Here is a 54,173-nt window from a genome sequence, read left to right on the forward strand (position 1 = left end):
AGATGCGGCGTGAGGATGGGAGCGCCCATCGCCTCAATGAACCCTTGGGCCTGCCAGTTCTCCAGCGCGCCGACAGCAACCAGCCATTGCAGGGCTAGGCGATGCGACACCTGCGGCTCGACTATTTCCGCCTCGGCCTGGGCGAGCGCTTCCTCCAGCACGCGCAGCGCGAGCTTTGTGACGCGTTCCATCTGGGCAGGTGCGATTCGCATCCCTGCGTGAGAACATAAGTGGAACATGGCAGTCAACGGCCGTGAGGCGGACCGAGGGCGGCCACCGCCCCGTCACCTCGCGCGCCGCACTTGCCCCCACGCCCCGCCCCCGCGCTTCTAGTGTTGTTTTTACGCAATCGGCCGGGATCGAGCGCGGCGACGGATGGGCCGAAATCCTTGCATTTTCTGGCCTATCGGCCGGTCACATTACAATGTGCACGCAAACGCATCTCGACGCACCTGGCGTGCCCTCTCGGAAAGCGCTTCGTCGGCGATCTGGCACAGCTTTTGCTCCTGGCGCCCCTGCCGAGCCCCGGAGCGGCGCAAGCCGCTCCGTCCGACGGTGCCGCAAAGCACGCCGGAGCGTTCGTTCTGTTTCGTTTGGGCCTGTCCGCGCCATCAAACTGCGTATCGCGAAGCGATTCCTTTTCCCCTTAGATACCTGAGGCGGGGTACTCCCTAGCCACTGAACTCGCACTTGGGGCACAGGAAGGCTGGCCGTCGAAGTGCGCCCCCAAGGCATCGAGGACGCGGGCCATCTGCGGGTCGTCGGGGTGCAGGGCGCTCCCCAGGCCAGCAAGGGGCTTGGCCAGCAGCGCTTGGCGTTCGGCCGCCTCGGCCTTCTTGCGCGCCTGGATCGCCTCGGCGCGCTTCCGCCCGCCGACCAGCTGCGCGAAGCGCTGTTGCACAGTCGCGGCCAGCTTGGTCGCGAAGGCATAGGCGTTCGTGATTTGTTCTCTTTGTGGTCCCTCGCAAGCCGAGCGGCCGGTGCGGCGCGTGCGCCGGACCTTGTCGATGAACCCGTGGGCCTTGAGCGCCTCGATCGCGCGCACGACTGTAGCGCGGGCCAGGCGCGCCTTGGTGCAGATCGTGTTGATCGCGGGATCGCAGCGGCCGGTGGCAAAGTCGACATAGCCGAGCAGTACTTCGAGCACCCATAGCCCATTGCTGCCCAACGGCCCTTCGCGCTCGCCCTTCTTCTTGTGCAGCGAGTTGTATTCGCGCGCCACCTGGAGGAGCTTGTCACGCCAGCGCAAAGCCTCAGCCGTGCGCCCGCCACAGACTGGGCGAAAGATCTGCGCGCGCGGATCATGCTCGTCATAGCTGTGCTTGCGCGGGGTTCGGTCGAACCGCTTGCCCTCTTGCAGCGCTCTGACCCGCCAGCCGACGAGGTCGCCAATGGAGGCCGTCGTCATGCGCGGCCTCCATTGGCGATCAGTCGTTGTGTCTGAAGAGCAAGGTCTCTGGTTCGGGCATGCCATTCATGAGCATGTCTGCCCACAGCTGCGCAATTTCCCGTCGCCGCGGCATATAGGCTGCGCGGTTGTAGGCTGCTTCCACATCGCCCTTGATATGGGCCAACATGAGATCGATCACTTCTCGATCGCCCGGCCGCTCTTCCACGGCGGCCAACTCGTTCATGATCGTCGAGAACGTCGCCCGCCAACCATGCGGAACATGGGCTCCGGTGAAGCCGGTTTCCCTGTAGAGCTTGGAGAGCGTGGAATCGCTGATCGGCTTCAGCCAACTGGCAACGCCGGGAAAGAGCCATTGCTCGCTGGGGCTGACCTTCATTGCCGCGTTCACCACCGCTACGGCCTGTCGTGACAGTGGCACGACGAAATCGTTTCGGGCGTCTTGCTTCAGCGCGGCGCTCAGCTTCATCTTCGTTGCCGGGATGCGCCAAATCGGCTCGGTTCCTCCAAACCCCTCGAACTCCGACCGTTCGGCTAGCCTGACAACGCCAGGTCGGGCGGCCGTCAATGCTGTCAGACGCGACGCGAGAAGCGTGGCCCAATGCGCAGTCTTGCTCTGCTCGACGGCTTTGAGCAGCCCCTGGGCCTCGGCCAACTTCAAGTGGGCTGGCCGCCGACCGGCCGTTTGCGGTTTCAACGCCTTGCGGATTACGGCGGCCGGATCCTGCTCTGCCAATCCGGCAGCGATGGCCCAGACAAAGATGTCCGACATATGCGCCCGCACCTCGTGTGCCATTGTGATGGCACCGCGCGCCTCGATCTGTCGAATGGCCTCCAGCACCATCGTCGGCGTGATCGTCTGGATAGGCTGGCTGCGGAAGCGCTTGAACGCATTCTGTTCCAGCCGCGCCCATACCTGTTTGGCATAGCGCGGGGTAAGCGACTTCTTTTTCGAATCGAACCAGGCCTTGGCGACGTCCTCGAACGATTCGCCCACCGTAGCGCGCTGTTTCTCCAACCGCTTCGACTGGCCAGGATCGATCCCCGCCAGCAGCTGGGCTCTGGCTGCGTCGCGCGCCGCTCTTGCGGCTTTTAGCGAGACCAACGGATAAGGGCCGATGGTCAGCCGCTTTTCGCGCTCGCCCAAGCGGTACTTCCAGCACCACGACTTTGACCCGGTCGGGCTGATGCGCAGGAACAGGCCATGCGCATCTGTTAGCTTCCGCTCTTTTTCGCCGGGAAGAGCCTGCCTGCACTGCGTGTCGGTCAACACTGCAAAGGCCCCCAAAGGCCCCCGACAAGGCCCCCAAATATGTTGCGCTGGTCTGCGTCAATGTGCGTGAACATGCGCCGCACGTTCTTGGAAAGTTGGGGGTTTTGCAAGGGTCTTGCGCAAATGTGGCCAGCACTGCGCTGCAAACTGGCTGGGGCGGCAGGATTCGAACCTGCGAATGCCGGTACCAAAAACCGGTGCCTTACCACTTGGCGACGCCCCAGCAGAGCGCGCGCTTATAGCGGGCCAATCGTGAATGGGAAGGGGGTAGCTGGGGATAACTTGGCGATGCCTGCGCCCCTCCCGAAGGGGAGGGGGCAGGTGCCGCGGACCAGTGTCAGGGCGGTCAGAAACCCTTGACGATGCCCTTGAGCTTTTCGGGTGGCAGGCTGTCGAAATCGGCAGCGCTGTGGCGTTCGGCGATCCCCTTGGCGCTGTTCACCAGGCGCCCGCGCAGCACGGCGGGGCGCTGGTCGATCTCGCCCACCCAGCGACCGACGTGCTCGTATTCGTGCATCGAAAGGAATGTGGCCGCATCGCCATAGGCTTCGCCGCGATAGAGATTGCCCATCCAGGTATAGGCGGCAATGTCGGCGATGGTGTAGTCTTCGCCGCCCAGGTAGCGGCTTTCCGCCAGGCGGCGGTTGGCCACGTCGAACAGGCGCTTGGTTTCCATGGCATAGCGATCGATCGCATATTCGATCTTGATCGGGGCATAGTTGTAGAAGTGGCCAAAGCCGCCGCCCATGAACGGGGCAGAGCCGATCTGCCAGAACAGCCACGACAGGCATTCCGCCCGCGCCGGGTTTTGCGTGGGCAGGAACTTGCCGAACTTTTCGGCCAGATGCATCAGGATCGCGCCGGATTCGAACACGCGGAACGGGGTGGCGCCGCTGTGATCCACCAGCGCGGGAATCTTGGAATTGGGGTTGATATCGACAAAACCCGATGAAAACTGGTCACCTTCAAAGATCTTGATCAGCCAGGCATCGTATTCGGCTTCGGCGATGCCGGCTTCCAGCAGTTCTTCCAGCATGATCGTGGCCTTCTGGCCATTGGGCGTGCCGAGCGAATAGAGCTGGAACGGGTGATCGCCTACCGGCAGATCCTTGTCGTGGGTGGGGCCGGCCGTGGGGCGGTTGACGCTGGCAAAAGCACCACCGTTGGCCTTGTCCCAGGTCCAGACCTTGGGCGGCGTATATTCTTCGGACATGGTCGTTCCTCTGCAACGGAAGTTTGTTAGGTTGCCTATCATTCTGACGAGGCGCCGGGGGAACTGCAAGACATGTTGTGGCGTTGGCCTGTCGGAGAGGCAAGCGTTGAACAGGAAAGCCGTTTTGCAGGAATCGGGCAAGAGCCGACTGGTTTATGTGGACGATAGTGCACCGGGCATCACGCGGCGGCGTGCGGGGCGCGGATGGTGCTATCGCGATCATGCCGGGCAACGTATCGCCGACCGGACAGAGATCGACCGCCTCAATGCGGTGGCGCTGCCGCCTGCCTATCGCGACGCGTGGTTTTGCCCGATGCCGCATGGCCATATCCTCGCGACCGGTGTCGATGCGCGCGGCCGCAAGCAATACCGCTATCACCCCGATTTCCGCGCCGCGCGCGAAGCGGAAAAGTTTGATGGCTGCGCAGCATTCGGCGCGCTGCTGCCCAAAATCCGCGCCCGCGTCGAAGCGGCGCTATCGGGCCGGGGGCTCAGCCAGGAACGCTGCATCGCCTCGGTGGTCCGCCTGCTCGACACCGGTGCGATTCGCATCGGTAACGAGGCCTATGCCCGCGCCAACGCCAGCTTTGGCGCCACGACGCTGCGCATGAAGCATGTCGAACTGCGCGGGCAAAGCCTGCGGCTGCGCTTCCGCGCCAAGTCGGGCGTGGAGCGGGACATGCGCCTGACCGATCGCGCCCTCGTGCGTTTCGTTCGGCGAATGCAGGACCTGCCCGGCCAGCACTTGTTCCAGTACCTGGGCGAAGATGGCGCGCCATGTCCGGTCGGCTCGGCCGACATCAACGCCTGGCTGCGCAGCGTGACCGGGGCGGAATTCACCGCCAAGCATTTCCGCACTTGGCATGCCAGCGTTCTGGCATTTGGCGCGCTGGCCCATGCCGAACAGAACGTGCCGCTCAAGGAACTGTTGGCGCAGGTGTCCGATCGGCTGGGCAATACACCCACGATTGCCCGCAAGAGCTACATCCATCCCGCCGTGCTGGCCCTCGTGCCCGATCAGGCGGAATGGCGCGCGGGGCTGCGATTGCCCCGCGCCACGCAATGGCTCTCGCGCGACGAGCGTGGGCTGCTCGCGCTGCTCGATGCTCAGCCCAGCGCCGTCAGCGTTGGCACCAGCGCATCGAAGTGATCGATCACCGCGTCGGCACCCAAGAGCGGCGGCGGCAGGTCATGGAACCCGAAACTGACTGCCACGACCGGCAGGCCAGCTGCGCGCGCCGCGCCAATGTCGAACGTGGTATCGCCCACGAACGCGGCCCGGCCGCCACCGCAGCGCGCGATCATTTCCTCAAGCATGTCGGGCGCCGGCTTGGCCTTGCCCGGGCCCAGCGTATCGCCGCCGATTATCGTGGCAAAGCGGGGTGAAAGGCCCAGTTCGTCCAGCAACTGTCGCGCAAATTCCTCGCGCTTGTTCGTCGCCACCGCCACGGTCACGCCGCGCGCCGCCAGTGCGTCGAGCATTTCTGCCCCGCCAGGATAGAGCCGGGAATGCACCGCGATCGCCTCGCCGTAATAGGTGAACAGGCGATCCTGCAGCGGCTTGAACTCTGCCTCGTCATAGCCGCCGCTTTCGGCCAGGGCATTGCGCAGCATCTGCCCCGATCCCCCGCCGATGAAGCGGCGCACCACATCGAGCGGGAAGGTCTGCCGCCCGGCATATTCCAGCGTGCGGTTGAGCGCGTTGCCCAGGTCAGCGGCGGTATCGCACAGGGTGCCGTCCAGATCGAACCCAACGATGGAAAATGGAAAATCGGTCATGTTGCAAGCCAGTGCCCACCCGTTCTGGAAACTGCAAGCATAAGCTGGCAAGGATGCAGCCATGACCACGCAAACCCAGTCGCCCTCGACCACCGCTCCTCTCGCTCTTGTGATCCTTGCTGCAGGCAAGGGCACCCGCATGAAAAGCGATCTGCACAAGGTGCTGCATCCGGTTGCCGGGCGGCCGATGCTGCTGCATCTCATGGCCAGCGCGGCACAGCTTGCGCCAGCGCGGCAGGTGGTGGTGGCCGGCCATGGTCGCGACCAGCTGGAAAAGGCGCTGGGCGGCAGCGCCACGATTGCGGTGCAGGAACCGCAACTGGGCACCGGCCACGCCGTGCAGCAGGCGCAAAGCGCGCTCGATGGTTTCGACGGCGATGTGCTGATCCTCTATGGTGACGTGCCGTTTGTGCGCGCGCAGACGATGCAGGCCATGCTCGATCGGCTGCATGCGGCCGATGCCCCGGCCGTGGTCGTGCTCGGCTTCCGCCCTGACGATGCCCTGCAATATGGCCGGGTCATCGCCGAGGGTGACCGCGTGGTGAAGATGGTGGAGCACAAGGATGCGAGCGAGGCCGAGCGTGCTTGCACGCTGTGCAATTCCGGGCTGATGGCGGTGAAGGGCAGCGACCTGTTTGCGCTGCTGGCGCAAGTGGGCAACGACAATGCCCAGGGCGAATATTACCTCACCGATATCGTCAACGTGGCCAATGCGGCGGGCAAGACCTGCGCCGTGGTGGTGACCGACGATCCCGACGAAGTGGCCGGGATCAATAGCCGGGCAGAACTGGCCCAGGCCGAAGGCCGCTGGCAGCAGCGCCGCCGCCTTACGGCGATGGCCGACGGCGCCAGCTTGGTCGCGCCCGAAACCGTGTGGTTCTCGCATGATACCGTACTCGGCCGCGATGTGACGGTGGAACAGAACGTGGTGTTTGGTCCGGGTGTCACCGTGGCGGACAACGTGGTGATCCACGCGTTCTGCCATCTCGAAGGCTGCACCGTGGAAAGCGGCGTGTCGGTGGGGCCGTTCGCTCGCCTGCGGCCCGGCGCCACGCTGGAGCAGAACAGCCGCGTGGGCAATTTCGTGGAAGTGAAGAACGCGCGCCTGGGTGCCGGTGCCAAGGCCAACCACCTGACCTATCTGGGCGATGCCGATGTGGGCGCCGGCGCCAACATCGGCGCGGGTACGATCACCTGCAACTATGACGGCTATTTCAAGTATCGTACGGTGATTGGCGAGCGCGCTTTCATCGGCTCCAACTCGGCCCTGATCGCCCCCGTGCGCATCGGCGCCGATGCCATCGTGGCGGCGGGCAGCGCGGTGTCGCGCGATGTGTCTGATGGAGAGCTGCGCCTGGTCCGGGCCGAGCAACTGGTCAAGCCGGGCTGGGCCGATCGCTTTCACGATGCGATGAAGAAGAAGAAGGCCGAAAGCAAGAAGTAGGCCCCTTTGCCTGACCCGGCCGCGATCATGTCCGCGAATTCATCTGCCGGTTCACCCGGTCGAAAGCAGGCGGATCGCAAGAGGCCGGACAGACACGAAATGCCAAGAATTATCCGGCCATGATGCCGGCCATTCGCGTTATCTCCCAATCCTGAAGAAAGTGTGGGTCTCCATCCATGTGCGGAATTATCGGAATCGTCGGCAAGGAAGAAGTCGCGGACCGGCTGGTCGATGGCCTGCGCCGCATGGAATATCGCGGCTATGACAGCGCCGGGGTCTGCACCGTGTTCGACGGGCAACTCGTGCGCCGCCGCGCCGAAGGCAAGCTCAACAACCTGGTCAAGGAACTGGCGGTCAATCCCGCGCCGGGCCTGATCGGCATTGCCCACACCCGCTGGGCCACGCACGGCGCCCCCACCACCAGCAACGCGCACCCGCATGCGACCGGCGAAGTGGCGCTGGTCCACAACGGCATCATCGAGAATTTCCGCCCCTTGCGCGAGGCGCTGATCGCGCGCGGCCGCACGTTTGAAAGCGAGACCGACACCGAAGTGGTGGCGCACATGGTTTCGGAGCTGGTGGAGGCGGGCAAGAGCCCGGCCGAGGCGGTCAAGGCCGTGCTGCCGCAGCTGCGCGGCGCCTTTGCCTTGGCCATTGCGTTCCGCCAGCATCCCGATCTGCTGATCGGCGCGCGCCTGGGCTCGCCGCTGGTGGTTGGCTATGGCGATGGTGAAACCTTCCTGGGCTCCGATGCCCTGGCGCTCGCGCCGCTGACGCAGCGGGTGTCGTACCTCGAAGAGGGCGATTGGGTGATCGTGCGCCGCGACGGCGTCGAGGTGTTCGATGTGAACAACCAGCCCGTCACCCGGCCGATCGTCGCTTCGGGCGCAACCGCCGCCGCGATCGAGAAGGGCAACTATCGCCACTTCATGCAGAAGGAGATCTTCGAGCAGCCGATCGTGGTGGCGCAGACCCTGCGTTCCTATCTGCGCCGGGTGGAACAGACCGTGTCGCTGCCGCAGATCGACTTCGACCTGGCCAGCATCAACCGCGTGACCATCGTCGCCTGCGGTACCAGCTATTATGCCGGGATGGTGGCGAAATACTGGTTCGAACAGTTTGCCCGCCTGCCGGTGGACATCGATGTGGCGAGCGAGTTCCGCTATCGCGATCCCGTGCTGGAGCCCGGTGGCCTGGCGCTGTTCATTTCGCAATCGGGTGAAACCGCCGATACCTTGGCGGCGCTGCGCCACTGCAAGGCGGCTGGGCAGACCATCGCCGTGGTCGTCAACGTGCCGACCAGTTCGATGGCGCGCGAGGCAGATCTGCTGCTGCCCACCCATGCCGGGCCGGAAATCGGCGTCGCCTCGACCAAGGCGTTCTCGTGCCAGCTTGCCGTGCTCGCCGCGCTGGCGGCGCACCTGGCGGTCAAGCGCGGGCGCCTGTCGCGCGACGAGGAAGCGCTGATCGTCAACCAGCTGGCCGAAACGCCGGCCGCGCTCAACGCGGCGCTCTCGCATGACGAGGAAATCGCGGCGATGGCCCCGCTGATCGCGCCGGCGCGCGACGTGCTCTATCTGGGCCGTGGCCCGGACTATCCGCTGGCCCTGGAAGGCGCGCTCAAGCTCAAGGAAATCAGCTATATCCACGCCGAGGGCTACGCCTCGGGCGAAATGAAGCACGGGCCGATCGCGCTGATCGACGAATCCGTGCCGGTGATCGTGCTTGCCCCGTCGGGGCCGCTGTTCGAAAAAACCGTGTCCAACATGCAGGAAGTGCGCGCGCGCGGCGGCAAGATCGTGCTGATCTCTGACGCGGAAGGGCTGGCGGAAGCGGGCGAGGGCTGCTTGGCCACGATCGAGATGCCCAAGGTGCACCCGCTGATCGCCCCGCTGGTTTATGCCGTGCCGGTGCAGCTGCTGGCCTATCACGTTGCCGTGGCCAAGGGCACCGACGTGGACCAGCCGCGCAACCTGGCCAAGAGCGTGACGGTGGAGTGATGGAGTGGGGGGGCTTAACAGGCCCTCCCCCAGCCTCTCCCGCAAGCGGGAGGAGAGTTTAGAGGAAAGCCCCTCCCGCACGCGGGAGGGGAGCAACAAAAAAGGCCCCGCAAAAGCAGGGCCTTCTTAAATCCCCCTCCCGCTCGCGGGAGGGGTTAGGGGAGGGGATGTCACCCCACCGCCCTCAAGCCGAAACGTTCAACCCGGCCAGCACGCCTTCGAACAGCTTGCGCCCGTCGGTGCCGCCTTGGGCCACTTCGATCATGCGTTCGGGGTGGGGCATCATGCCCAGCACGTTGCCCGCGGCATTGAGCACGCCGGCAATATCACGCTGCGAGCCGTTGACCGGTTCGGCATAGCGGAACGCCACGCGGCCTTCGCCTTCCAGCCAATCGAGCGTTTCGGCGTCGGCGAAATAGTTGCCATCATGGTGGGCCACGGGAATGGTGATGACCTGGTCCTTGAAATAGCGCTGGGTGAACAGCGACTGGCTGTTTTCCACCTTGAGCGGCACTTCGCGGCAGACAAAGCGGATGCCGGCATTGCGCATCAGCGCGCCGGGCAGCAGGCCCGCTTCGGTCAGGATCTGGAAACCGTTGCACACGCCCAGCACCGGCACGCCACGCCCGGCGGCCTCGACCACGGCCTGCATGATCGGCGAACGGGCTGCCATGGCGCCCGAACGCAGATAGTCGCCATACGAAAACCCGCCGGGAACGGCGATGAAATCAAGGCCTTCGGGCAGGGTGGCATCGCCGTGCCACACCCGGTGCACCGTGCCGCCGCAGACCTCTTCCACCGCCACCGCCATGTCGCGGTCGCAGTTCGATCCGGGGAAGGTGATGACGGCGGAGGTGAACGGCATCAGGCGGCAACCTTTTCGATGCGATAGTTTTCGATGACCATGTTGGCCAAGAGCTTGCGGCACATGTCGTCCAGCGCATCGTCGCTGGTGTCGTCGGCCACGTCCAGTTCGAACAGGCGCCCGGCGCGCACGTCCTTGACGCCGGCAAAGCCCAGCCCTTCCAGCGCATGGTGGATGGCGCGACCCTGGGGATCGAGCACACCGTTCTTGAGGCTGACGTGGACACGGACCTTCATCGGCGTTTGGCCTTTCACTTAAACAGGCGGATCGTGGGATATGGGACTCGGCGCCGCCTATGCCCCCGTCTGGCGCCAAGGGCAAGTCTTGCGCGCATGGCGCTCCTTGATCGCCGGGTCATGATTGCGGTGCGGGCACGCCATCGGGCAGGACCAGCACGGTCACGGCCTTGGCCGGGGCAAGCCAGGCCTTGGCGGCGGCCTGCACATCGGCGGCGGTGAGGGCCGTGAGCCGGGCACGCGCCGCCTGGAACCGGGCGATGCGATCGGGCCGCGATTGCGCGCGCGCGGCCAGCGCCACCCATCCGCCATTGCCTTTGAGCGCGTTGTCGAGCCGCTCCAGCATCGGCGCCCGCGCGCGCTCCAGCACATCGGCATCCACCGGATGGGCAGCCAGATCGCTAATCGTCTGGACCAGCGCGGCCCGTGTCGCCGCCACATCGGCCACGTTGACCGAGGCCTGCACCGTAAACGTGCCCCAGCCGGTCCACACATCGGACATGTCGCTCGAAACCCCGGGGGAATAGGCCTTGCCCAGCTTTTCGCGCACCGTGTCGAGCACCTCGATCCCGGTTACCTGCTCCAGCAGTTCCATCGTCATGGTCTGCACCGGATCGTGATCGTCGGTTGTGGGCCAGATCATGCGCACGATCGCCTGGTTGGCCGGCCCATGGTGGCGCACCACCTGCACCCCAGGAACGGCGGCAAAGCGGCGCTCGCGCGCCTGGGTCCAGGCGCCGAACGCTGGTTCGCGCGGGGGCAGGGCGCCAAACGTGCGGGCCACATCGGCAATCGCGGCCGCTTCGTCCACATCGCCGACCAGCGCGATTTCCAGCGCACCATGCGCCAGCCGATCGCCCAGCACCGGTTTCAACTGGGCAAAGCCCAGCTTCTGGTAGGCCTGCGGCGATTGCAGGGTAAAGCGCGGATCGTTGCCCGACAGGATGCCACCCAGCGCCGCCGACAGGGCAGAGGCGGGCGTGGCGTTGAGCTGGGCAAAATAGTTGGCCATGCCCTGGTGAAACAGCTGTTCCGCCTCGGGGCGATAGCCGGGATCGGTGAGATAGGCGGCCATGACCTGCAATTGCAGCAGCAGGTCGCGCGGCGTGGTGGTGCTGCCCGTGCCAAAGGTATCGCCACTGGCGGCAAAGCTGGTGCCCACGGCGTGGCCGGCCAGCATGGTCTGCAACTGGTCCAGGCTATAGCGGCCCAGGCCTCCTGCCGGCACGCTCGATGCCATGTCCACCGCCAAGGGGTTGTCGCGGGTTTCCAGCATCTCGCCCCCGTCCAGCGCCAGGCGCACATGGATGCGATCGGTTTCCAGCGGCGTGCGCTTGATGTTGAGCATCACGCCATTGGCAAAGCGGATGCGGCGAATGCCCAGCGTGGCATCGGTGCTGTCGGCCACCACCGTGCCCGGCGTGCCGAAATCGGTATAGCCGAATGGCGCTGCGGTCGCCGTCTTGGCCGCATCCAGCGGCGCGGCCATCGCGGCCTGCCAGGCGCGGCGCAGCGCCTGGGCGCCGCCGGCCGGGGCCTTGCGCCCCTGGAACCGGATCAACGGCTTGTCCAGCGGCACTGCCTCGCGCCGCAAGGCCGCCATCGCGCTGGCGGGCGTGATCGTGGGGGCAAAGGCGTTGAAGCGTTCTAGGCCGCTCGATGGCGTGGTCGGCACCATATCGTCATGCAGCAGCGACAGCGCCAGGCTGACCAGCGTGGCGTTGTTGCGCGTCTGCTCGCCGGCGGCAGCGTTCTCGATCGCAATGCGCAGGTTCGCCACCTGCTCGTCGATCTCGGCCTGGGTAAAGCCCTGTGCCATCGCCTCGCGCCAGACCCTGCCTGCTGCGGTCAGGCCCTTGGCCCAGCCGCCATCGACGGTATCGATGATGAGGTTGGTGGTGCGGCCGATCTTGAACACGTCGCCCGTGCCAAAGCCGGCGCCGCGAAACGGCGCATCAATTTGGCGCGACAGAGTCTGGAAGCGGCGGTTGATGATGCCATAGCCGATCTGGCGCAGCAGGTTCTCGCGCCGGCTGGCGATGGTGTCGGGCTCGTCCAGCCACGGCCCATGGCGCGCCACGGTCACGCGTTCGGCCAGGGCCGGGTTGGTCCACAGGTCGGTCTTGCCATGCTGGCCGGGCAAGACTTTGCCCTGGCCTGGCCGGGGCGGCGCCGGGGCGGCCTGCCAATCGGCAAAGCGCGCGGTGATCGCCTGTTCCACCTTGGCCGGATCGACATCGCCAATCACCACCAGCGTGGTCTTGGCCGGCACATAGTGGCGGTGCCAGAAATCCTTGAGCGCCTGCGCCGTCGCGGCATCGATGGTGGCCACCGTGCCGATTGGCAGCCGCTGGGGATAGGTGGCCTTGGGATAGAAGAACGCCAGCTGGTCGTGGAAATTGTCCAGCGCATAGCCTTGCCCGTCGCGCAGTTCAGACAGCACCACGCCGCGCTCGCGGTTCACCGCCCCGGGCGAAAAGGTCAGTTCGCTGGCCGTCTCGCGCATCAGCATCAGCGCGGTATCGATCAGGTCGGGATCGTTGCGCGGCAGGTCGAGCATGTAAGTGGTCTGCTCGAAGCTGGTCTGGGCGTTGGTATCGGCGCCAAATGCCAGCCCCTTGCGTTCCAGCAGGCGGACCATTTCCCCCTCGGGCACATGGGTGCTGCCGTTGAACGCCATGTGTTCCACGAAATGGGCAAACCCTCGTTCCGCCGCGGTTTCATCGAGCGATCCGGTCGCCACGTCCAGGCGCACCTGCACCGTGCCCTTGGGCATGGCATTGGCGACGATGATCGTGCGCATGCCATTGGCCAGTTGGCCAAAGCGGAAGCGCGGATCGGGCGGCAGGTCAGACTTCTGGAAAACCCAGGTGGGCGCTGGTGCAGCCTGGGGCAGGCCGGCAACCGGCCCATGGCCCAGGCCAGTACAGGCGCCCAGCAACAGCGCGACGGCAAGCGGCAGGGCACGATACGGGCGAAACGAGACAGGCAGCATCATTGCCGCCGGTGTGCCGCTCCTGCCGTGCCGCCGCAAGGACTTATCTGGTAACGAACACCGGGTCAGCGCAGCGCACGGCGGACGCAGTCAGCCTCCTGCGCGGCAAGCAGGGCCGCCACCTCGGCCGCGGGCAGTGGCGGGCTGATCGCATAGCCTTGTGCCAGGTCGCAGCCCTGCTGCGCCAGCAGGTCCAGGTCTTCGGCCTGCTCCACGCCTTCGGCCAGGGTGGCGATGCCCAGCGCGCCGGCCAGCGTGGTGATCGACCGCACGATCGCTTGCGCTTCCACCTGTCCGCGCAAGTTGCGCACAAAGCTGCCGTCGATCTTAAAGGTATCCACCGGAAAGGTGCGCAGGTGATGCAGCGAGGAATAGCCCATGCCGAAATCATCCAGCGCCACCCGCACGCCCAATTGGCGCAGCGCCGCAAGCGTCGCCTGGTTGCGATCGGCATTGGCCGCCAGCACGCGCTCGGTCATCTCCAGTTCCAGCCGGCTGGCGGGCAGGTTGGAAGTGGCCAGCGCCTGGACCAGCGTGGGCAACAGCGCGGGATGGGCCAGTTGCCGCCCCGAAAGGTTGACCGAGACGGCCACGTCTCCCGGCCAGCGCGCGGCCTGCTGGCACGCTTGGCGAATTACCCATTCGCCGATCGGGATGATCAGGCCGCATTCCTCGGCAATCGGAACGAAGCTGACGGGCGAAAGTGGGCCGCGCGTGCGGTGGTTCCAGCGTAGTAGCGCCTCGCACGCCACGATGCGCCGCTGCGCCAGACTGAAGGTGGGCAGGAACGCCAGGGTGAAATCGCCCTGGTGCAGCGCCTGGGCGAGGTCTTCCTCCATTTCCCGGCGCTGGCGCACGCGTTCGTCCAGGCTCGCTTCGAAGAAGTGATAGGTGCCCTTGCCATCGTCCTTGGCGCGATAGAGCGCGAGGTCTGCCGCGCGCAGCAAGGTATGGCTGTCTGCCCCGTCGCCCGGCCCGATGGCGATGCCAAAGCTGGCGGTCAGCGGCACAAGACGTTCTCCCAGGCACACCTGGCAGTTGATCTGGCCATGCAGCTTGCGGGCAAAGCCGGCGCAATCGGCATCGCGCGGCAGCGCGGGCAGCAGCATACCGAACTCGTCCCCGCCAAAGCGCGCGATCATCGCATCGGGAAAGGCTGCCTGCAGCCGTCGTCCCACTTCGCGCAGCAGTGCATCGCCGGTCGGGTGGCCCAGCGTATCGTTGATCAGCTTGAAATCATCGAGGTCGATGAAGGCCACCAGCGTGCGGTGCCCATCGTTCTGGCGCGCCACCGCGCGCTCCAACTTTTCGGCAAAGAAGCTGCGGTTGGGCAGGCCGGTAAGCCCATCGTGCAGCGCGGCATGCACAATGCGGCGTTCCCGCTCGTCCACCGCGGCAACCATGGCATTGAACTCGCGGGCAAGGGCGGCCAGTTCGGCATCGCCGTCTTCGGCCACGCGCGTGGCTTCGCCCTTGGCATAGCGCGCACTGGCTTCCGACAGGGCGTTGAGCGGGCCGGCGATCGCCATCAGCAGATCGCGGGTGAACCACAGCGAAAGCGACAGCGCGGCCAGGACCAGCAGGACGAGTGACAGGCTGATGCCATCGATCGCCACTACCGCCATCACCACGGTTAGCGGCACGAGCACCCCGGTCAGCGCGATGCGCCCGCGCAAGCTGCGGCTGCACGCGATCAGGTCCAGCGCGTCAGCGCGAAAGCGGGGCAGGCGGGCCATCGCGCGTTAGCGCGCCTGAAAGCCGCATCGGCGGCGGAAACAGGGGCATGGCGTTTCCATGGCCCGAACCTAGGGATGCGGAGGCTAAGATATGTTCAAGCCGCGCTGCGCAGTGCACCGCACCTTGCGTTAGGCAAATATCCAGCGCCCACGCGAAAGGGCCGGGAAACCAGGTTGCCGGCCCTTTCTGTTGTCTGTGCCCACGCGCCCAGGCGGACGCTGGCGCAGCGCTTACTTCTTGGAGCGCAGTTTGCGGTGCGCGCCCAGGTCGAGCACTTCGCTCGGCCCGTCGTTGTCCAGCAGGCCAAGGCGGCGCGCTACTTCCTGATAGGCTTCTTCCTCGCCACCCAGGTCGCGGCGGAAACGGTCCTTGTCCAGCTTTTCGCCGGTGACCATGTCCCACAGGCGGCAGCCATCGGGGCTGATTTCGTCGGCCAGGATCACGCGGCTATAGTCGCCATCCCAGATGCGGCCGAATTCCAGCTTGAAGTCCACCAGGCGGATGTTGATCGCCGCGAACATGCCGACCAGGAAGTCGTTCACGCGGATCGCCATCGAGGAAATGTCCTGCATTTCCTCGTTGCTGGCCCAGCCGAAGCAGGCGATGTGCTCTTCGGCGATCATCGGATCACCCAGCGCATCGTCCTTGTAATAGTATTCGATCAGGGTGTGGGGCAGCGGCTCGCCTTCGGGAATGCCCAGGCGCTTGGAAATGGAACCGGCCGCCACATTGCGCACCACCACTTCGATCGGCACGATTTCCACCTGGCGCACCAGCTGCTCGCGCATGTTGAGGCGGCGGATGAAATGCGTGGGAATGCCGATGTGGGCCAGGCGCGTGAACACATACTCGCTGATGCGGTTGTTGATCACGCCCTTGCCGTTGATAGTCCCGCGCTTCTGCGCGTTGAACGCGGTGGCATCATCCTTGAAATACTGGATGAGAGTGCCCGGCTCGGGGCCTTCATAAAGGATCTTGGCCTTGCCTTCGTAGATCTGGCGGCGACGCGACATGCGGCTTCTTCCTGCGCGGTGGGGGCGATTCGGCCCGCCCCCATGGAAAAACAAGAAACCCCGGCAAACGAGGGAGCCGCGTGGCGACTGCATCGTGTGGGCCGGGGCATTCCCATTCGCCAATATGCGAAAAAGCACGGAAACGCAAACGCTGCCCGGGCGTTCGGCATTTCAGAACATTTGATCCGATCTTATCGCCCTATCTTGAAAGCCGCCGCTGCGGCACAAGACTGGGCAAGACGGCACGGCGCGGTGGCTTGATCCCTCGATGATCCACCGGCTGCGTCACCCAAGTTTACCCTCTCTGCCCAAGGATGATGTGTGATGAGCAAGGTTCTGGTTCTCTATTACTCCAGCTATGGCCACATCGAAACCATGGCCAACGCCATTGCCGAAGGTGCCCGCGAAACCGGCGCCACGGTCGACGTGAAGCGCGTGCCCGAAACCGCCCCGCTTGAAGTGGCGCAGGCTGCCCACTTCAAGCTTGATCAGGCGGCCCCTGTCGCCACCGTGGCCGAACTGGCCGAATACGATGCCATCATCGTCGGCACCGGCACCCGCTTTGGCCGCATCAGCTCGCAGATGGCCGCGTTCCTCGACCAGGCCGGTGGCCTGTGGGCCAAGGGCGCGCTCAATGGCAAGGTTGGCGCGGCGTTTACCTCCACCGCCAGCCAGCACGGCGGCCAGGAAGTCACGCTGTTCTCGATCCTGACCAACTTGCTGCACTTCGGCATGACGATCGTTGGCCTCGACTATGGCTTCCAGGGCCAGCTGACGCTTGATGCCGTGCACGGCGGCACCCCCTATGGCGCCAGCACGATCGCCGGTGGCGACGGCAGCCGCCAGCCCAGCGAGATCGAACTGGACGGCGCGCGCTATCTCGGCCGCCGCGTGGCCAACACGGCCAACAAGCTGTTCGACTGATCGCCCTCTCGGCCTGCACCCCCCCTCAGGCTGATTGATGCAAGCGGCGCGGGCCTGTTCCCGCGCCGCTTCATTGCATATGGGCAATACAGCATGCCAAAACGGGTTGTGGCAGCCGGCGGATTGATCGGCTAGCGCTGTGGCGACACTGCCTTTTCCACGGAGACCCGCCCATGTCGCGCGCCGCCACGCTGGCCCTGCTTGAAACCTATTACGCCGCCTTCAACGCCGGGGATTGGAACGGCATGCTGGCGTGCCTGGCCGATGACGTGGCACACGATATCAACCAGGGCAGCCGCCAGGTGGGCAAGGACACCTTTGCCACGTTCCTTGGCCATATGGAGCGGTGCTACAAGGAACGCCTCGAAGACATCGTGCTGATGGCCAGCGAAGACGGCAGCCGCGCCGCCGCCGAATTCGTCGTCCATGGCAGCTATCTCGCCACCGACGAAGGCCTGCCCGAGGCGGCCGGGCAAACCTATGTGCTGCCGGCTGGCGCCTTTCTGGCGATCGAAGGCGGCAAGATCACCCGGCTGACGATGTATTACAACCTGGCTGACTGGACTGCGCAGGTCGTCGGCGCATGAGCGTCAGCGTCCGCCCGCTGAGCGGCGCGGAAGTGGGCGCCGCGCTGGATGATCTGGCGGCCTTGCGCATCGCCGTGTTTGCCGCCTGGCCCTATCTCTATGACGGGGATCGTGCTTACGAGGCGCGCTATCTCGCCGAATATGCCGCCGCGCCCGGCGCCGTGCTGGTCGCTGCGTTCGATGGCGTGCGCATTGTCGGGGCGGCCACCGCCGCGCCGATGCGGCATCAGAAGGCGGCCTTTCGCGCCCCGTTCGAACAGCGCGGCATCGCCACGCAAGACCTGTTCTATTTCGGCGAAAGCGTGCTGCTGCTCGAATATCGCGGGCAGGGCATCGGCCACGCGTTCTTCGATCATCGCGAGGATGCGGCCCGCGCTGCCGGGGCGCAGGCCGCCTGCTTTGCCGCAGTGATTCGTCCCGCCGATCATCCCGCCCGCCCTGCCGGCTACCGCCCGCTCGATGCCTTCTGGCAGGCGCGCGGTTATGCCCTGGTGCCGGGCCTCGTGACCGAGCTGCCGTGGAAAGACCATGGCGAGGCGCAAGAGACCGCCAAGCCGATGCAATACTGGCTCAAGTCCCTGTCGTAAAAAGGCACGCCATGCCCCGTTTCACCGTTGCCGCCGCGCAATATCCGATCGATCGCCTGGCCGATTGGGCCGCCTACGAAGCCAAGCTGACCACCTGGGTGGAACAGGCCGTGGCCGGCGGCGCGGCGCTCTTGGTGTTTCCCGAATATGGCGCGATGGAACTGGCCAGCCTAGACCCGGCAACGATGGGCGACCTCGCCGGTTCGATCGACACGGTTTCAGCCCTGCTGCCGCAGGTTGACGCGCTGCACGTGCGGCTGGCGCAGGCCCATGGCGTGCACATTCTTGCTGCCAGCGCCCCGCGTCGCACCGCCGATGGCCAGGTGCGCAACACGGCGCGGCTGTTTGCCCCCAGCGGCGCCATGGCCAGCCAGGACAAGCTGATCATGACCCGCTTCGAGCGCGAGGAATGGTTCATCACCGGCGGCAATGGCCTGAACCTGTTCGATACCGCGCTGGGCCGGCTGGCGGTGGTGATTTGCTATGACAGCGAATTTCCGCTGCTGGCGCGGGCGGCGGTGGAAGCAGGCGCACAGGTTCTGCTCGTGCCCAGCTGTACCGATACGCTCCACGGCTATTGGCGGGTTCGCCTGGGCAGCCAAGCCCGCGCGCTGGAGGGGCAATGCTATGCCATCCAGTCACCCACCGTGGGCGAGGCCGCCTGGTCTCCGGCAGTCGACGTGAACCGCGGCGCGGCCGGCGTCTATGGCCCGCCCGATGCCGCGCCAGCCGGTGGCGGCATGCCGGCCGATGGCGTTCTGGCGCTGGGCGAGGAAGGCGTGGGCCAGTGGGTCTTCGCCACGATCGACACGGCCCATGTCGATGCCCTGCGCGCCGACGGTGGCGTATTGCTGGTGCGCCACTGGGCCGAACAGCCCGGCGCCGCGCCCTTGCCGCAGGTAGAAGTGGTTTCGCTGCGCTGAGTGGTGTGGAGAAGCTCCGCGGCTGATATGCCTACTTGCAGACATTGCGGAGTCGCTGCATCGTGTGTGCGTGCCGAACTATGCCGACCTTGATCCCACCATTGCTAAATGGGTTAAAGCTACGGCCTCTACCCTCTTTACCGAGTGGGCAGGTAAGCCGAGCAGGTATTTTCATATTTCGGGCGAGCAACCGTTTGAGTGCTTTCAAATAGTGGTCTTCCCCCCTGCTAAGAACGACATCACCGTCCAAGCTGCCTCCATCGACACCAATGACGGTGCCGAGATGATGGAAATTTGGAATGGATCAGTTGCTTCTCTGGACGACTTGCTGGCTGTCGCCGTAAGCACAGTGGAGAAGTGGAAGGTGAGGCATTGTGAGCAGAGCGATGGTTCGTGATGCTACGACCGATTTCCGCCAATATCGGACCTTTCAGTCGGCTTCGCTAGGCGTCACGCCATTGGAACTTGATGCGCTCCATCGCCGGGGCCGCGCTTTTTCTAAAATCCCACACGAAGCCACGAAGGCACGAAGACGGCGCTTTTCTTCGTGCCTTCGTGGCTTCGTGTGAAATCATTATGAAAATCGCGCGCGGTCCGCTCTGGCATGGCACTGAGGGATAACGCGGGCCCCCGGATCAAGTCCGGGGTCCACCAACCTCTGCCCCATCAGGGGCCTCTGGACCTGTCCGCCCGGCATGGTCATGATCCTGTCGCAAAGCCTGTCCAGGGCGCCCATGGCATTGGCAAAAGGATGAACTCCATGACTGTTTCGCGCCGTTCGATCCTGGCCATGGGGGCCGGCGCGGCCATGCTGCCCGGCGCCCGTGCCCTGGCCGGCGCCTTGGCCAAGGGCCATGGCCGCCACGCCCGGCCGGCCCATCCCCTGGTGCTGGGGCATCGCGGCGCCTGCGCGCACCGGCCCGAACATACGCTGGCCTCGTATCAGCGCGCGGTGGCCGATGGCGCCGATTTCATCGAGCCTGATCTGGTCCCCACCCGCGATGGCGTGCTGGTGTCGCGCCATGAACCCAATATCGTCGACACCACCGACGTGGCCGCTCACCCGGAATTTGCCGCGCGCAAGACCGCCAAGGTCATCGATGGCGAGCGGCAGGAAGGCTGGTTCGTCGAGGATTTCACCCTGGCCGAACTCAAGACTCTGCGCGCCAAGGAGCGGCTGGGCACGCTGCGTCCTGAGAGCATGGCGTTCGATGGGCAGTTCCCGGTGCTGACGTTCGACGAGATCGTGGCCTTTGCCGCCAAGGCCGCGCGCGGGCGCAAGCGGCCGCTGGGGATCATTCCCGAAATCAAGCATTCCAGCTATTTCCACAGCCTGGGCCACGATATGGAGGCCAAGCTGCTGGCGGCCATTCGCGCCCATGCCTGGCTGCAACAGGCCCCGGTGATCGTGCAGTCGTTCGAAGTGGCCAATCTCAAGCGGCTGCGCGGCATGCTGGCGCCCTGGCGCAACATCGCGCTGATGCAACTGGCCGATGAGCCCGAAAAGCGCACGGGTGACGCCATCGCCAGCGGCGGCATGCTCACCTATAGCGCGATGCTGTCGGCCAGTGGCCTGACCGATGTGGCCGGCTATGCCGATTGGATCGCGCCGTGGAGCCGCACCCTGATGCCCGAAACGGCAGACGGACGCCTCGCGCCGCCGCAGCCGATCATTGCCGATGCGCACCGCGCCGGTCTGCTGGTGGGTGCCTATACCTTTCGGCCAGAACCGCAATTCCTGCCCGCCAGCCTGCGCCAATGCGGCGCCGCGCTGCGCTGCGAAAGCGGCAGTGTTGCGGAAATCCGCGCCTATCTTGCCGCTGGGCTGGACGGGTTCTTCACCGATGATCCCGCGCTGGGCCGTCGCGCGGTCGACGGCGTCTGATCACCCAGGGTAAATCCGCCCGTCTGCAATTTCCTGCGGCTTGGCGCTGGACTTTTTGCATTGCAGCGTATTTTATTGCGCTGCGACGGGCATCGCCAGGCCGCGCGCCGGATGCGGTGCGTGCGCCCGGCTCACCACATGCCTGCGCAGGGTTCATGTGGAAGGGAATGCGGTGAGCCAGCCAGCCGTGCTGTTTGTTTGCCTGGGCAATATCTGCCGCTCGCCGTTGGCCGAGGCTGCGTTCCGGGCCGAAGCCGTCAAGGCGGGGCTGGCCGTTACCATCGATTCGGCCGGAACTGGCGGCTGGCACGCTGGCAATCCGCCCGATCCGCGTGCGCAGGCGGTGGCCTTGCAACACGGCATCGACATCTCCCGCTATCGTGCCCGCCAGGTGACCGAGGCCGATTTCACCCGCTTTGGCCAGATCTATGCGCTCGATTCGCAGAATCTGCAGGATCTGCGGCGCATGGCCCCGCGCCGCACCCTGGCGCGGATGGGCCTGTTGATGGATTTGGTGCCGGGCCGGGAAGGGCAGGCGGTGATCGATCCTTATTACGGCGACGAGCAGGATTTTCTCGAAGCCTGGGATGACGTAAGCGAGGCGGCCCGCCGCCTGGTGGCGCGCATGTTGCGCTAGGTTCTGGTAGTTCCCTTATCCCTCTTGATTTGCGTCGCGAAACGCACGAAAGCACCGCCCATGCCTGCACGCATCTATCAGCGCCCGAAGAATGCCATGCAGTCCGGCAAGGCCCGGACTGCCGACTGGCTCCTGGAATTCGCCTCGGCCGAGGCCAAGCGCCCCGATCCCCTGATGGGTTGGGCCGGTTCCGGCGATACCCAGCAGCAAGTCATCCTCACGTTCGAGACCGAGGCGGACGCCCGCGCCTATGCCGACAAGTACGGCATTGCCGTGCATGTCACGCCCACGCCGCCGCGCCGGCTCAAGCTGCAAAGCTACGCTGACAATTTCCGCTGATTGATCAAGCCGGCGCTTGCAATCGGCGCGCGCCGGCGCCATAGGGCGGGCCGGGAGTCGGGCGGACGTTTGCGTTCGCCAACCTGGTCAGGTCCGGAAGGAAGCAGCCACAACGGATTGCGGCGGGTCGCCCGGCTCCTTCTTAGCCCCACATTGTAACGCGCCGCCGCCCGGTCGATCCGATCAGGTCTGCTGCCCGGATGCCTTCATCCGCTCGCGCGCAGCCTCGCGCCCTTCCGTTGCCGGCACCAGGCCCATCGCCTTGCCCAGCCCGAAGGCGGGCATATCCACATAGATGGTTTCGCTGCCGCCGGCTTGCACGGCATAGGTTTCGTGAAAAATGCCTACGCCGCCCCGCTTCTGGCGCGCTGCCTTGTTGAACGCGACCCAGGCTGGCCAATGCGTGCGGTCGCGGCTGCGGGCATAGGCTTCCAGGCTGTCGAAATCGCGCCAGTATTGCACCAGCATGATCGTGCGCAGCCCGCGCAGCATGGGCTCATACCCCAGAAAGCCGCTGTCGGGCGCGGCGGAAAGCTCGGCCAGCATCGGCCTCATGGCGCGCGACACGGGCAGCCATTCTCGCACGGCGCGGAAGCGGTTGATGCGCATGCCGATCAGGAACACGACCAGCGGCGTGTTGGTCTGGGCGGTGCGGCGGCCGGGCAGGATCGTGGGCATGGCAAATTGGTATCAAATCAAAATCGCGGCGCAAGCTTGCGGGAAACCGCCTCGCCTCCGTTCGACATTTGCAGCCTTTGCGCCTACCTAGGGGCGCGATGGCCGATTCAACCGACATGTTTGGGCACGAACCCGAAACCCCCGATGCCCCGCCGCAAGAGGCTGCGCCCAGCGCGGCCGAACTCGAAGCGGCTGGACAGGGCGCGATGTTCGGCGATCCCGCGCTCGTGGCCAAGCCTGCGCCCGTTGCGCCCCAGCCTGTGCAAGCGCCTGCCGCTAAGCCGGCACCGGCCGCTGCGCCGGCACAGCCCTATCGCGTGCTGGCGCGCAAGTATCGCCCGCAAACCTTTTCCGCGCTGATCGGCCAGGAAGCCATGGTGCAAACCCTGGCCAACGCGATCCGGCGTGACCGGCTGGCCCATGCCTTCTTGATGACCGGCGTGCGCGGGGTGGGCAAGACCAGCACCGCGCGCCTTATCGCCAAGGCGCTCAACTGCATCGGCCCGGACGGGCAGGGCGGCCCGACGATCGACCCGTGCGGCCAGTGCGAACCGTGCCAGGCCATTGCCGAAGGCCGCCATATCGACGTGATCGAGATGGACGCGGCCAGCCACACCGGCGTGGATGACGTGCGCGAGATCATCGAGGCGGTGCGCTATGCCGCCGTCTCGGCCCGCTACAAGATCTACATCATCGACGAAGTGCACATGCTCTCGCGCAACGCGTTCAACGCGCTGCTCAAGACGCTGGAAGAACCGCCAGCGCATGTGAAGTTCCTGTTCGCCACGACAGAGGTGGACAAGCTGCCGGTCACGGTGCTCTCGCGCTGCCAGCGGTTCGATCTGCGGCGCATCCCGACCGCGCTGCTGGCCGATCATTTCGGCCATGTCTGCAAGGCTGAAGGGGTCGAGGCCGAGGCCGAGGCCCTGGCCATGGTCGCCGCCGCCGCCGAAGGCTCGGCGCGCGACGGGCTTTCGATCCTCGATCAGGCGATCAGCCATGCCGATCTGGCGGGCAGCGGCGATGGCTCGGTGATCACGGTTTCGGCCGCGCAAGTGCAGGACATGCTCGGCCTGGCCGACAAGACGCTGCAACGCCGCCTGTTTGCCGCCATGCTCAAGGGTGATGGCGCCGCGCTGCTCGCTGAAGTGGCGCATCAATATGCCTTGGGGATCGAGCCGGTCGCCATGCTGCGCGCGCAGCTTGATCTGGTGCACAAGGTCACCGTCACCCAGATCAGCGGGCCAGAGGGCGAGGCGCGCTCGGCCGAAGAGGCTGCGGCGCTGCAGGGCTGGGCCGGCGATCTGGCGCCCGGGCAGTTGCACCGCCTGTGGCAGTTGCTGCTTAAGGGCCATGACGAGGTGAAGACCGCGCCCGATCCGCTGGTGGCGGCGCAGATGGCGCTGCTGCGCGTGCTGCACGCGGCCGACATGCCCGATCCCGGCGGCCTGGTGCGCAAGCTGGAAGAAATGCTGGCGCAAGGGCCCGCCCTGGCCGCGAGCATGGCCGCGCAGCCCACGTCCGATGGCGCCCCGGTTGCAGCGATGCCGTCGGCGCCTGCCACGGGTATCGCCATGGATTGGCAAGCCTTGGTGGAGCAGGTGGAAGAGGTTTCGCCGCTCACCGGCGCCACCATGCGCCTGTCGGTCCGCCTGATCGAATTGCGCATGGGCACGCTGCGCTATCAGCTGGCGCCGGGCCTGCCGGGCGATCCCACGCCCGATATCAAGAAAGCGCTACAGAATATCACCGGCCAGGCTTGGCTGGTGGAACGGCTCGATGGCGAAGCGGCCCAGGGCGCGCAGCCCAGCCTGGTGGAAGCCAAGGCCGCCTTGGAAGCCGAGGCCGAGGCCGCGATGCGTGCCGATCCGCTGGTGCGCGCTGCACTCGAAGCCTTTCCCGGCGCTGAAATTCTCGACGAATCCAACCCCGCCACGGCTGAACGCCGGCCGTGGTCGCCTGCGCGGAGCAGACAAGCATGAAGTCCATGGAAGAAATGATCCAGGCGGCACAGAAGGCCGCCGAAACCATCCAGAAGCAGATGGAGGATGCTCAAGGCCGCCTCGACGCGATCGAGGTGGAGGGCGCTGCTGGCGGTGGCCTGGTCACCATCAAGGCTTCGGCCAAGGGCCGCGTGATCGGCGTGTCGATCGATGACAGCCTGCTCGTTCCGGCCGACAAGGGCATTCTCGAAGACCTGGTGGCAGCCGCGTTCAACGATGCGCGGGCCAAGGCCGATGCCGCCGCTGCCGAAGAAATGCAGAAGGTGCAGATGGCGGCGGGTATTCCGCCGGGCTTCAAGCTGCCGTTCTGAGCGGCGGCGCAACCTTTCAAGATTACCGTTGTTTTCCCATGGCTGCGCGCCTGATCGATCTTTCGTTCAGCGCCCAGTCATGGTGAGACCGACTACGGGGACATGATGATCGTATTGCTTGCCGCTGCGTTGGCCGGGACCACGCCGATAGATGATGGCGCGCCGCCGCAGCCGGTTGCGGGCAGCCCTGCCGCATCTGCCTCTGCCGTGACCGCGCCTGCCGCTCCTGCCACCGCGTCGGCCGTACCTTCTGCCCCCGAACAAGCGCCCGCCCGCGCACCCGATGGCCAGATTCTTCCCGTCATCGTGCTGCCCACGGTCACGCCGGTTGCCGCCAACGATACCGCTGCCGAGACGCAGCCCGCTGACGAAGGCGCCATTGTCGTCAACGCGCGGCGCGGCCCGCCGCCTGGCGACCCGGTCATCGCCCTCAACAAGGTGACCTTTGCCGCCACCCAGGCGGTTGATCGCGCGGTGATCGGGCCGGCCGCCAAGGCCTATGGCTCGATCGTGCCCGCGCCCATTCGCACTGGCTTCCGGCATTTCTTCACCAACCTGACCGAGCCGGTGATCGCGCTGAATTTCCTGTTGCAGTTGAAGCCGGGCAAGGCTGCTGAAACCTTGGGCCGGTTCGCCATCAATTCCACCATCGGGGTGGGCGGCCTGCTCGATGTGGCCGTGGCCAAGCCGTTCAAGCTGCCTTATCGCCGCAACGGCTTTGGCTATACCCTCGCCTATTATGGCGTGGGGCCAGGGCCGTTCCTGTTCGTTCCGCTGGTTGGGCCCACCACCCTGCGCGACGTGATCGGCCTGGGCCTCGATCGTGCGTTCCTGCCGGCGATTGTCGGCGGCCCGCTGCGCAGCCCTGCCTATGTCACCGGCAGCTTCGTGGTGCGTTCGCTCAACGATCGTCTTGACGATGACCGCCGCATCCAGGCGATGCGCAAGGCTGGCGATCCCTATCTCGCCGCCAAGGAAGGCTATCTCGCCGCCCGCCAGGAGCAGATCGACGAGCTCAAGGGGCACAAGCACAAGGAAAAGGCCGCCCCGCCCCCCGATGCGCAGACGCCACCCGCTGTGGTGAATCCCGCAGCACCGGCGCCAGCGCCCACCGGGCCAGCGACCACCGGGCCGGCGCACGCCCCGGATGGCCAGGTGCTGCCCCCGATCGTGCTGCCCGCGCCCGCGCCAGCCGCTACCCCGGCAGCGGCACCAGCCACCACCCCCCCCTGATCGGCGCACCGCCGCCCCACAGGCCAAGTCCCGCGCAAAAAGGCTGAAAACCGGCAATCCCCAACCGTCTTGGCGCTTGGGCATTGCGGGGCGGCGCCTTGCACCCCATATCTGCCTCAAGCCCTGCCGGTTTGGGTTCATGTGCGGCAGGTGGGACGGACATTTGCACTTATGACTTTGTATCCCCTGCTGCCCTTGCGCGATATCGTGGTGTTCCCCGGTATGGTCGTGCCGCTGTTTGTCGGCCGCGAAAAGTCGGTTGCCGCCCTGGAAACGGCCATGGCCGGGTCCAAGGACATCTTCCTGCTGGCCCAGCTCGACCCCGGCTGCGACGATCCCGATCGCGATGATCTCTATGAAACCGGCGTGATCGCCACGGTGCTCCAGCTGCTCAAGCTGCCCGATGGCACCGTGCGCGTGCTGGTGGAAGGCAACCAGCGTGCCGAGCTCAAGACGCTCAACGCGGAAAGCTCCAGCCACGGCGACATGCTGATGGCCGAGGTCGAGCCGATCGAGCCGGGCAGTGTCTCGGGCACCGAAGTGTCGGCGATGATGCGCTCGGTGGTCGATCAGTTCGCCGAATATGCCAAGCTTTCCAAGAAGCTGCCGCAGGATGCCGGGCAGCAGCTGGGCGATATCGAAGACGCTGGCAAGCTGGCCGATGCCGTGGCTGCCAACCTGGCGGCCAAGGTGGCCGACAAGCAGGCCGTGCTTTCGGAAAGCGACGCTCTCAAGCGTCTGGAAATGGTGCTTTCCTTCATGGAAGGCGAGCTGGGCGTGCTCCAGGTGGAGCGCAAGATCCGTGGCCGCGTCAAGCGCCAGATGGAAAAGACCCAGCGCGAATACTACCTCAACGAGCAGCTCAAGGCGATCCAGTCGGAACTGGGCGGCGGCGACGGTGAGGAAGCCAACGAGATCCAGGAACTGCAGGACAAGATCGACAGTCTCAAGCTGTCGAAGGAAGCCCGCGCCAAGGCCAATGCCGAGCTGAAAAAGCTCAAGACCATGCAGCCGATGAGCGCGGAAGCCACCGTGATCCGCAACTATCTCGATGTGCTGCTGGGCCTGCCGTGGGGCAAGCGGTCCAAGCTCAAGAAGGATATCCCGGGCGCCCAGGCGGTGCTCGATGCCGATCACTACGCGCTGGACAAGGTCAAGGATCGCATCGTCGAATACCTGGCCGTGCAGGCGCGCACCAACAAGCTCAAGGGTCCGATCCTGTGCCTCGTTGGCCCGCCGGGCGTGGGCAAGACCTCGCTGGGCAAGTCGATCGCCAAGGCCACCGGCCGGCAGTTCATCCGCCAGTCGCTGGGCGGCGTGCGCGACGAGGCCGAAATCCGTGGCCACCGCCGCACCTACATCGGCTCGCTACCGGGCAAGATCGTCACCAACCTGCGCAAGGCTGGTGCATCCAACCCGCTGTTCCTGCTCGACGAGATCGACAAGCTGGGCCAGGATTTCCGGGGCGATCCCGCTTCGGCCCTGCTCGAAGTGCTCGACCCCGAACAGAACGCCAAGTTCCAGGATCATTATCTGGAGCTGGACATCGACCTGTCCGACGTGATGTTCGTGTGCACGGCCAACAGCCTCAACCTGCCGCAGCCGCTGCTCGATCGCATGGAGATCATCCGCCTCGAAGGTTATACCGAGGATGAGAAGGTCGAAATCGCCGAGCGGCACCTGGTGAGCAAGCAGGTGGAAGCACACGGCCTGCGCAAGGGCGAGTTCACGCTCACGCAGGACGCGCTGCGCGATCTGATCCGCTATTACACCCGCGAAGCCGGCGTGCGCACGCTGGAGCGCGAAGTGGCCCGGCTCGCGCGCAAATCGTTGCGGAAGATTCTGGAAGGCAAGGAAAAGAGCGTGACGATCACGCCTGAAAACCTTGCCGAGTTCGCCGGCGTGCGTAAATTCCGCCACGGCGTCTCTGACGAGGAAAACCAGGTCGGCGCGGTAACGGGCCTGGCCTGGACAGAAGTGGGCGGCGAATTGCTGACGATCGAAAGCGTGACGGTGCCCGGCAAGGGCGCGGTGCGCACCACCGGCAAACTGGGCGAAGTGATGAGCGAAAGCGTCCAGATGGCGTTCAGCTTCGTCAAGGCGCGCAGCCCTGCCTATGGCATCAAGCCGTCGATCTTCCAGCGCAAGGATCTGCATATCCACCTGCCCGAAGGCGCCGTGCCCAAGGACGGGCCGAGCGCGGGCATCGGCATGGTCACCGCGATGGTTTCGACGCTGACCGGTGTTCCGGTGCGTGCCGATGTGGCGATGACCGGGGAAGTGACGCTACGCGGCCGTGTGCTGGCGATCGGGGGATTGAAGGAAAAGCTGCTCGCCGCGCTGCGCGGTGGCATCAAGACGGTCCTGATACCCGAGGAAAACCGCAAGGATCTGGCGGAAATCCCCGCCAATATCCGCGAAGGGCTGGAGATCGTGCCGGTGTCGCATGTCGACGAGGTTCTGGCGCGGGCGCTGGTTGCCCCGGTGGAAGCGATCGAATGGACCGAAGCCGACGACCTTGCCACGCAGCCGGCGGCGGCCCCCCTGGGCGGCAGCCCGGCAGCGGCACGCACCGCGCACTGAGCGCAGTTTCTACCGTAGTTTGACGGGAGCCGCGCGCAACATCGTTGCGCGCGGCTTTTGCCTGCCCGCAAAGTCGGTTGCCATCGGGGATAAATTGCGGGTTTTGCGTGCTTTTGCCTTTGACAGCGCTTTTTTTCTCGGCTCTTTTCCGCCGCACCCGAAATCACGATTTTCCAACATTTGCTGTCCAGTAGATTGGTAGGGGGTTTCCGCACATGAACAAGAACGATCTGATCAGCGCCGTCGCCGATGTCAGCGGCCTGTCCAAGGGCGATGCCATCAAGGCTGTCGAAGCCGTGTTCGAATCGATTTCCGGCGCGCTGGCCAAGGGTGAGGAAGTGCGCCTGGTCGGCTTCGGCACGTTCTCGGTTGCCAAGCGCAAGGCGTCGACCGGCCGCAACCCCCGCACCGGCGAACCGATGGCCATCAAGGCTTCGGCCCAGCCCAAGTTCAAGGCCGGCAAGGGGCTCAAGGACGCGGTGAACTGACCCCATCGCGCCGCAAGGCAAAAAAAGAGGCCGCGTCGCATGCCGACGCGGCCTTTTTTGTGGAAAAAGAATTCCCGTGTTCCGCACAAAGGCGGTTCAGTCGTCCACGCTCGGGCGCGTGGCGGCGGCATAGAGGGCGATGGCGGCCGCGTTGGAGACATTGAGGCTTTCGATCGCGCCGCTGATCGGCAGGCGGGCAATGGCATCGCAATGCTGCATCACGTTGTGCCGCATGCCTTCGCCCTCGGCGCCCAGTACCAGCGCCACCGGGCCGGCGGGCAGGGCATGGGGAAATTCCGCCTCGCCTTCGCCGTCCAGGCCGATTCGCCAATAGCCGGCCTCGGAAATCGATTCGAGCGCGCGTGCCAGGTTGACCACCCGCACCCACGGCACCGATTCCAGCGCGCCCGATGCCGATTTGGCCAAAGTGCCCGATTCGGGCGGGGCATGGCGATCCTGGGTGATCAGCGCGGCCACGTCGAATGCGGCACAGCTGCGCAGGATGGCGCCCACGTTGTGCGGATCGGTGACCTGATCGAGCAGCACCAGGGTGCGGCCCTCGGCCTCTTCCAGCACATCGTCCAGCGCCACATCGTCCAGCGGCAGGCATTCCAGCACCAGGCCCTGGTGCGGCGCATCACGCGCCACCAGGCGCCCCAGATCCACCGCCTGGGCATATTCCACCGGCAGATCGCGCGGCAGTTCGGCGTCATGGTCGTTCAGCATTTCCTGGATCGCCTCGCGCGTGCCCCACAGCTTCTTGGCGGTGCGGTTGGGGTTGGTCAGTGCCGCTTCCACGGCATGGCGGCCCCACAGCCGCACCGTGCCGGTGCTGCCACGGCCCGATCCGCGCCCACCCTGGTTGCGCCCGGCCCGGCCGCGCAATGAGCGGCTCTTCTTGCCACTGTCGTGGCGCTTGTCTTGGTCATCATCGTGGCGGGGCATTGCGAACACCTGTGCATAAAAATCGAAAACTGCATCGCCCTTAGCCAGCCCCCCCATTGACAGGCAAGCGATGGTTCGCCAAAGGGCCTCTCACTCGGCCGGACGGACCGGATCGCTTGCAGCGAAACGGCCCATTCAAATGCAGGAAAGCCTTGGAAAAGGCGCTCCTCGCACCGGCAAATCTGGTGTGGACAGGTGGCCGAGTGGTTAAAGGCAGCAGACTGTAAATCTGCCCGCGCAAGCGTACGCTAGTTCGAATCTAGCCCTGTCCACCACCAGTATTCCAGCCCGCTCGCCAGGGCTGCCCCCACAAAAAATCCCAGCCTCACGGCCGCCCCGGTCGTTGCGGCAGCGTCACCTGCGGGTTTGGCGTCGCGCTGGGCACCAGGCCATAGTCGTAAGTCTCGCTGGCTTTCCAGGTATGGCCGCAAACCACATTGGTGCACTGGTAATAGATCTCGCGGTGGGTGTCGGTAACCGGCCGGCTCGATCGCCGTTGACCCGGTTGGTGGCAATGGGGGCAATGCAGGCGCCCGGTGCGCGGCTGCCCCGTGGTGGGGGATGGCATGGTGGATCTCCGTCTGTATCGATAAATCTATAATGCACCAATCTATCGTCTACGCAATAGATAAATGAATTGCCGATTTATAGTTTAATCTATAAACCGCTATCCATGACACTGGGTGATCGCATTGCCGCGCGAATCAGCGCGTTGGGCCTGTCGCAGGCGGAACTGGCGCGCCGCGTCGGCATTTCACAGCCGAGCGTGAACCACCTCATCCGCAAGGGGGCGCAAGGGTCGCGCCATATCCACGCCATAGCCCGCGCTCTCGAAACGAGCGTGGAATATCTCACCGGTGAAACCGATGACCCCGCCAACGATGGTCGCCGTGCGCCGTCGGTTTCGGTAGTTGCCGGAGCCATGGGCCTGGTTGCCGTGCGCGAGGTCGATCTGGCGATCGGCCTGGGCGCCGCCTATATCGACCAGCCTATCGCCGATGTGCAGCGCATGTTTCCGCGCGAATGGCTCGATCTCTATACCCGTGCCCCGGCGGAAAGCCTGATCATTGCGCGCGGTTCCGGGGACAGCATGATCCCCACCATCCTCGATAACGATCTGCTGCTGATCGATACCAGCCAGGCCGTGCCGCGCCTGGCCGATCAGGTCTGGGCGGTCAGCTATTGCGGGCTGGGCTGCGTCAAGCGGCTGCGGCCCAGCAAGGATGGCGGTTGGCTGCTGATGGCCGACAATCCTGCCATTTCCCCAATCACCGCCTATGATGGGGAACTGCACGTGCTGGGCCGCGTCGTGGCCTATTTCCGCAAGATGTAGCGCGCCATGGCCCGTGCCAGCCGGGGATAGCCGGGCAGGGCCAGCGCCATTGCCAGCAGCGCTGCTGCGGCCGGCGGCCATTGGTGCAGGCCGGCATAACAGGCTGCCACCGTGGGAAATACCGGCAGGGCGAGGCATTCGCGCCATACCAGCTCATGCCGGCCGGCGGGCGAAAGGCGCAGCCCCAGCCGGGCAATCGTGATCGTGCAGGTCGCTGCCAAGCTGATCAGCCAGCAGGGCCAGAACGGGTTGTGAAGGGGGATCATTGCGTGGTTCCTTTTGCGGTTGCCCCACCACAAAAGCCCAATTTCCCGCCCGGCGCGATGCCACCCTGTTGTGCAGATTCCTTATACAACAAGGCTTTGCATGTAGTTGGCACGGCGCTGGTCGATCCCTGACAGCGGTTGGTGGCACTGGTGTGCGCCATACGCTTGCCGCGCGACGCGCCAGCGCCTAGACCGGCGGCATGCCTGGTGACATTTTTGACAATCGCGGACGCGGCAATGCCGGTTGGTCCTGGCCCTCCATCCATCCCGAAGGACGCAAGTTCGGCGCTATTGCCGGTGGCATCGCGCTGATCGCGGCCATTTTCGGCGGCAGCATCGTGGCCTGGCCGTTCGTGTTCCTGACCCTTGGCGTGCTCGCGTTCTTCCGCGATCCGGTGCGCGTGACCCCGCGTGACGATCGCTTTGTGGTGGCGCCGGCCGATGGCCTGATCACGCTGATCCAGAAGGTGGCCCCGCCGCGCGAGCTTTCGGCCGACGATGGCAGCGGCCTTGCCGCCATGGACCCGACGCCGGTGACCCGCGTGTCGATCTTCATGTCGGTGTTCGACGTGCACGTGAATCGCACCCCGATCGGCGGCACGATCCGCCGCGTGGTCTATATTCCGGGCAAGTTCCTCAATGCCGATCTCGACAAGGCGAGTGAGGAAAACGAGCGCCAGCACTTCCTGGTGGAGCGCAGCGACGGCGTGAAGATCGGCTTTACGCAGATCGCTGGCTTGGTGGCGCGGCGCATCGTGCCGTTCGTCAAGAGCGGAGACATCGTGGCCGTTGGCCAGCGGGTTGGCCTCATTCGCTTTGGCAGCCGCGTTGACGTTTATCTGCCCGTCGGCACGGAACCCAAGGTGCTGATCGGCCAGCGCGTGGTGGCTGGCGAAACCATCCTGGCCGAAATCGGCGATGCACCGCTGATCGAGGGTATCAGCCAGTGACCTTGCCGGCAGAGGACGAAGAGGCATTTTCGGGTGAAGACTTTGGCCGCCACCGGCTGCCGCGCGGGCTTACACTGCGCGCGCTGGTGCCCAATGCCATTACCTCTGCTGCGCTATGCTGCGGGCTGACCGGTATTCGCTTTGCCATTGGTGGTGATTTCCGCGGCGCGGTGCTGGCGGTCATTCTCGCCGGCATGCTCGACGGCATCGACGGCCGCGTGGCGCGTCTGATGAAGGCGCAGTCGCGCTTTGGCGCAGAGTTGGACAGCCTGTCCGATGCCATCTCGTTTGGCGTGGCCCCGGCGCTGATCCTCTACCTCTGGTCGTTGCAGCAGATGCCGCGCTTTGGCTGGTTTGCGGCGCTGGCGCTGGCGGTATGCTGCGCCTTGCGCCTCGCCCGCTTCAACGCCCGCATCGACATGGAAGAGCAGCCGCACAAGTCCGCCGGCTTTCTTACTGGCGTTCCCGCCCCGGCCGGCGCCGGCCTGTCGTTTCTGCCGCTTTACCTGTGGGTGGCGAGCGGCCGCGACGAGTTTCGTCAGCCGATCTTCGTGGCGATCTGGGCGGCGCTCATGGCGTTCATGATGATTTCCAACATGGCGACGCCGGGCTGGTCATCGTTCCGCCCGCGCAAGACCATCCGCCTGGAGCTGATCGCACTGACCGGGTTGGTCTTTGCGGCGCTGCTGACGGAACCCTGGCTGACGCTGGTGGGAATTTGTGCGCTCTATCTTGCACTGATTCCAGTGGGTGTGGTGCGCTATGCCCGGCTCAAGCGGCAGCGCGCCGTGTCGCTTTCGTAACCACGCCAGCGGCCGGGCGCGGCGAGGGGCGGCGCACCGTGCTGCGCACCAGCGGCGGCAGCGCCGGGGTCGCCGGCGCGGCGGTGGCCAGCGGGCTGTCGATCAGCCGCGCCAGGAAAGCGCGATCGAGGTCCAGCGCATCGGCTTGTTCCAGCGCGCGGGCATCGGCCAGCAACTGACGAATGGCGCCAAGCTGGCCGTGCAAGGTGGCCGCAACGGCAACCAGGGCTGCAACGCCGGCGCCGGCAATGACGAGCGAAGCGAGAATGGCGAGCATGGCGATGCCTTTCCGAAGACAAGAGGGCAGGTGCCAAGCAGGGCGTCCTGTGCCCAAGGCTTGACAGCAAGCGCTTGTGTTGTGGATAACTCGATCGTTCCTGAACGGTTCCTGTTTGGCCCGTCGATGTTCCAAATGTTCCACTTTTGTTCCGGTGCGTCAACTGGAATTTCAAGCACATCTGCGCTCGTGCTAAGTGTTTGTGCTTATGTCGAAAATCGATGAAACAGTGTTCGCGGCGCGGTGATTCGGGCGTGGAACAGCCGCGCCAGGACGTGTTTTGCCTGCGTCGGGCAGGTTATCCCCGCGAATCACTGCTAAGGGCATTTCCGGTGGCATTGCCGGTTTACGCGCGCTATGGGCGCCGCAGCCCAGCGGTGATTCGCGGCATGTCCGCCGCCATCATGACAGCAGGGCCAGTCCACATGGGGCGCGCACATACCGGTGCCAGCTGCGGGTTCTCCGCGCGGTTCCAGCGCTCCAGAGGTGAAACCGGAAGGAAATGATTATGGCGGCTCCCGTCGTCACCATGCAGCAACTGATCGAGGCCGGTGCCCACTTCGGCCACCAGACCCACCGCTGGAACCCGCGGATGAAGCCGTACATCTTCGGCGCCCGCAACGGCATCCACATCCTCGACCTGTCGCAGACTGTTCCGCTGATGTCGCGCGCGCTCGAGTTCATCTCGGCCACCGTGCAGGCCGGCGGCAAGGTGCTGTTCGTCGGCACCAAGCGCCAGGCGCAGGAACCGATCGCCCAGGCCGCCCGCGCTTCGGGCCAGCACTATGTCAACCACCGCTGGCTGGGCGGCATGCTCACCAACTGGAAGACCATCTCGGGCTCGATCAAGCGCTTCAAGGCGCTGGAGGAACAGCTTTCGGGTGACACCGCCGGTCTCACCAAGAAGGAAGTGCTCCAGCTCACCCGCGAGCGTGACAAGTTCGAATTGTCGCTCGGCGGTATCCGCGACATGGGCGGCATCCCCGACGTGATGTTCGTGATCGACGCCAACAAGGAAGAACTGGCGATCAAGGAAGCCAACGTGCTGGGTATCCCAGTCGTGGCGATCCTCGACTCCAACGTTTCGCCCGAAGGCATCGCGTTCCCGATCCCGGCGAACGACGACGCCAGCCGCGCCATCCGCCTCTATTGCGAAGCCGTGGCCGCCGCTGCCACCAAGGGCGGCCGTGACGCTGCATATGCTTCGGGCGTGGACCTGGGCGCGCTGGACGAGCCGGTTGCCGAAGAAGCCGTCGAAGGCTGATTGCAGGCTGACATGACGGGGGCGGCGCCGCGATCGGCGCCGTCACCGAATTGTCCCGTTTCATGAAGTAGGGCCGCGGCGCGTGCAGCCGCGGCCGCACCGTTTCAGACAAAGGACAAACGCGATGGCTTACACCGCCGCTGACGTGAAGAACCTGCGCGAGCGCACTGGCGCCGGCATGATGGACTGCAAGAAGGCGCTCGACGAAGCTGCCGGCGATTTCGAAGCCGCGGTTGACGCGCTGCGCGCCAAGGGCCTTGCCGCCGCCGCCAAGAAGTCGAGCCGCACCGCCGCCGAAGGCCTCGTGGGCGTGGCCGTTTCGGGCACCAAGGGCGTCGCCGTCGAAGTGAACTCGGAAACCGACTTCGTCGCCAAGAACGACCAGTTCCAGGACTTCGTGCGCAAGTCGACCGAAGTGGCGCTGGAAACCGGCGCGGCCGACGTGGAAGCTCTCAAGGCTGCTGCCTATCCGGACGGCGGCACCGTGGCCGACAAGCTGACCAACAACGTTGCCACCATCGGTGAAAACCAGCAGCTGCGCCGCATCAAGCACGTCGCTGTGTCGAACGGCATCGTCGTGCCCTACATGCACAACGCCGCTGCCACCAACCTCGGCAAGATCGGCGTGCTCGTCGCGCTCGAATCCGAAGCTGGCGCCGACGTGCTCGAGCCGCTCGGCAAGCAGATCGCGATGCACATCGCCGCTGCTTTCCCGCTGGCGCTCAATGCCGAAGACCTCGACGCCGAGCTGATCGCCCGCGAACGCAAGATCGCGGCTGAAAAGGCAGCTGAAAGCGGCAAGCCCGCCGAAGTGCAGGCCAAGATGGTCGATGGCGCCGTGGCCAAGTATGCCAAGGAAAACGCCCTGCTGTCGCAGCTGTTCGTGATGGACAACAAGACCCCGATCGCCCAGGTCGTCGAAGCGGCTGGCAAGGCTGCAGGCACCAAGATCGCCCTCGTTGACTACGTCCGCTTCCAGCTGGGCGAAGGCATCGAAAAGGAAGAGACCGACTTCGCCGCCGAAGTGGCGGCCGCTGCCGGCATCAAGTAAGCATCGCTTTTCGCGTCCCCGCGCAACCGGGGCCTGGCCTTGCCCATGCGGCAATGCGCCGGGTTCCTGTTGCAGCGGGGACGTTTGCGTTTGCGAAAAGCGCAGCGGCGCCCTTGGCACGGCCCGTGCGCTGCGTATAAGGGCGCGAACCAGGGGTGGAGGGGCCGCCGGTTGCGTGCCAACCCGCCTTCATCCCGATCCTTTTTTGCGAGACCCGGACGCCCCATGACCACCCCTGCAAAGTTCAAGCGCATCCTGCTCAAGCTTTCTGGCGAAGTGCTCATGGGCAACCAGCAGTTCGGCATCGATACCGATTTCGTCGCCGCGCTCGCCGCCGAAGTGAAGGCTGCCAAGGAAACCGGCCTCGAAATCTGCCTGGTTATTGGCGGCGGCAACATCTTTCGCGGGATGGCTGGCGCTGCCAAGGGCATGGACCGCGCCCAGGCCGATTACATGGGCATGCTGGCCACGGTGATGAACGCACTGGCGATGCAGTCCGCCCTCGAAAAGCTGGGCGTCGACACCCGCGTGCAATCGGCCGTGCAGATGGACCAGGTGTGCGAACCCGTCATCCGCCGCCGCGCCGAACGCCATCTCGCCAAGGGCCGCGTGGTGATCTTTGCCGCCGGCGTGGGCGCGCCCTATTTCACCACCGATTCCGGCGCAGCGCTGCGTGCGGCCGAAATGCAGTGTGATGCGCTGTTCAAGGGCACCAGCGTCGATGGCGTCTATAATGCCGATCCCAAGAAGGATGCGGCGGCCAAGCGCTTTGACACCATCGACTATGACACCGTGCTGGCGCACAACCTGCAGGTGATGGACGCCTCGGCCGTGGCGCTGTGCCGCGACAACAATATTCCCATCGTCGTGTTCTCGATCCGCGAGCAGGGCAATCTTGCCCGCGTGCTGGCCGGAGAGGGCACGCAGACCATCGTTCGGAAGGAAGCCTGATCCATGGCAAAGTATGACAAAGGCGATCTTGAGCGCCGCATGAAGGGCGCTGTCGAATCGCTCAAGGGCGATCTCGCCGGCCTGCGCACTGGCCGTGCCAACACCGCGCTGCTCGATCCGATCACGGTCGAAGTCTATGGCAGCCACATGCCCTTGAACCAGCTGGCCACCGTGTCTGCACCCGAACCGCGCCTGCTTTCGGTGCAGGTGTGGGACAAGTCCAACGTCGGCCCGGTGGAAAAGGCGATCCGGTCTGCCGGCCTTGGCCTTAACCCCATCAACGACGGCAACAACCTGCGCCTGCCGATCCCGGACCTGACCGAGGAACGCCGCAAGGAACTGGCCAAGCTGGCCAGCAAGTATGCCGAAGGCGCCCGCATTGCCGTGCGCAACGTGCGCCGCGATGGCATGGAAGCCTTGAAGGCTGACGAGGCCAAGAAGGAAATCTCGGAAGACGAGCGCAAGCGCCTGGAAACCGAAGTCCAGAAGCTGACCGACGAGACGATCAAGGCCGTGGACGACGCTGCCGCCCATAAGGAAAAGGAAATCCTGGGCAAGTGAGCGCCGCGCCGGTTCCCGTGCCGCAGGTTCGCGACGGGGGCGATGGCGCCCCCTTGGCCCGCCACGTTGCCATCATCATGGATGGCAACGGGCGCTGGGCCAAGAAGCGGTTCATGCCCCGTGCGTTTGGCCACAAGCGCGGCGTGGAAGCCGTGCGCGCGGCCGTGCGCGCCGCGGGCGACCTGGGGCTCGAGGCGCTGACGCTCTATGCCTTCAGCTCAGAGAACTGGAAGCGCCCGGCCGACGAGATTTCCGATCTCATGGGCCTGCTGCGCGCGTTCATCCGCAGCGATATCGACGAGATCGACCGCAATGGCGTGCGGCTCAAGATCATCGGCGAATATCGCGCGCTGGCGCCCGATCTGGTGCAACTGATCGATGATGCCGTGGCGCGCACCGCCGGCAATACCCGGCTCACGCTGGCAATCGCGCTCAACTATGGCTCGCAGCAGGAAATTGCCCGCGCCGCTGCCCGCGCTGCCGCCAAGGGCGAGATCACGCCCGAAACCATCGCGGCCGAGCTTGATACGGCAGACCTGCCGCCGCTCGACCTGCTGATCCGCACTTCGGGCGAGGTGCGGCTGTCGAATTTCCTGCTGTGGCAGGCCGCCTATGCCGAAATGGTGTTTACCCCGGTGTTGTGGCCCGATTTCACCCCCGATCACTTGCGCGCCGCGCTTGATCAGTTTGCCGAGCGGGAGCGGCGCTTTGGCGGACGTTGATCCCGCCGTGGCCGCACAACCGCAACCGGCCAAGCGTTCCGACCTGCCCGTGCGCCTGGCTTCGGCCGTGGTCATGCTGGGCGTGGCTGGCCTGGCCGTGTGGCGCGGCGGGGTGGCGCTCGATGCCTTCATCGCGGCTGTCGGCCTGGTCGTATTTGGCGAATATGTTCGCCTGGTGGCACGCATCGCGCCCGATCCGGCGCGCATGGTCGCCGGGGTCATTACCGGCGCGGTCTATATCGGCTGGGGCGCCCTGGCGCTGATCGTGATGCCCACGCCCTTGCTGGTGGCGGTCATGGGCCTGGTGATCTGCACCGATACGGGCGCCTATTTCACCGGCCGTGCGCTCGGCGGCCCCAAGATTGCGCCGCGCATTAGCCCGTCGAAAACCTGGTCGGGCCTGGCCGGTGGCATGGCCGCCGCTGGGCTGTGGACTGGGCTGTTCACGCTGGGCGGCGCCTGGCTGATCAGCGGCCTTGGCCCCACCGGCCCGAGCCTGGCAGAGGCGTTGCACATCGCCAACCTGGGTGTGGCAGCCTTGGCCGGTGCCGTGTTGGCAGTGGCGGCGCAGGCGGGCGATTTCTACGAATCGTGGCTCAAGCGGCGGGCGGGGGTCAAGGATTCCTCGCGCCTCATCCCGGGCCACGGCGGCTTTTTCGATCGCGTTGACGGGCTGTTGCCGGTGGCCATCATCGTCGGCACCGCCTGGGCGCTGGGGGCACCGGCATGACCGCGCAACGTTCCATCACCATCCTGGGCGCGACCGGTTCGATCGGCACGTCGACGCTCGATCTGGTGCGCCGCAATCCCGCTGCCTTCCGCGTCGAGGCGCTGACCGCCCATGCCCAGGTGGCCGAACTGGCCGCGCTCGCCCGCGAATTTTCCGCGCGCCTGGCCGTGGTCGGTGATCCTGCCCGCCTGGCGGAGCTGCGTGCGGCGCTTGCTGGCACCGATATCGCCGTGGCCGCCGGCCCCGACGCCCTGGTCGAGGCGGCCGCGCGCGGCGCCGACATTACTGTCGCCGCGATCGTTGGCTGTGCCGGCCTGGCGCCTACCATGGCGGCGATCGAATGTGGCCGCACCGTGGCCTTGGCCAACAAGGAAGCGCTGGTTTCTGCGGGCGAGGTGATGACTGCGGCCGTGGCGCGCAGCGGCGCCACGTTGCTGCCGGTCGATTCGGAGCACAACGCGATCTTCCAGTGCCTTGCGGGCAATGCGCCCGAGCATGTGCGGATGATCACGCTGACGGCCAGTGGCGGCCCGTTCCGCGATTGGGCGGCCGATCGCCTGCCCCATGCCACCCCGGCCCAGGCGGTGAAGCACCCCAACTGGTCGATGGGTGCCAAGATCAGCGTCGATTCGGCCACGATGATGAACAAGGGGCTCGAGTTCATCGAGGCGTTTCACCTGTTCCCCGTGGGGGTTGAGCGGCTGCGCATCCTGGTCCATCCGCAGTCGATCGTGCATTCGATGGTCGAATATCGCGATGGCTCCACCCTGGCGCAGCTTGGTCCTTCAGATATGCGCGTGCCGATCGCCTCGTGCCTGGCCTGGCCGGCGCGGATGGACACGCCCTGTGCGCCGCTCGATCTGGCGCAGATTGGCGAACTCACGTTTCGTCAGCCCGACGAATCGCGCTTTCCCGCCACGCGCCTGGCGCGCGAGGCGGTGATGGCCGGCGGCGCTGCGCCGGCCGTGCTCAATGCCGCGAATGAAATCGCGGTGGCTGCGTTCCTGGCTGGTAAGATCGGGTTCACGCAAATCGTGGCATGTGTACAGGCTGTGCTGGATCGTGGCCTGCCGCCGCCGCCTGCCTGCCTGGCAGATGTGATTGCGGTTGACCACGAAGCCCGCTTGCGCACACATGCGCATATGGAGCCCGTTCGTTGATGCAGACCCCCGGCCTATTGATCAGTTTTCTGGGCTTCGTGCTCGTGCTGGGGCCACTCGTCTTCCTTCACGAACTGGGTCACTATCTGGTTGGTCGCTGGTGCGGGGTAAAGGCCGATGTCTTTTCGATCGGGTTTGGCCGTGAACTGATCGGCTGGACCGACAAGCGCGGCACGCGCTGGAAGCTCTCGCTGCTGCCGCTGGGTGGTTATGTCCAGTTCGCCGGAGACATGAGCCCGACGAGCAAGCCGACGTCGGAATGGCTGGCATTGCCGGCGGCAGAGCGCAACCGCACGTTCCAGGCCAAGGCGCTGTGGCAGCGCGCGCTGATCGTGCTGGCGGGCCCGGTTACCAACCTGCTGGTTGCGCTGGTGATCCTGTCGGGCTTTACCATGGCCTATGGCAAGCTCGTGGTGCCGCCCGTGATCGGCGTGGTGCAGCCCGGCTCGGTGGCGGAAAAGGCTGGCGTGCGGGTGGGCGATCGCGTCGTGGCGATGCGCGGAAGCGCGATCGATACTTTCCTCGACGTCAAGATGACCGTGGCGCAGCACCCTGGCGAGCCGCTTGACCTGGTGGTGGAGCGCGGTGGCAAGCGCCAGACGCTGCCCGTGGTTGCCGGCACCCGCGCGGATTCCGATCGCTTTGGCAACGTTCAGAAAATCGGCTTCATCGGGGTGGGCCCGGCCAGTGTCGAACTGGTCCGTGTCGGCCCTCTGGCGGCAGTGGCCGATGGCGCACGACAGATGCGCGGCATTGTCGATACCATGGTCACCGGCATCGTGCAGATCGCAACCGGCCGGCGCGAGGTGAAGGAACTGGGCGGCCCGATCAAGATCGCCAAGTTCTCTGGCGAGCAGCTGGTCTCGGGCTGGCAGCCGTTCGTGTTCTTCGTCGCGCTGATTTCGATTAATCTGGGATTCATCAATCTCTTGCCAATTCCCGTGCTCGACGGGGGGCATCTGGCCTTCTACCTGGCAGAGGCGGTGCGCCGCCGGCCGGTCAGTGCGCGCGGCCAGGAATGGGCGTTTCGCACCGGCCTGGCGCTGGTGGTGGCCCTGATGCTGATCGTCACGGTCAACGATGTTGCCTCGCTCGACCTGTTCGGTGCGCATGGCCTGTTTGGAGCAAAGGTTTTCGGCGGCTGACCGGTTTGGTTGGCGCCGCATGGGCGCAGGATGATCGGCCAGCGGCCGGGCAGGGGGCTCGGCAGGCCGAAGGCGCATTATTTTCCACAATATGCGGGGTGAATGCGGTGCCTTGCACCATGCTTGCTTGATTGGCACAGCGGCATCGGGCACAGGGCTGCGGTGCCGAAAATCCGGCAACCGCCATCGTGGCGGAACATTACGAATTCAGACGGGATGGCGCTTGGTGATGAATGAACGGTACGCGAGCCTGACCGCCCCCGCCGCAGCGCGGGCATCGAACCCGGCAACGGCGCGGGTTTCGACTCTCGCGGTGGCGCTGCTTGCCTCGACCACGCTGGGCAATCCGGCCCTGGCGCAGAGCGCGCCCAAGGCAAAGGCCGCGTCTGCTCCGGCATCTGCCATTGCCCCGGCCAACGCTCCGGCCGCGCCCGCCGTGGCTGCGCCGGCCGAACCGGTGCAACTGGTGCGTTCGATCACCATCGACGGCGCCCAGCGCCTCGAGCCCGATACGATTCGCTCCTACATCCGCCTGCGCGAAGGCGATCGCTATACCCAGGCCGCGGCCGACCAGGTGCTCAAGGACCTGTTCGCCACTGAACTGTTTGCCGACGTGCAGGTGCGCAACAACGCGGGCGCGGTGACCATCCAGGTCAAGGAAAACCCGGTCGTCAACCGCATCATCCTGGAAGGCAACAAGCGCCTCAAGGAAGACAAGATCCTGCCCGAGATCAAGCTCTCGGCGCGTCAGATCTTCACGCGGTCCAAGGTGCGCGCCGACGTGTCGCGCATCATCGAGCTGTACAAGCGGCAGGGCCGATTCGCCGCCTCGGTCGAGCCCAAGATGGTCATGCTCGACCAGAACCGCGTCGATATCGTGTTCGAGATCACCGAAGGGCCCAAGTCCAAGGTTCGCCAGATCAACATCATCGGCAACCAGCAGTTTTCCGATACCGAACTGCGCACCGAGATGGTCACCAAGCAGGCCCGCGCGTTCCGCCTGTTCTCGTCGGGCACCAGCTACGATCCCGATCGCCTCGCGTTCGACCAGCAGAAGCTGCGCCAGTTCTACCTGACCAAGGGCTATGCCGATTTCCGCGTGGTCTCGGCCGTGGCCGAACTGACGCCGGACAAGAAGGACTTCATCATCACGTACGTGGTGGAGGAAGGGAAGCGCTACAAGTTCGGCGACGTGAAGGTGGATAGCCAGCTGCGCGAGATCGACGGCGACAGCCTGGTCAAGAAGCTGCCGATGAAGGCGGGTGACTGGTACAACGCCAAGCTGGTCGAAGACACCGTCGACAGTCTGAGCGAGACGGCCGGCAGCCTGGGCTATGCCTTTGCCAACGTGCAGCCCGATTTCGCGCGGAACAAGGATGACCTCACCATGGGCATCACGTTCCGCATCGCTGACGCGCCGCGCGTCTATGTCGAACGTGTCGATGTCAACGGCAACACGCTGACCCAGGACAAGGTGATCCGTCGCGAATTCCGCCTCGCGGAAGGTGACGCGTTCAATTCCTACCAGATCAAGCGCTCGTCCAACCGCATCAAGTCGCTCGGCTATTTCCAGGAAAAGTTCGAGGTTGAGCAGAAGCCGGGCACCACGCCCGATCGCATCGCGCTCGAAGCCAACGTGGAAGAAAAGCCCACCGGCGAACTGCAGCTTTCGGCCGGTTTCTCCAGCCTGGAAAGCTTCATCTTCCAAGCCTCGATCCGCCAGAACAACTTCCGTGGTCGCGGCCAGACGCTGGGCCTCTCGGTTGATTATTCCTACTATTCGCGCAGCGTCCAGCTGAGCTTTACTGAGCCCTATCTGTTCGATCGCAACATCTCGATGGGCGTTGACGTCTATCGCCGCGATTACAACAGCTTCAACTACCTCAATTCCAACCGCAACACGACGTACAAGCAGACCACGACCGGCTTCCAGATCCGCGCCGGCGTGCCGCTGACCGAGTACATGTCGCTGATTGGCCGCTACACGTTCAACATCGATGACGTGACGCTGGACGAGGCGACCTATTACCTCAACGGCACCTGCAGCCCGCTGCTGGCCGGTCGTTACCTGTGCGATGCTATTGGCCACCGCACCAGCTCGATCTTCGGCACCTCGGTGGTCTACGACACGCTCGACAACCGCCTGCGTCCGACCAAGGGCACCTCGTGGCTGCTGAGCGGCGACATCGCCGGGCTGGGTGGCTCGGTCAAGTATGCCCGCATCACTGCCAACGCCGCGCACTACTGGCCGGTGGGCAAGGGCTTCGTGTTCAGCCTGCGCGGCGAAGGTGGCGCGATCGAGCCGCTCGCCAGCCGTTCGTCGGATCCCACCGTGGACGACGTGCGCCTGACCGACCGCTTCTTCCTCGGCCAGCCGCAGATGCGCGGCTTCGACATTCGCGGCGTGGGCCCGCGCGTGCTGCGCAAGTATTACTCGCGCAACGCCGATGGCTCGTTCGGCGCGATCACCACCGACCGCAATTCGTGGGCGGACGACGCGCTGGGCGGCCGCTACTACTATATCGGCCATGCCGAGCTTGAAATTCCGCTTGGCGCCGGTGCCCGCGAAATGGGCCTGCGTCCGTCGATCTTCATGGACGCTGGTGCGGTGTGGGGCGTACGTCGCCCGGCCACCAGCACGGGGGTGGTGCTCTATACCGACGCGCTGACCGGCAAGATCACGACCGCAGCCAATGCCACCGACGGCACGGCCAACAGCACATACCAGAAGTACGACGAAGTCTTCGTTGGCAACTCGCCGCAGCCGCGCGTTTCGATCGGCGTCGGCGTTAACTGGAACTCGCCTTTCGGCCCGTTCCGCATCGACTTCGCCAAGGTCTTGAAGAAGGTCGACGGCGACGACACCCAGCCCATCACTTTCAACGTGGGAACCCAGTTCTGATGAAACTCCGCATTGCCTCGGCCCTGATCGCGGGCCTGATGATCTCGGCTGCCCCCGCAGCCATGGCCGCCGCTCCTGCGGCTGCGTCGACCGCTCCGGTTGCCAACGGCATCGCCTATGCCAATCCGCAGGCGATTGTCGGTTCGTCGTCGGCCTATCAGACCGCGATGCAGCAGCGTCCGGTCACCTACAAGGCGCAGATCGACCAGGCCAAGACCCGCAGCGACCAGATCAACGCCCAGCTCAAGCCGCTGGCCGACAAGTTCCAGGCTGATCAGAAGAACCCCAAGGCCGATCGCGCTGCGCTCGAAGCCGAAGTGGGCCAGATCCAGCAGATCCAGGAAGACGGCAAGCGCGAGATCCAGCAGATCCTCGCTCCGCTGAACCTGGCTGAACAGTATGTGATCGAGCAGATCTCCGACAAGCTGGACGAAGCCACGCAGCGCGCGATGGCCAAGCGTCGCGCCACCATCGTGCTCGACGTGCAGGCCGTGGTGAAGGGCGATCCGGCCTCGAACATCAGCCAGGACATCCTGACCGAACTCAACGCCCTGATCCCCACCGCGCAGCTCGTGCCGCCGGCTGGCTGGATGCCGCGCGCCCAGCGTGAAGCGATGGCGCAGCAGCAGGCCCAGCAGGGCGCTGCGCCCGCCGCTTCGGGCGCCAAGGCGCCGGAAGGCCGCTAAGGCAAGGCATACGGGGATCCAATGACGCAGGAAGTCCAGGCCGAAACGGCCGCGCCGCTTTCGTTCGACGTGACCAAGGTGATGGCGGCGCTGCCGCATCGCTATCCCTTGCTGCTGGTCGATCGCGTGGCCTCGCTCGTGGTGGGTGAACGCATCCACGCGATCAAGGCCGTGACCATGAACGAGCAGTTCTTCCAGGGTCATTTCCCCGGCCGGCCGATCATGCCCGGCGTGCTCCAGATCGAGGCGCTGGCCCAGGCGGCCGGCGTCCTCGCGGTGGAGACGCTGGGTTTGGCCGGCTCGGGCAAGCTTGTCTATTTTATGGCGATCGAAAACGCGAAGTTCCGCACGCCGGTAGAGCCGGGTTGCTTGCTCGACCTGCACGTGGAATTCACGCAGATGCGTTCGCGGGTGTGCAAGTTTGCCGGCAAGGCCATGCTGGGTGACAAGATCGCCACCGAGTGCAGCTTTACCGCAATGATCGCCGATAGCTGAGTCAGTCAGCGCTTACGGTACATGACTCGACAAGCGGCGCCCTTTCGATTAGGGGCGCCGCTTTCGAGTTTACATCTCTCGTTTCCCAGCTGCCGGTCGGAACCGGCGGCACATCGGAGCAGTCCCATGAAGGCCAACATCCACCCCGACTACCACTTCATCAAGGTGCAGATGACCGACGGCACCGTGTTCGAAACCCGCTCCACCTGGGGCAAGGAAGGCGACACGCTGGCTCTCGACATCGATCCCACCTCGCACCCGGCCTGGACCGGTGGCAACCAGCGTCTGCTGGACCAGGGTGGCCGCGTGGCCCAGTTCAACAAGCGCTTCGGTGGTCTCACTCTCAAGAAGTGAGCGGCCGCGATCGGGCAGGGCCACGTGCCTTGCCCGTGCGCGCGCGAACCAGGGGCGGCTTCGGCCGCCCTTTTTCGTATCTGCCGCACCCGCCGTGTCTGCGGCTGGTGAAATCCATGGCCAAGGGTGCTTGCCATGGCCGGGGGGAGCCATAAGGTAACAACATGCAACCAACGCCCTCTGCCTCCGGTTTGCCGGCCACCTCGCTCGATCGCCTGCTCGGTTATCAGTTGCGCCGTGCCTCGGCCGTGATGATGGCTGATCTGGCACGCGAACTGGCCGATCTTGAAATGCGCCCGGCGGAAGTGACCGCGCTGCTGGTGATCGGCGAAAACCCCGGCTGCTCGCAAACCGAAGTGGGGCAGGTGCTGGGGATCAAGCGCGCCAACATGGTGCCGATCATCTCACGGCTGATGGATCGTGACCTGATCGATCGCGAACGCGCCGATGGGCGCAGCCATGCGCTGCGCGTCACGGACACCGGGGCGGCGGTAGTGGCCGATGCCCTGGCCCGGATCGAGCGGCACGAGACGCGCTTTTCCGAGCTGTTCGACACGGCCACACTCGATGCGCTCCATGCCGCGTTGCCACTGATTCGCGGGCAGCGGGACGAGGCCGAGGGCTGACCTTGGCTGCCTGACGCTCCCGGTGTCCCGGCCGGGTTGCCTCGAAAGCGGATTGGCTTGGCTCCAAAGCGGCGCCGGCCTTGCTTGCCTGGGCCGCGCCCTGGGCGCAATTCCACCGCATGAACCGGGCGCTGCTGCCTGCGGCGGAGGCAGGCTTTTCTCTGGTGGAACTGATGGTGGCCCTGGCAATCGCCGGATTGGCCGCCACGGCCGTGATTCTCAATCTGCCGTCCACTACGGCCGCGCCCGCGATCGCTGCACAGCGCCTGGCCGTGCGGCTGGCCGCCGCGCGCGACATGGCGGTGATCGCGGGCCGGCCGGTGGCGGTCACGCTAGATGCGACCGGCTATGCCTTTGCCCAGCGCCGCGATGGCGCCTGGGTCGATCCGGCTGATCGCCGCTTGCGCCGCCAGGCCTGGCCGGCCGGGGTCGCCCTGGCACCATCGGCGGGACAGGGCAGTGCGCGGCATCTGGTGTTCGATACGATGGGCATGGCCAATGCGCCGCTTTCCATGACGCTTTCGGCCGGCACTGGCACGGCCAAGGTGCATGTTGCCCGCGATGGCGTCGTGGCGGTTGGCGGAGCGAGGCCGTGATGACGGCGCCACATGCCCAGGCCGTGCCGCCCAGCGAGGCCGGCTTTTCCCTGCTCGAGGTCATGGTCGCGCTGGCGGTATTCGCGATCGCTGCGCTGGCGCTGCTGCGGCTGGAGGCGGCAAGCCTGGCTGGCAGTGCCACGCTCGACCGGCGCTTCCTGCGCGAGGTTGAGGCAGGCAACCAGGCGACGCAATGGCGTGCAGACCCGGGCGGTGGCGCGCCTGGCATCGCGGGCGGCATCCTCGTCAACGGCGGTCGGCGCCTGGCCTGGCAGCGGGTGGTGCGCCGCGATGGTGCGGTGCTGGTGGCGCAAATCTCGGTGCGCGCGCTCGATGCTCCGCAAGAGGTGGCCGTGGCGCGGGCCGCGCGCGCCGCGCCATGACCGTTCTGCCGCCCGGCGAGCGGGGCTTCAGTCTGGTCGAGATGCTGGTTGCCCTGGCGGTCTTCGCCCTGATCGCCACAGCGGCGCTGGCCTTGCTGCGCGGCACGGCCAGCAGCGAACGCACGCTGCGCCACCACGATGCTGCGGCTGGGCAACTGCGCCGCATGGTTGCGCTGTGGCAGGCCGATCTGAGCCAGGCCGAGCCACGCCTTGGCCTGGCTACCGGGGGCGATGGCGTGCTGCTGGCCCTGGTGCGCGATGGCTGGGCCAACCCCAATGGATTGCCCCGGCCGCCGCTGGAGCGCCTGGAATACCGCTGGACCGGCCAGGCGCTGGTGCGGCGCAGCTATCCCCAGCTGGCGGGCGCTGCGGCGGATATCGATCTGGCCGTGCTGCCGCTCACCACGCCGCCGCGCCTGCGGCTGCGCGACGCGGCGGGGCAATGGCATCAGGGCCAATGGACAAGGCCCGATTTCCCCGTGGCCGCCGAACTGGTCATCGCGCCTTCGGGCCTGGCGGGCCCTTTGCGCCTCGTCTCGCCGTTGGGGCAGCCGTGAGCGTGGCACAGCCCCCGCCGCACGAACGCGGCGCGGCGCTGCTCGGTGTGCTGCTGCTGGTGGCGATCATGGCCGTGCTGGCCGGCCTGATGCTCGATCGGCTGGGTCTGGCCACGCGGCTGGCGGGCAATGCGCAGGCGCAGGCAGCCGCCCGCCGCGCCCTGGCCGAAGGGGAAGTGCGGTTGCTCGCCAGGCTTGCCCAGCCCGGCGGCGCGCTTCACCGGGCGGAGCGTGGCGGTTGGGCCGTGCCGCGCGGGCAGATTGCCTGGCAACTGGCGCCGGGTGGCAACTGCTTCAACGTCAACGCCCTGGTTGATGCGGCGCCCGATGGCACGCTGCGCGTGCGCCCGGCGGGCCTGCTCGAACTGCGCGCGCTGATGGCCTCGCTCGGTATCGGCAGCAGCCAGGCCGCGCCATTGGCTGCGGCCATGGCCGATTGGATCGATAGCGACGCGCTGTCCTTGCCCGATGGCGCAGAAGATGCCGACTATGCCCGCCTGGCCACGCCCTATCGCACCGCAGGCCGCCCGCTCGTGGCGGTGGGTGAACTGCGCGCGGTGCGCGGCATGACCGGCCCGCTCTATGCCCGGCTCGTGCCTTGGCTCTGTGCCTTGCCCGAGGTGGGCAACTCGCCCATCGCGCTGGGTAGTCTGGCGCCGGGGCAGGGGCGCCTTCTGGCAATGTTCGCGCCCGATGCGCTGAGCGTGGCGCGGGCCGAGCAGATCATCGCCCAGGCGCCACCCGGCGGCTATCGCGATCTGGCCTCTGCGCTGGGCGCGGGGCAGGGGCTGGCGACCGGGGAAATCGTGCTGGTCAATCGCTGGTTACGGGTGCGGCTGGTCGCCACGATCGATTCGCAAGCCGTGGAGGAACAGCTGCTGATCGATGCCGGCACCACCCCGCCACGGATCGTCGGGCGCAGCTGGGGCGAGGCGGCCGATCGCTGAAAAAGTTATCCCCCGATGCAAGTTTTCCCTTTTCAAGGCGGCAGGATTGTTGCAAGGGCGGCCACCCGAACGGAGCACGCATTGGCCGCTTCGCTCGGAACGCGGAACAACGCCCCAGGGCGCCGCCGTGGCGATCGTAGCTCAGTTGGTTAGAGCGCCGGTTTGTGGTACCGGAGGTCGGGGGTTCGAACCCCCTCGATCGCCCCATTTCTCCCGACATGACAAGACATTCCCTGCGGGGGTCCCAGCGCGGCATTGGCGCGCCCGTTTCATCCCAAGGTTCAAGGCCTTCGCGCCGCTGTTTTGCTTGCCCTTGATCTGGCGCAATGGCACAGCATGCGGGCCGGGCCATGCCCGGTGGAGAAGGATCCCAAGTTCAAAAACATGCACGGTTTTGCGAACCCCGCCCGATTCCTGCGGCTTGCCCGCTGGCTCATGCCGCTGTTGCTGGGGGTTGGCCTGGTCCTGGCCTTTGGCGCGCTGGCCTGGGGCCTGCTGATGGTGCCGCCTGACCGCCTGATGGGGCAGACCGTGCGCATCCTGTTCATCCATGTGCCCTGCGCGTGGCTGGGCATGGCCGGATGGACCACGATCGCGGTGTCGAGCCTGGTGGAACTGGTCTGGCGCCACCCGTTGGCGGCCATCGCGGCGCGCGCGGCCGCGGTGCCGGGCGCAGCATTCACGGCCATGTGCCTGATCACCGGATCGATCTGGGCACGGCCCACCTGGGGCACATGGTGGGTGTGGGATGGCCGCTTGACCAGCTATCTCATTCTGCTGTTCCTCTATTTCGGCTATATCGCGCTGGCTGGCGCGGCGCAGCGCGATGCTGCCGCCGGCAGCGGGGCCAGCCGTGTTACCGCCATCTTCGGCATGGTCGGCGCGATCAATATCCCGATCATCAACCGTTCGGTGGTTTGGTGGAACAGCCTGCACCAGCCCGCCTCGATCACGATGGGCAAATCGGCCATCGATGGCACGTTCCTGTGGCCGCTGCTGATCGGCGCACTGGGCTTTTCCTGCATTTTTGGCGGTGTCGTGCTGGCGCGCATGCGCACGCTTCTTGCCGATATCCAGGCGGAGGCGCGCCTGCGCCGCAAGGCCATGGCCTGATGTTGCACCGCGCGCTGCTGCTCCACGGAAACCCGCATCATGCATGAACGACTTGATCAATGGCACTTTGTGGCGGCGGCCCTCACCATCGGGGTGGTGGGCACGCTGCTGCTGGTTGGCATCACGCTGTGGTCGATGCGGCGGGCAGAGGCCCGGCGCGACGCGGTGCGCGGCGGAACCCGCGCCAAGGCACGAAAGAACGAGGCATGAGCGCGATCAAGGCCAAGCATCAACGGTTGGTCCTGCTGGTGATCGCGCTGGCGGCGCTGATCGGGGCCGGGCTGCTCGCCGCCTGGGCGCTGTCCAAGCAGGCCAGCTATTTCTATGTGCCGAGCGACCTGATGGCCCATCCGCCCGAACAGGGCCGCGCCGTGCGGCTGGGCGGCATGGTGCAGCGCGGCTCGATCAAGACGATGCCCGATGGCGTGACGATCACGTTCGTGGTCGGCGATGGCAAGGCCACCGTGCCGGTGCGCTATGCCGGGATCACGCCGGATCTGTTCGTCGAAGGATCGGGCGTGGTCGCCGAAGGCCGCATGGAGGGAAAAACCTTCGTGGCCGACAATCTGCTGGCCAAGCATGACGAGAAATATGTCCCGCGCGAGATGAAGGACATGACAGAAGGGCAGGCCAAGGCCGTGGTGGCGGAAACGAAATGATCGCGGAACTCGGTCTTGCCATCCTGTGGATGGCGGCGGCGCTGGCCGTGCTGCAACTCGTGGCGGGCGCCCTGGCGCTGCGGCCGCAAGGCGCGGCGATGCTGGGCGTGGTGCGTCCGGTGGCGGTGATGCAGGGCATTCTGGTGGCGCTGGCCTTTGCCGCGCTGATCACCCTGTTCGTCACCACCGATCTCTCGGTCAAGCTGGTGGCGGAAAACAGCCACTCGGCCAAGCCACTGATCTTCAAGATTGCCGGCACCTGGGGCAACCACGAAGGCTCGATGCTGCTGTGGGTCACGATCATGAGCCTGGCGGGTGGCTTCGTGGCGCTGGTGGAACGGCGCCTGCCGGAAAAGACGCTGATGGCGACGCTTGCGGCGCAGGCTTTCGTCAGCCTCGGCTTCTACGCGTTCCTGCTGCTCGCCTCCAATCCGTTTGCCCGCCTGCCGCAGCCCGCGCCAGAAGGCGCCGGGCTCAACCCGTTGCTGCAGGATATCGGCCTCGCGTTCCATCCGCCCACGCTCTACGTCGGCTATGTCGGGCTTTCGATCGCGTTCAGCTTTGCCGTTGGCGCGTTGATCACCCGCGATGTCGGCCCCGCCTTTGCCCGCGCCATGCGGCCCTGGGTGCTGGGCGCGTGGATATTCCTGACCATCGGCATCACCGCAGGCTCCTATTGGGCCTATTACACGCTGGGCTGGGGCGGCTGGTGGTTCTGGGATCCGGTCGAAAACGCCTCGCTCATGCCCTGGCTTGCCGCGACGGCGCTGCTCCATTCGGTTTCGGTGCTGGCGGCGCGCAATGCCCTTCGCGCCTGGACGGTGATGCTTGGCGTGATCGCCTTTTCGATGTCGATGGTCGGCACGTTCCTGGTGCGCTCGGGCATTCTCACGTCGGTCCACGCCTTTGCCGTCGATCCGGCGCGGGGCAGCTTCATCCTGGCGCTGCTGGCGATCTACATCGGCGGTGCGCTGCTGCTGTTCGCCTTGCGCGCCAGCACGGTAACCGAAGGCGCGCGCTTTGCTTTCGTCAGCCGCGAGGCGGCCTTGGTGTTCAACAACGTGATGCTGTGCGGCATCCTCGGCATCGTTCTGCTCGGCACGCTCTATCCGCTGCTGACCGAGGCGTTCGGCGTCAAGGTTTCGGTGGGTCCGCCCTATTTCAATCCGGTTTCGGCGATCTTTGCCTTTCCCATGATCGTGGTCATGGCCGTGGGGCCGCTGCTGCGCTGGAAGGATGATCGCGGCGGGCGCATCGCGCCAGTCCTCGCCGTGCCTGCGCTGGTGGCCATCGCCGCCGGTGGCGCGGCGTTCGTCGCCGGGGTGAGGGTGCTGCCGGCGCTGGGCCTGGCGCTGGGCGCGGGGCTGGCCATCGCCAGCCTGCTGCCGCTGCGAGGGCGCAACCTGCGCCGCACGCCGCTGCCGATCTGGGGCATGGTCATCGCCCACCTCGGCATTGCCGTGGCGGCCCTGGGCATGGCCAGCGAAAGCGCGTTTTCCACCGAAACACTCGCCGCGCTCAATCCGGGTGAAACCCGCCAGGTCGGCCCCTATGCCCTCACGCTCGATCGCATCGATCCGGTGGCGGGGCCCAATTGGACCGCGCTGCAGGCCACGGTTTCGGCCCGCTATGATGGCGGCGACGCCACGGTGCTGCTGCCCCAGGCGCGGGTCTTTGCCAATCCGCCGGGCACGCGCACCGAATCTGCCCTGAAAACCCGCTGGAACGGCCAGCTTTATGTGGTTCTGGGGGAAGAGGGCCAGGATGGTCGCTGGCAGATGCGCTTCTGGTGGAAGCCGTTCGTGCCGCTGATCTGGCTGGGCGGCCTGCTGGTGGGCCTGGGCGGCTTCCTGGCGCTGGTCGGCCGGGTGGCGCGCGATGTAAAGCGGCTGGTCGCGGTCGACAAAATCGCGTTCCGCCGGGAAAGGCAGGGACGATGAGCACGCAGCCCGCTTCCCCCGCGCGCCGGCCAGGCCTGGCGCTGTGGTTGCCGCTGGTGCTGTTCGGCGGTTTCCTGGCGCTGGTGGTCTATGGCCTGGTGCGGCCAGACAACCGCGAGGTGGCCAGCACGTTCATCGGCAAGCCCATCCCGGCCTTTGCCCTGCCGCCGGCCAGCGATGACCGGCCGGGCCTGAGCAATGCCCAGTTCGTGGGTGGCAAGCCGCGCCTGCTCAACATCTTTGCTTCGTGGTGCGGCCCTTGCGCAGTCGAATCGCCGCAACTGGCGCAACTGGCCAAGGCCGGGGCAGAGATCGACGGCGTGGCGATCCGCGATCGCAAGGATGATCTGGCGCGGTTCCTGGCCGCCAATGGCAATCCCTTCGCCCGCATCGGCCAGGATGATCTCAGCAAGGTGCAGATCGGCATCGGCTCGTCGGGCGTGCCGGAAACCTTCGTGGTCGATGCCCATGGCGTGATCCGCCACCAGCATATCGGCGCGATCATGCCCGAAGACGTGCCGGTGATCCTGGCCAAGCTCAAGGAAGCCGAACAATGAAACGGGCTCGTTTCATTTCTGCGGCTACGCTGGCGCTGCTGCTGCCACTGGCGCCGCTGGCCGCGCAAGACAGCCTGCCGCCCGCGCCCTATGCCTATCGCCAGCTGCCCGATCCGGCGCAGGAGGCCAAGGCGCAGGCGCTGATGGAAACGCTGCGCTGTCTCAAGTGCCAGAGCCAGTCGATCGCCGATTCCGATGCCTCGATGGCTGGCGATATGCGCAACGAGGTACGCACCCGCATCGCCGCCGGCGAAGATCCCGAGGCGATCCGGCAGTGGCTGATCGATCGCTATGGCGATTATGTCAGCTATACGCCGCAGGTGAAGCCGTTGACCTGGCCGCTGTTTGCCGCGCCGGTGGTGTTTCTGGGCTTTGCCGCCCTGCTGCTGCGGGGCCGTTTCCGCCGTGGAAAACGGGCCGATGCGGCCCTGCGCAAGGACAAGCCATGACCTGGGTGATCGTTCTGGGCGTTGCGGCCATCGTGTTTGCCGCGCTCGTGCTGGTGGGGCGGCTGCCGCGCGCCGGATGGGAAGTGACCGGCGCTGCGCTGCTGTTCGGCCTGGCGGGCTATGCCCTGCAGGGGCATCCGGCCGAGGCTGGCGCACCCACCCCGGCTGTGGAAAACGCCGCAGTGGCCGATGCGGCTCTGCTCAAGGAGCGCCAGGCCATGGGCAGTGCCTTTGGCAAGGGGCGCAGCTGGCTGATCCTGGCCGATGGCCTGACCCGGCAAGGGCAATATCGCGCCGCGGCCGATGTCTTGGCCAAGGCCGCGCAGGAAAACCCCGACGATGCCGATATCGAGGTGGCGCTCGGCAATGCCCTGGTTGGCCATAGCGAGGGCCTGATCACCCCGGCCGCGCAATATGCGTTCCGCCGCGCGGCGATGATCGATCCCAATCACCCCGGCCCGCCGTTCTTCATGGGCCTGGCCATGGCGCAATCGGGGCGCCTTGCCGATGCCCGGGCGCTGTGGGCCGATCTGCTCGCCCGCTCGCCGGCCGATGCGCCCTATCGCCAGGATCTGGCGATGCGGCTGACGCGGCTGGACCAGATGATGGC

Annotated in this window: 58 protein-coding genes, 3 tRNA genes and 1 other RNA gene (1 of these 62 running past the window's edge); 46 read left to right on the forward strand and 16 right to left on the reverse strand. The window is 65.8% G+C overall.

The window, feature by feature from the left end; genetic code table 11:
• From C8K14_RS18370 to yghU, 5 genes are all read right to left on the reverse strand, one after another.
• Positions 1 to 191 (reverse strand): hypothetical protein (locus C8K14_RS18370; RefSeq protein WP_133726874.1); only part of this gene is annotated, 191 nt, incomplete at its 3' end.
• Positions 192 to 646: 455 nt separating this feature from the next.
• Positions 647 to 1,408, reverse strand: coding sequence for a hypothetical protein (locus tag C8K14_RS18375; protein ID WP_107718219.1), 762 nt, complete (start codon positions 1,406 to 1,408; stop codon positions 647 to 649).
• Between the two features lie 19 nt (positions 1,409 to 1,427).
• A complete protein-coding gene (locus C8K14_RS18380) occupies positions 1,428 to 2,681 on the reverse strand; it encodes an integrase arm-type DNA-binding domain-containing protein (RefSeq protein WP_107718221.1) in 1,254 nt (417 codons plus the stop codon).
• Between the two features lie 148 nt (positions 2,682 to 2,829).
• A tRNA-Gln gene (locus C8K14_RS18385) sits at positions 2,830 to 2,904 on the reverse strand.
• 123 nt (positions 2,905 to 3,027) lie between these two features.
• Complete coding sequence (yghU, locus tag C8K14_RS18390; protein WP_107718223.1) at positions 3,028 to 3,894, reverse strand: glutathione-dependent disulfide-bond oxidoreductase; 867 nt, start codon at positions 3,892 to 3,894, stop codon at positions 3,028 to 3,030.
• Between the two features lie 148 nt (positions 3,895 to 4,042).
• On the opposite strand from yghU, the gene C8K14_RS18395 reads away from it, so the two are divergent.
• Positions 4,043 to 5,044: a DNA topoisomerase IB gene (locus tag C8K14_RS18395; protein WP_043610060.1), complete on the forward strand. Its 1,002-nt coding sequence runs from the start codon at positions 4,043 to 4,045 to the stop codon at positions 5,042 to 5,044.
• Here the strand turns inward: C8K14_RS18395 and C8K14_RS18400 are convergent.
• Positions 5,002 to 5,673 (reverse strand): HAD-IA family hydrolase, encoded by a 672-nt coding sequence (locus C8K14_RS18400; protein WP_062785070.1) that lies wholly within the window; start codon positions 5,671 to 5,673, stop codon positions 5,002 to 5,004. The genes C8K14_RS18395 and C8K14_RS18400 overlap by 43 nt on opposite strands.
• 61 nt (positions 5,674 to 5,734) lie before the next feature.
• Here C8K14_RS18400 and glmU point away from each other — a divergent pair, with 61 nt between their 5' ends.
• Together glmU and glmS are read left to right on the forward strand one after the other, a co-directional pair.
• Positions 5,735 to 7,117 carry a bifunctional UDP-N-acetylglucosamine diphosphorylase/glucosamine-1-phosphate N-acetyltransferase GlmU gene (glmU, locus tag C8K14_RS18405; protein WP_107718226.1) on the forward strand — a complete coding sequence of 461 codons (1,383 nt, stop codon included), beginning with the start codon at positions 5,735 to 5,737 and terminating at the stop codon, positions 7,115 to 7,117.
• Between the two features lie 176 nt (positions 7,118 to 7,293).
• On the forward strand, positions 7,294 to 9,117 hold the full coding sequence (gene glmS / locus C8K14_RS18410) for a glutamine--fructose-6-phosphate transaminase (isomerizing) (RefSeq protein ID WP_107718228.1): 1,824 nt from the start codon (positions 7,294 to 7,296) through the stop codon (positions 9,115 to 9,117).
• Positions 9,118 to 9,301: 184 nt separating this feature from the next.
• Here glmS and purQ read toward each other — a convergent pair whose 3' ends face one another.
• The 5 genes from purQ to purC all read right to left on the reverse strand — a co-directional run bounded on the left by purQ (position 9,302) and on the right by purC (position 15,963).
• Positions 9,302 to 9,982 (reverse strand): phosphoribosylformylglycinamidine synthase subunit PurQ, encoded by a 681-nt coding sequence (gene purQ / locus C8K14_RS18415; protein ID WP_107718230.1) that lies wholly within the window; start codon positions 9,980 to 9,982, stop codon positions 9,302 to 9,304.
• A complete protein-coding gene (purS, locus tag C8K14_RS18420) occupies positions 9,982 to 10,218 on the reverse strand; it encodes a phosphoribosylformylglycinamidine synthase subunit PurS (RefSeq protein ID WP_022677348.1) in 237 nt (78 codons plus the stop codon). Before purS ends, purQ begins: the two co-directional genes overlap by 1 nt.
• 118 nt (positions 10,219 to 10,336) lie before the next feature.
• Positions 10,337 to 13,216, reverse strand: a complete 2,880-nt coding sequence (locus C8K14_RS18425; protein WP_233251147.1) for a pitrilysin family protein — start codon at positions 13,214 to 13,216, stop codon at positions 10,337 to 10,339.
• Positions 13,217 to 13,278: 62 nt separating this feature from the next.
• The gene (locus tag C8K14_RS18430; protein WP_022677346.1) at positions 13,279 to 14,949 is read right to left on the reverse strand and encodes a bifunctional diguanylate cyclase/phosphodiesterase; all 1,671 of its coding nucleotides are present in this window, start codon (positions 14,947 to 14,949) and stop codon (positions 13,279 to 13,281) included.
• A 231-nt stretch (positions 14,950 to 15,180) separates the two neighbouring features.
• Positions 15,181 to 15,963: a phosphoribosylaminoimidazolesuccinocarboxamide synthase gene (gene purC, locus C8K14_RS18435; RefSeq protein ID WP_022677345.1), complete on the reverse strand. Its 783-nt coding sequence runs from the start codon at positions 15,961 to 15,963 to the stop codon at positions 15,181 to 15,183.
• A 324-nt stretch (positions 15,964 to 16,287) separates the two neighbouring features.
• On the opposite strand from purC, the gene wrbA reads away from it, so the two are divergent.
• The 9 genes from wrbA to ffs all read left to right on the forward strand — a co-directional run bounded on the left by wrbA (position 16,288) and on the right by ffs (position 21,990).
• The gene (wrbA, locus tag C8K14_RS18440; RefSeq protein ID WP_022677344.1) at positions 16,288 to 16,887 is read left to right on the forward strand and encodes an NAD(P)H:quinone oxidoreductase; all 600 of its coding nucleotides are present in this window, start codon (positions 16,288 to 16,290) and stop codon (positions 16,885 to 16,887) included.
• A gap of 173 nt (positions 16,888 to 17,060) precedes the next feature.
• Positions 17,061 to 17,474: a ketosteroid isomerase-related protein gene (locus C8K14_RS18445; RefSeq protein ID WP_062785060.1), complete on the forward strand. Its 414-nt coding sequence runs from the start codon at positions 17,061 to 17,063 to the stop codon at positions 17,472 to 17,474.
• On the forward strand, positions 17,471 to 18,061 hold the full coding sequence (locus tag C8K14_RS18450; RefSeq protein ID WP_107718232.1) for a GNAT family N-acetyltransferase: 591 nt from the start codon (positions 17,471 to 17,473) through the stop codon (positions 18,059 to 18,061). The genes C8K14_RS18445 and C8K14_RS18450 overlap by 4 nt, the downstream gene beginning before the upstream one ends.
• An 11-nt stretch (positions 18,062 to 18,072) precedes the next feature.
• Positions 18,073 to 18,984 (forward strand): carbon-nitrogen hydrolase family protein, encoded by a 912-nt coding sequence (locus C8K14_RS18455; protein ID WP_107718233.1) that lies wholly within the window; start codon positions 18,073 to 18,075, stop codon positions 18,982 to 18,984.
• Between the two features lie 70 nt (positions 18,985 to 19,054).
• Complete coding sequence (locus C8K14_RS18460; RefSeq protein ID WP_133726875.1) at positions 19,055 to 19,381, forward strand: hypothetical protein; 327 nt, start codon at positions 19,055 to 19,057, stop codon at positions 19,379 to 19,381.
• A 363-nt stretch (positions 19,382 to 19,744) separates the two neighbouring features.
• Positions 19,745 to 20,869, forward strand: coding sequence for a glycerophosphodiester phosphodiesterase family protein (locus C8K14_RS18465; RefSeq protein ID WP_233251148.1), 1,125 nt, complete (start codon positions 19,745 to 19,747; stop codon positions 20,867 to 20,869).
• 172 nt (positions 20,870 to 21,041) lie between these two features.
• Complete coding sequence (locus tag C8K14_RS18470; protein WP_028658140.1) at positions 21,042 to 21,506, forward strand: low molecular weight protein-tyrosine-phosphatase; 465 nt, start codon at positions 21,042 to 21,044, stop codon at positions 21,504 to 21,506.
• 60 nt (positions 21,507 to 21,566) lie between these two features.
• Positions 21,567 to 21,845: an ETC complex I subunit gene (locus C8K14_RS18475; RefSeq protein WP_107718240.1), complete on the forward strand. Its 279-nt coding sequence runs from the start codon at positions 21,567 to 21,569 to the stop codon at positions 21,843 to 21,845.
• A gap of 50 nt (positions 21,846 to 21,895) precedes the next feature.
• Positions 21,896 to 21,990: signal recognition particle sRNA small type (ffs, locus tag C8K14_RS18480), an RNA gene on the forward strand.
• Between the two features lie 38 nt (positions 21,991 to 22,028).
• Here the strand turns inward: ffs and C8K14_RS18485 are convergent.
• Positions 22,029 to 22,523 (reverse strand): DUF4188 domain-containing protein, encoded by a 495-nt coding sequence (locus tag C8K14_RS18485; protein ID WP_107718242.1) that lies wholly within the window; start codon positions 22,521 to 22,523, stop codon positions 22,029 to 22,031.
• Between the two features lie 98 nt (positions 22,524 to 22,621).
• Between C8K14_RS18485 and C8K14_RS18490 the strand changes: the two genes are divergently transcribed.
• The 5 genes from C8K14_RS18490 to C8K14_RS18510 all read left to right on the forward strand — a co-directional run bounded on the left by C8K14_RS18490 (position 22,622) and on the right by C8K14_RS18510 (position 29,141).
• Positions 22,622 to 24,505 carry a DNA polymerase III subunit gamma/tau gene (locus C8K14_RS18490; protein WP_233251149.1) on the forward strand — a complete coding sequence of 628 codons (1,884 nt, stop codon included), beginning with the start codon at positions 22,622 to 22,624 and terminating at the stop codon, positions 24,503 to 24,505.
• Positions 24,502 to 24,837 carry a YbaB/EbfC family nucleoid-associated protein gene (locus tag C8K14_RS18495; RefSeq protein WP_022677334.1) on the forward strand — a complete coding sequence of 112 codons (336 nt, stop codon included), beginning with the start codon at positions 24,502 to 24,504 and terminating at the stop codon, positions 24,835 to 24,837. Before C8K14_RS18490 ends, C8K14_RS18495 begins: the two co-directional genes overlap by 4 nt.
• 102 nt (positions 24,838 to 24,939) lie before the next feature.
• A complete protein-coding gene (locus C8K14_RS18500) occupies positions 24,940 to 26,070 on the forward strand; it encodes a VacJ family lipoprotein (protein WP_107718244.1) in 1,131 nt (376 codons plus the stop codon).
• 171 nt (positions 26,071 to 26,241) lie between these two features.
• Entirely contained in the window at positions 26,242 to 28,653 is a 2,412-nt protein-coding gene (gene lon / locus C8K14_RS18505; protein ID WP_028658138.1) for an endopeptidase La, read from the forward strand.
• 215 nt (positions 28,654 to 28,868) lie between these two features.
• Complete coding sequence (locus tag C8K14_RS18510; protein ID WP_022677331.1) at positions 28,869 to 29,141, forward strand: HU family DNA-binding protein; 273 nt, start codon at positions 28,869 to 28,871, stop codon at positions 29,139 to 29,141.
• A gap of 96 nt (positions 29,142 to 29,237) precedes the next feature.
• Here the strand turns inward: C8K14_RS18510 and rlmB are convergent, their stop codons facing one another.
• Complete coding sequence (rlmB, locus tag C8K14_RS18515; RefSeq protein ID WP_107718305.1) at positions 29,238 to 30,086, reverse strand: 23S rRNA (guanosine(2251)-2'-O)-methyltransferase RlmB; 849 nt, start codon at positions 30,084 to 30,086, stop codon at positions 29,238 to 29,240.
• A 189-nt stretch (positions 30,087 to 30,275) separates the two neighbouring features.
• Here rlmB and C8K14_RS18520 point away from each other — a divergent pair.
• Positions 30,276 to 30,361, forward strand: a tRNA-Tyr gene (locus C8K14_RS18520).
• A gap of 50 nt (positions 30,362 to 30,411) precedes the next feature.
• Here C8K14_RS18520 and C8K14_RS18525 read toward each other — a convergent pair.
• Entirely contained in the window at positions 30,412 to 30,654 is a 243-nt protein-coding gene (locus C8K14_RS18525; protein ID WP_082209206.1) for an ogr/Delta-like zinc finger family protein, read from the reverse strand.
• A 105-nt stretch (positions 30,655 to 30,759) separates the two neighbouring features.
• Between C8K14_RS18525 and C8K14_RS18530 the strand changes: the two genes are divergently transcribed.
• Positions 30,760 to 31,419 (forward strand): S24 family peptidase, encoded by a 660-nt coding sequence (locus tag C8K14_RS18530; protein ID WP_022677329.1) that lies wholly within the window; start codon positions 30,760 to 30,762, stop codon positions 31,417 to 31,419.
• Here the strand turns inward: C8K14_RS18530 and C8K14_RS18535 are convergent.
• The gene (locus C8K14_RS18535) at positions 31,401 to 31,685 is read right to left on the reverse strand and encodes a hypothetical protein (protein ID WP_107718246.1); all 285 of its coding nucleotides are present in this window, start codon (positions 31,683 to 31,685) and stop codon (positions 31,401 to 31,403) included. The genes C8K14_RS18530 and C8K14_RS18535 overlap by 19 nt on opposite strands.
• Before the next feature lie 200 nt (positions 31,686 to 31,885).
• On the opposite strand from C8K14_RS18535, the gene C8K14_RS18540 reads away from it, so the two are divergent.
• Positions 31,886 to 32,635 (forward strand): phosphatidylserine decarboxylase, encoded by a 750-nt coding sequence (locus tag C8K14_RS18540; protein ID WP_022677327.1) that lies wholly within the window; start codon positions 31,886 to 31,888, stop codon positions 32,633 to 32,635.
• A 2-nt stretch (positions 32,636 to 32,637) separates the two neighbouring features.
• On the forward strand, positions 32,638 to 33,438 hold the full coding sequence (locus C8K14_RS18545) for a phosphatidylcholine/phosphatidylserine synthase (RefSeq protein ID WP_082350248.1): 801 nt from the start codon (positions 32,638 to 32,640) through the stop codon (positions 33,436 to 33,438).
• On the opposite strand, the gene C8K14_RS18550 is transcribed toward C8K14_RS18545, so the two are convergent.
• Complete coding sequence (locus tag C8K14_RS18550) at positions 33,407 to 33,715, reverse strand: hypothetical protein (RefSeq protein ID WP_107718248.1); 309 nt, start codon at positions 33,713 to 33,715, stop codon at positions 33,407 to 33,409. The two genes, C8K14_RS18545 and C8K14_RS18550, sit on opposite strands and share 32 nt — an antisense overlap.
• A gap of 508 nt (positions 33,716 to 34,223) precedes the next feature.
• On the opposite strand from C8K14_RS18550, the gene rpsB reads away from it, so the two are divergent.
• The 25 genes from rpsB to C8K14_RS18670 form a co-directional block, all read left to right on the forward strand.
• A complete protein-coding gene (rpsB, locus tag C8K14_RS18555; protein WP_062784960.1) occupies positions 34,224 to 34,979 on the forward strand; it encodes a 30S ribosomal protein S2 in 756 nt (251 codons plus the stop codon).
• A 124-nt stretch (positions 34,980 to 35,103) separates the two neighbouring features.
• Positions 35,104 to 36,030 carry a translation elongation factor Ts gene (gene tsf / locus C8K14_RS18560; RefSeq protein WP_107718250.1) on the forward strand — a complete coding sequence of 309 codons (927 nt, stop codon included), beginning with the start codon at positions 35,104 to 35,106 and terminating at the stop codon, positions 36,028 to 36,030.
• A gap of 225 nt (positions 36,031 to 36,255) precedes the next feature.
• On the forward strand, positions 36,256 to 36,981 hold the full coding sequence (pyrH, locus tag C8K14_RS18565) for a UMP kinase (RefSeq protein ID WP_022677323.1): 726 nt from the start codon (positions 36,256 to 36,258) through the stop codon (positions 36,979 to 36,981).
• Between the two features lie 3 nt (positions 36,982 to 36,984).
• Positions 36,985 to 37,542, forward strand: a complete 558-nt coding sequence (gene frr / locus C8K14_RS18570; RefSeq protein WP_022677322.1) for a ribosome recycling factor — start codon at positions 36,985 to 36,987, stop codon at positions 37,540 to 37,542.
• Positions 37,543 to 37,619: 77 nt separating this feature from the next.
• A complete protein-coding gene (gene uppS, locus C8K14_RS18575; protein WP_051146413.1) occupies positions 37,620 to 38,264 on the forward strand; it encodes a polyprenyl diphosphate synthase in 645 nt (214 codons plus the stop codon).
• Positions 38,251 to 38,994, forward strand: coding sequence for a phosphatidate cytidylyltransferase (locus tag C8K14_RS18580; protein WP_062784958.1), 744 nt, complete (start codon positions 38,251 to 38,253; stop codon positions 38,992 to 38,994). The genes uppS and C8K14_RS18580 overlap by 14 nt, the downstream gene beginning before the upstream one ends.
• A complete protein-coding gene (locus C8K14_RS18585; RefSeq protein ID WP_107718252.1) occupies positions 38,991 to 40,154 on the forward strand; it encodes a 1-deoxy-D-xylulose-5-phosphate reductoisomerase in 1,164 nt (387 codons plus the stop codon). The genes C8K14_RS18580 and C8K14_RS18585 overlap by 4 nt, the downstream gene beginning before the upstream one ends.
• Complete coding sequence (gene rseP / locus C8K14_RS18590) at positions 40,151 to 41,299, forward strand: RIP metalloprotease RseP (RefSeq protein WP_028658134.1); 1,149 nt, start codon at positions 40,151 to 40,153, stop codon at positions 41,297 to 41,299. The genes C8K14_RS18585 and rseP overlap by 4 nt, the downstream gene beginning before the upstream one ends.
• Before the next feature lie 229 nt (positions 41,300 to 41,528).
• Complete coding sequence (gene bamA / locus C8K14_RS18595) at positions 41,529 to 44,201, forward strand: outer membrane protein assembly factor BamA (protein WP_107718255.1); 2,673 nt, start codon at positions 41,529 to 41,531, stop codon at positions 44,199 to 44,201.
• The gene (locus C8K14_RS18600) at positions 44,201 to 44,887 is read left to right on the forward strand and encodes an OmpH family outer membrane protein (RefSeq protein WP_022677316.1); all 687 of its coding nucleotides are present in this window, start codon (positions 44,201 to 44,203) and stop codon (positions 44,885 to 44,887) included. The genes bamA and C8K14_RS18600 overlap by 1 nt, the downstream gene beginning before the upstream one ends.
• Positions 44,888 to 44,908: 21 nt before the next feature.
• Entirely contained in the window at positions 44,909 to 45,382 is a 474-nt protein-coding gene (gene fabZ, locus C8K14_RS18605) for a 3-hydroxyacyl-ACP dehydratase FabZ (protein WP_022677315.1), read from the forward strand.
• A 126-nt stretch (positions 45,383 to 45,508) separates the two neighbouring features.
• A complete protein-coding gene (gene rpmE, locus C8K14_RS18610) occupies positions 45,509 to 45,736 on the forward strand; it encodes a 50S ribosomal protein L31 (RefSeq protein WP_022677314.1) in 228 nt (75 codons plus the stop codon).
• A gap of 164 nt (positions 45,737 to 45,900) precedes the next feature.
• On the forward strand, positions 45,901 to 46,362 hold the full coding sequence (locus C8K14_RS18615) for a MarR family winged helix-turn-helix transcriptional regulator (protein WP_107718257.1): 462 nt from the start codon (positions 45,901 to 45,903) through the stop codon (positions 46,360 to 46,362).
• Positions 46,363 to 46,481: 119 nt separating this feature from the next.
• A complete protein-coding gene (locus C8K14_RS18620; RefSeq protein ID WP_107718259.1) occupies positions 46,482 to 46,958 on the forward strand; it encodes a GspH/FimT family pseudopilin in 477 nt (158 codons plus the stop codon).
• Positions 46,958 to 47,341, forward strand: a complete 384-nt coding sequence (gene gspI, locus C8K14_RS18625) for a type II secretion system minor pseudopilin GspI (RefSeq protein ID WP_107718260.1) — start codon at positions 46,958 to 46,960, stop codon at positions 47,339 to 47,341. Before C8K14_RS18620 ends, gspI begins: the two co-directional genes overlap by 1 nt.
• The gene (locus C8K14_RS18630) at positions 47,338 to 47,898 is read left to right on the forward strand and encodes a type II secretion system protein GspJ (protein WP_107718307.1); all 561 of its coding nucleotides are present in this window, start codon (positions 47,338 to 47,340) and stop codon (positions 47,896 to 47,898) included. The genes gspI and C8K14_RS18630 overlap by 4 nt, the downstream gene beginning before the upstream one ends.
• Before the next feature lie 2 nt (positions 47,899 to 47,900).
• Positions 47,901 to 48,845 (forward strand): type II secretion system minor pseudopilin GspK, encoded by a 945-nt coding sequence (gene gspK, locus C8K14_RS18635; protein WP_158271961.1) that lies wholly within the window; start codon positions 47,901 to 47,903, stop codon positions 48,843 to 48,845.
• 130 nt (positions 48,846 to 48,975) lie between these two features.
• Positions 48,976 to 49,052 (forward strand) — tRNA-His (locus tag C8K14_RS18640).
• Positions 49,053 to 49,229: 177 nt separating this feature from the next.
• A complete protein-coding gene (ccmC, locus tag C8K14_RS18645; RefSeq protein ID WP_028658416.1) occupies positions 49,230 to 49,958 on the forward strand; it encodes a heme ABC transporter permease CcmC in 729 nt (242 codons plus the stop codon).
• A gap of 39 nt (positions 49,959 to 49,997) precedes the next feature.
• On the forward strand, positions 49,998 to 50,168 hold the full coding sequence (locus C8K14_RS22940; RefSeq protein WP_166643372.1) for a hypothetical protein: 171 nt from the start codon (positions 49,998 to 50,000) through the stop codon (positions 50,166 to 50,168).
• Positions 50,165 to 50,617 (forward strand): cytochrome c maturation protein CcmE, encoded by a 453-nt coding sequence (gene ccmE / locus C8K14_RS18650; protein ID WP_062784942.1) that lies wholly within the window; start codon positions 50,165 to 50,167, stop codon positions 50,615 to 50,617. Before C8K14_RS22940 ends, ccmE begins: the two co-directional genes overlap by 4 nt.
• Entirely contained in the window at positions 50,614 to 52,557 is a 1,944-nt protein-coding gene (locus tag C8K14_RS18655) for a heme lyase CcmF/NrfE family subunit (protein ID WP_107718264.1), read from the forward strand. The genes ccmE and C8K14_RS18655 overlap by 4 nt, the downstream gene beginning before the upstream one ends.
• A complete protein-coding gene (locus C8K14_RS18660; RefSeq protein ID WP_022678375.1) occupies positions 52,554 to 53,114 on the forward strand; it encodes a DsbE family thiol:disulfide interchange protein in 561 nt (186 codons plus the stop codon). Before C8K14_RS18655 ends, C8K14_RS18660 begins: the two co-directional genes overlap by 4 nt.
• Positions 53,111 to 53,563, forward strand: a complete 453-nt coding sequence (locus C8K14_RS18665; RefSeq protein ID WP_022678374.1) for a cytochrome c-type biogenesis protein — start codon at positions 53,111 to 53,113, stop codon at positions 53,561 to 53,563. Before C8K14_RS18660 ends, C8K14_RS18665 begins: the two co-directional genes overlap by 4 nt.
• On the forward strand, positions 53,560 to 54,173 hold the 5' portion of the coding sequence (locus C8K14_RS18670) for a tetratricopeptide repeat protein (protein ID WP_107718265.1). Its footprint extends 112 nt past the window's final position; the window shows 614 of its 726 coding nt (coding positions 1-614); it begins with the start codon at positions 53,560 to 53,562; its stop codon lies beyond the right edge, outside the window. The genes C8K14_RS18665 and C8K14_RS18670 overlap by 4 nt, the downstream gene beginning before the upstream one ends.

Origin of the sequence: Novosphingobium sp. GV079, assembly GCF_003058045.1 — a bacterium.
GTDB classification, from domain to species: Bacteria; Pseudomonadota; Alphaproteobacteria; order Sphingomonadales; family Sphingomonadaceae; genus Novosphingobium; species Novosphingobium capsulatum.

What these genes read in the sequence shown, in the direction of transcription:
- pyrH (WP_022677323.1), top strand. Translation starts at nt 36,256, where the DNA reads ATGACCACCCCTGCAAAGTTCAAGCGCATCCTGCTCAAGCTTTCTGGC.
- C8K14_RS18510 (WP_022677331.1), top strand. Translation starts at nt 28,869, where the DNA reads ATGAACAAGAACGATCTGATCAGCGCCGTCGCCGATGTCAGCGGCCTG.
- glmU (WP_107718226.1), top strand. Translation starts at nt 5,735, where the DNA reads ATGACCACGCAAACCCAGTCGCCCTCGACCACCGCTCCTCTCGCTCTT.
- C8K14_RS18375 (WP_107718219.1), bottom strand. Translation starts at nt 1,408, where the DNA reads ATGACGACGGCCTCCATTGGCGACCTCGTCGGCTGGCGGGTCAGAGCG.
- C8K14_RS18465 (WP_233251148.1), top strand. Translation starts at nt 19,745, where the DNA reads ATGACTGTTTCGCGCCGTTCGATCCTGGCCATGGGGGCCGGCGCGGCC.
- uppS (WP_051146413.1), top strand. Translation starts at nt 37,620, where the DNA reads ATGGATGGCAACGGGCGCTGGGCCAAGAAGCGGTTCATGCCCCGTGCG.
- C8K14_RS18430 (WP_022677346.1), bottom strand. Translation starts at nt 14,949, where the DNA reads ATGGCCCGCCTGCCCCGCTTTCGCGCTGACGCGCTGGACCTGATCGCG.
- ccmE (WP_062784942.1), top strand. Translation starts at nt 50,165, where the DNA reads ATGAGCGCGATCAAGGCCAAGCATCAACGGTTGGTCCTGCTGGTGATC.
- bamA (WP_107718255.1), top strand. Translation starts at nt 41,529, where the DNA reads ATGAATGAACGGTACGCGAGCCTGACCGCCCCCGCCGCAGCGCGGGCA.
- C8K14_RS18455 (WP_107718233.1), top strand. Translation starts at nt 18,073, where the DNA reads ATGCCCCGTTTCACCGTTGCCGCCGCGCAATATCCGATCGATCGCCTG.
- C8K14_RS18660 (WP_022678375.1), top strand. Translation starts at nt 52,554, where the DNA reads ATGAGCACGCAGCCCGCTTCCCCCGCGCGCCGGCCAGGCCTGGCGCTG.
- yghU (WP_107718223.1), bottom strand. Translation starts at nt 3,894, where the DNA reads ATGTCCGAAGAATATACGCCGCCCAAGGTCTGGACCTGGGACAAGGCC.
- frr (WP_022677322.1), top strand. Translation starts at nt 36,985, where the DNA reads ATGGCAAAGTATGACAAAGGCGATCTTGAGCGCCGCATGAAGGGCGCT.
- C8K14_RS18540 (WP_022677327.1), top strand. Translation starts at nt 31,886, where the DNA reads ATGCCTGGTGACATTTTTGACAATCGCGGACGCGGCAATGCCGGTTGG.
- tsf (WP_107718250.1), top strand. Translation starts at nt 35,104, where the DNA reads ATGGCTTACACCGCCGCTGACGTGAAGAACCTGCGCGAGCGCACTGGC.
- C8K14_RS18620 (WP_107718259.1), top strand. Translation starts at nt 46,482, where the DNA reads ATGAACCGGGCGCTGCTGCCTGCGGCGGAGGCAGGCTTTTCTCTGGTG.
- C8K14_RS18525 (WP_082209206.1), bottom strand. Translation starts at nt 30,654, where the DNA reads ATGCCATCCCCCACCACGGGGCAGCCGCGCACCGGGCGCCTGCATTGC.
- gspI (WP_107718260.1), top strand. Translation starts at nt 46,958, where the DNA reads ATGACGGCGCCACATGCCCAGGCCGTGCCGCCCAGCGAGGCCGGCTTT.
- C8K14_RS18585 (WP_107718252.1), top strand. Translation starts at nt 38,991, where the DNA reads ATGACCGCGCAACGTTCCATCACCATCCTGGGCGCGACCGGTTCGATC.
- lon (WP_028658138.1), top strand. Translation starts at nt 26,242, where the DNA reads ATGACTTTGTATCCCCTGCTGCCCTTGCGCGATATCGTGGTGTTCCCC.
- C8K14_RS18600 (WP_022677316.1), top strand. Translation starts at nt 44,201, where the DNA reads ATGAAACTCCGCATTGCCTCGGCCCTGATCGCGGGCCTGATGATCTCG.
- fabZ (WP_022677315.1), top strand. Translation starts at nt 44,909, where the DNA reads ATGACGCAGGAAGTCCAGGCCGAAACGGCCGCGCCGCTTTCGTTCGAC.
- C8K14_RS18500 (WP_107718244.1), top strand. Translation starts at nt 24,940, where the DNA reads ATGATGATCGTATTGCTTGCCGCTGCGTTGGCCGGGACCACGCCGATA.
- C8K14_RS18550 (WP_107718248.1), bottom strand. Translation starts at nt 33,715, where the DNA reads ATGCTCGCCATTCTCGCTTCGCTCGTCATTGCCGGCGCCGGCGTTGCA.
- C8K14_RS18445 (WP_062785060.1), top strand. Translation starts at nt 17,061, where the DNA reads ATGTCGCGCGCCGCCACGCTGGCCCTGCTTGAAACCTATTACGCCGCC.
- C8K14_RS18655 (WP_107718264.1), top strand. Translation starts at nt 50,614, where the DNA reads ATGATCGCGGAACTCGGTCTTGCCATCCTGTGGATGGCGGCGGCGCTG.
- ccmC (WP_028658416.1), top strand. Translation starts at nt 49,230, where the DNA reads ATGCACGGTTTTGCGAACCCCGCCCGATTCCTGCGGCTTGCCCGCTGG.
- C8K14_RS18615 (WP_107718257.1), top strand. Translation starts at nt 45,901, where the DNA reads ATGCAACCAACGCCCTCTGCCTCCGGTTTGCCGGCCACCTCGCTCGAT.
- C8K14_RS18450 (WP_107718232.1), top strand. Translation starts at nt 17,471, where the DNA reads ATGAGCGTCAGCGTCCGCCCGCTGAGCGGCGCGGAAGTGGGCGCCGCG.
- wrbA (WP_022677344.1), top strand. Translation starts at nt 16,288, where the DNA reads ATGAGCAAGGTTCTGGTTCTCTATTACTCCAGCTATGGCCACATCGAA.
- purS (WP_022677348.1), bottom strand. Translation starts at nt 10,218, where the DNA reads ATGAAGGTCCGTGTCCACGTCAGCCTCAAGAACGGTGTGCTCGATCCC.
- C8K14_RS18530 (WP_022677329.1), top strand. Translation starts at nt 30,760, where the DNA reads ATGACACTGGGTGATCGCATTGCCGCGCGAATCAGCGCGTTGGGCCTG.
- C8K14_RS18630 (WP_107718307.1), top strand. Translation starts at nt 47,338, where the DNA reads ATGACCGTTCTGCCGCCCGGCGAGCGGGGCTTCAGTCTGGTCGAGATG.
- C8K14_RS18475 (WP_107718240.1), top strand. Translation starts at nt 21,567, where the DNA reads ATGCCTGCACGCATCTATCAGCGCCCGAAGAATGCCATGCAGTCCGGC.
- C8K14_RS18485 (WP_107718242.1), bottom strand. Translation starts at nt 22,523, where the DNA reads ATGCCCACGATCCTGCCCGGCCGCCGCACCGCCCAGACCAACACGCCG.
- rpsB (WP_062784960.1), top strand. Translation starts at nt 34,224, where the DNA reads ATGGCGGCTCCCGTCGTCACCATGCAGCAACTGATCGAGGCCGGTGCC.
- C8K14_RS18425 (WP_233251147.1), bottom strand. Translation starts at nt 13,216, where the DNA reads ATGATGCTGCCTGTCTCGTTTCGCCCGTATCGTGCCCTGCCGCTTGCC.
- C8K14_RS22940 (WP_166643372.1), top strand. Translation starts at nt 49,998, where the DNA reads ATGCATGAACGACTTGATCAATGGCACTTTGTGGCGGCGGCCCTCACC.
- purQ (WP_107718230.1), bottom strand. Translation starts at nt 9,982, where the DNA reads ATGCCGTTCACCTCCGCCGTCATCACCTTCCCCGGATCGAACTGCGAC.
- C8K14_RS18665 (WP_022678374.1), top strand. Translation starts at nt 53,111, where the DNA reads ATGAAACGGGCTCGTTTCATTTCTGCGGCTACGCTGGCGCTGCTGCTG.
- rpmE (WP_022677314.1), top strand. Translation starts at nt 45,509, where the DNA reads ATGAAGGCCAACATCCACCCCGACTACCACTTCATCAAGGTGCAGATG.
- C8K14_RS18490 (WP_233251149.1), top strand. Translation starts at nt 22,622, where the DNA reads ATGGCCGATTCAACCGACATGTTTGGGCACGAACCCGAAACCCCCGAT.
- C8K14_RS18535 (WP_107718246.1), bottom strand. Translation starts at nt 31,685, where the DNA reads ATGATCCCCCTTCACAACCCGTTCTGGCCCTGCTGGCTGATCAGCTTG.
- glmS (WP_107718228.1), top strand. Translation starts at nt 7,294, where the DNA reads ATGTGCGGAATTATCGGAATCGTCGGCAAGGAAGAAGTCGCGGACCGG.
- rlmB (WP_107718305.1), bottom strand. Translation starts at nt 30,086, where the DNA reads ATGCCCCGCCACGATGATGACCAAGACAAGCGCCACGACAGTGGCAAG.
- C8K14_RS18400 (WP_062785070.1), bottom strand. Translation starts at nt 5,673, where the DNA reads ATGACCGATTTTCCATTTTCCATCGTTGGGTTCGATCTGGACGGCACC.
- C8K14_RS18495 (WP_022677334.1), top strand. Translation starts at nt 24,502, where the DNA reads ATGAAGTCCATGGAAGAAATGATCCAGGCGGCACAGAAGGCCGCCGAA.
- purC (WP_022677345.1), bottom strand. Translation starts at nt 15,963, where the DNA reads ATGTCGCGTCGCCGCCAGATCTACGAAGGCAAGGCCAAGATCCTTTAT.